58 protein-coding genes (1 of these 58 running past the window's edge) are annotated in these 57,671 nt (G+C 42.3%); 29 read left to right on the forward strand and 29 right to left on the reverse strand.

What is annotated here, in order from left to right; translation table 11 throughout:
• Positions 1–139 precede the first annotated feature (139 nt).
• On the reverse strand, positions 140–982 hold the full coding sequence (locus ICL16_RS35410; protein WP_190836267.1) for a hypothetical protein: 843 nt from the start codon (positions 980–982) through the stop codon (positions 140–142).
• Between the two features lie 270 nt (positions 983–1,252).
• Between ICL16_RS35410 and ICL16_RS47485 the strand changes: the two genes are divergently transcribed.
• From ICL16_RS47485 to ICL16_RS35425, 3 genes are all read left to right on the forward strand, one after another.
• Positions 1,253–4,714: a type I restriction endonuclease subunit R gene (locus tag ICL16_RS47485; RefSeq protein WP_337907190.1), complete on the forward strand. Its 3,462-nt coding sequence runs from the start codon at positions 1,253–1,255 to the stop codon at positions 4,712–4,714.
• The gene (locus ICL16_RS35420) at positions 4,707–5,405 is read left to right on the forward strand and encodes a M48 family metallopeptidase (protein ID WP_190836268.1); all 699 of its coding nucleotides are present in this window, start codon (positions 4,707–4,709) and stop codon (positions 5,403–5,405) included. The genes ICL16_RS47485 and ICL16_RS35420 overlap by 8 nt, the downstream gene beginning before the upstream one ends.
• 507 nt (positions 5,406–5,912) lie before the next feature.
• Complete coding sequence (locus ICL16_RS35425) at positions 5,913–6,212, forward strand: hypothetical protein (protein ID WP_190836269.1); 300 nt, start codon at positions 5,913–5,915, stop codon at positions 6,210–6,212.
• Positions 6,213–6,217: 5 nt separating this feature from the next.
• Here the strand turns inward: ICL16_RS35425 and ICL16_RS35430 are convergent, their stop codons facing one another.
• The 3 genes from ICL16_RS35430 to tyrS all read right to left on the reverse strand — a co-directional run bounded on the left by ICL16_RS35430 (position 6,218) and on the right by tyrS (position 8,838).
• Entirely contained in the window at positions 6,218–6,805 is a 588-nt protein-coding gene (locus ICL16_RS35430; RefSeq protein WP_190836270.1) for a hypothetical protein, read from the reverse strand.
• Complete coding sequence (gene pyrF, locus ICL16_RS35435; RefSeq protein WP_190836271.1) at positions 6,802–7,521, reverse strand: orotidine-5'-phosphate decarboxylase; 720 nt, start codon at positions 7,519–7,521, stop codon at positions 6,802–6,804. Before pyrF ends, ICL16_RS35430 begins: the two co-directional genes overlap by 4 nt.
• A gap of 66 nt (positions 7,522–7,587) precedes the next feature.
• Positions 7,588–8,838, reverse strand: coding sequence for a tyrosine--tRNA ligase (gene tyrS, locus ICL16_RS35440; protein ID WP_190836272.1), 1,251 nt, complete (start codon positions 8,836–8,838; stop codon positions 7,588–7,590).
• A gap of 113 nt (positions 8,839–8,951) precedes the next feature.
• Between tyrS and ICL16_RS35445 the strand changes: the two genes are divergently transcribed.
• Positions 8,952–10,874, forward strand: a complete 1,923-nt coding sequence (locus ICL16_RS35445) for a PBP1A family penicillin-binding protein (protein ID WP_190836273.1) — start codon at positions 8,952–8,954, stop codon at positions 10,872–10,874.
• A gap of 39 nt (positions 10,875–10,913) precedes the next feature.
• On the opposite strand, the gene ICL16_RS35450 is transcribed toward ICL16_RS35445, so the two are convergent.
• Positions 10,914–11,237: a DUF1825 family protein gene (locus ICL16_RS35450; RefSeq protein ID WP_190836274.1), complete on the reverse strand. Its 324-nt coding sequence runs from the start codon at positions 11,235–11,237 to the stop codon at positions 10,914–10,916.
• 185 nt (positions 11,238–11,422) lie between these two features.
• On the opposite strand from ICL16_RS35450, the gene ICL16_RS35455 reads away from it, so the two are divergent.
• Both ICL16_RS35455 and ICL16_RS35460 read left to right on the forward strand, forming a co-directional pair.
• Positions 11,423–11,794, forward strand: a complete 372-nt coding sequence (locus tag ICL16_RS35455) for an NINE protein (RefSeq protein ID WP_190836333.1) — start codon at positions 11,423–11,425, stop codon at positions 11,792–11,794.
• 10 nt (positions 11,795–11,804) lie between these two features.
• Positions 11,805–12,320, forward strand: a complete 516-nt coding sequence (locus ICL16_RS35460; RefSeq protein ID WP_190836275.1) for a ComEA family DNA-binding protein — start codon at positions 11,805–11,807, stop codon at positions 12,318–12,320.
• Positions 12,321–12,354: 34 nt separating this feature from the next.
• On the opposite strand, the gene lepB is transcribed toward ICL16_RS35460, so the two are convergent.
• Complete coding sequence (gene lepB, locus ICL16_RS35465) at positions 12,355–12,972, reverse strand: signal peptidase I (RefSeq protein ID WP_190836276.1); 618 nt, start codon at positions 12,970–12,972, stop codon at positions 12,355–12,357.
• 199 nt (positions 12,973–13,171) lie between these two features.
• Between lepB and ICL16_RS35470 the strand changes: the two genes are divergently transcribed.
• Together ICL16_RS35470 and ICL16_RS35475 are read left to right on the forward strand one after the other, a co-directional pair.
• On the forward strand, positions 13,172–15,073 hold the full coding sequence (locus ICL16_RS35470) for a S9 family peptidase (protein ID WP_190836277.1): 1,902 nt from the start codon (positions 13,172–13,174) through the stop codon (positions 15,071–15,073).
• Positions 15,074–15,358: 285 nt separating this feature from the next.
• On the forward strand, positions 15,359–15,622 hold the full coding sequence (locus tag ICL16_RS35475) for a DUF1816 domain-containing protein (RefSeq protein WP_190836278.1): 264 nt from the start codon (positions 15,359–15,361) through the stop codon (positions 15,620–15,622).
• Positions 15,623–15,626: 4 nt separating this feature from the next.
• On the opposite strand, the gene ICL16_RS35480 is transcribed toward ICL16_RS35475, so the two are convergent.
• The 6 genes from ICL16_RS35480 to ICL16_RS35505 form a co-directional block, all read right to left on the reverse strand.
• Positions 15,627–16,379, reverse strand: a complete 753-nt coding sequence (locus ICL16_RS35480) for a sterol desaturase family protein (RefSeq protein WP_190836279.1) — start codon at positions 16,377–16,379, stop codon at positions 15,627–15,629.
• A 481-nt stretch (positions 16,380–16,860) separates the two neighbouring features.
• On the reverse strand, positions 16,861–17,340 hold the full coding sequence (locus tag ICL16_RS35485) for a nucleotide exchange factor GrpE (RefSeq protein WP_190836280.1): 480 nt from the start codon (positions 17,338–17,340) through the stop codon (positions 16,861–16,863).
• Positions 17,333–17,947 carry a molecular chaperone DnaJ gene (locus ICL16_RS35490; protein WP_190836281.1) on the reverse strand — a complete coding sequence of 205 codons (615 nt, stop codon included), beginning with the start codon at positions 17,945–17,947 and terminating at the stop codon, positions 17,333–17,335. The genes ICL16_RS35485 and ICL16_RS35490 overlap by 8 nt, the downstream gene beginning before the upstream one ends.
• Before the next feature lie 13 nt (positions 17,948–17,960).
• Entirely contained in the window at positions 17,961–20,441 is a 2,481-nt protein-coding gene (locus ICL16_RS35495) for a tetratricopeptide repeat protein (protein ID WP_337907191.1), read from the reverse strand.
• Complete coding sequence (locus ICL16_RS35500; RefSeq protein WP_190836282.1) at positions 20,428–20,961, reverse strand: LysM peptidoglycan-binding domain-containing protein; 534 nt, start codon at positions 20,959–20,961, stop codon at positions 20,428–20,430. Before ICL16_RS35500 ends, ICL16_RS35495 begins: the two co-directional genes overlap by 14 nt.
• Positions 20,958–23,147, reverse strand: coding sequence for an Hsp70 family protein (locus ICL16_RS35505; RefSeq protein ID WP_190836283.1), 2,190 nt, complete (start codon positions 23,145–23,147; stop codon positions 20,958–20,960). Before ICL16_RS35505 ends, ICL16_RS35500 begins: the two co-directional genes overlap by 4 nt.
• A gap of 280 nt (positions 23,148–23,427) precedes the next feature.
• Here ICL16_RS35505 and ICL16_RS35510 point away from each other — a divergent pair, with 280 nt between their 5' ends.
• Both ICL16_RS35510 and ICL16_RS35515 read left to right on the forward strand, forming a co-directional pair.
• Positions 23,428–23,829 carry a fasciclin domain-containing protein gene (locus ICL16_RS35510; RefSeq protein WP_190836284.1) on the forward strand — a complete coding sequence of 134 codons (402 nt, stop codon included), beginning with the start codon at positions 23,428–23,430 and terminating at the stop codon, positions 23,827–23,829.
• Between the two features lie 205 nt (positions 23,830–24,034).
• Positions 24,035–24,259, forward strand: a complete 225-nt coding sequence (locus tag ICL16_RS35515; RefSeq protein WP_190836285.1) for a DUF433 domain-containing protein — start codon at positions 24,035–24,037, stop codon at positions 24,257–24,259.
• Positions 24,260–24,442: 183 nt separating this feature from the next.
• Here ICL16_RS35515 and ICL16_RS47035 read toward each other — a convergent pair whose 3' ends face one another.
• On the reverse strand, positions 24,443–24,952 hold the full coding sequence (locus tag ICL16_RS47035; RefSeq protein ID WP_190836286.1) for a calcium-binding protein: 510 nt from the start codon (positions 24,950–24,952) through the stop codon (positions 24,443–24,445).
• 304 nt (positions 24,953–25,256) lie between these two features.
• Between ICL16_RS47035 and ICL16_RS35525 the strand changes: the two genes are divergently transcribed.
• The gene (locus tag ICL16_RS35525; protein ID WP_190836287.1) at positions 25,257–27,515 is read left to right on the forward strand and encodes a two-partner secretion domain-containing protein; all 2,259 of its coding nucleotides are present in this window, start codon (positions 25,257–25,259) and stop codon (positions 27,513–27,515) included.
• 155 nt (positions 27,516–27,670) lie between these two features.
• The gene (locus ICL16_RS35530) at positions 27,671–28,234 is read left to right on the forward strand and encodes a hypothetical protein (protein ID WP_190836288.1); all 564 of its coding nucleotides are present in this window, start codon (positions 27,671–27,673) and stop codon (positions 28,232–28,234) included.
• A 175-nt stretch (positions 28,235–28,409) separates the two neighbouring features.
• Here ICL16_RS35530 and ICL16_RS35535 read toward each other — a convergent pair whose 3' ends face one another.
• Together ICL16_RS35535 and rimI are read right to left on the reverse strand one after the other, a co-directional pair.
• On the reverse strand, positions 28,410–30,881 hold the full coding sequence (locus ICL16_RS35535) for an ATP-dependent Clp protease ATP-binding subunit (RefSeq protein ID WP_190836289.1): 2,472 nt from the start codon (positions 30,879–30,881) through the stop codon (positions 28,410–28,412).
• A 512-nt stretch (positions 30,882–31,393) separates the two neighbouring features.
• Positions 31,394–31,891 (reverse strand): ribosomal protein S18-alanine N-acetyltransferase, encoded by a 498-nt coding sequence (rimI, locus tag ICL16_RS35540; protein ID WP_202895888.1) that lies wholly within the window; start codon positions 31,889–31,891, stop codon positions 31,394–31,396.
• A gap of 140 nt (positions 31,892–32,031) precedes the next feature.
• Here rimI and lysA point away from each other — a divergent pair, with 140 nt between their 5' ends.
• From lysA to ICL16_RS35555, 3 genes are all read left to right on the forward strand, one after another.
• A complete protein-coding gene (lysA, locus tag ICL16_RS35545) occupies positions 32,032–33,435 on the forward strand; it encodes a diaminopimelate decarboxylase (RefSeq protein ID WP_190836291.1) in 1,404 nt (467 codons plus the stop codon).
• A gap of 85 nt (positions 33,436–33,520) precedes the next feature.
• Positions 33,521–34,444 (forward strand): diadenylate cyclase CdaA, encoded by a 924-nt coding sequence (gene cdaA / locus ICL16_RS35550; protein WP_190836335.1) that lies wholly within the window; start codon positions 33,521–33,523, stop codon positions 34,442–34,444.
• Positions 34,441–35,190, forward strand: a complete 750-nt coding sequence (locus tag ICL16_RS35555; protein WP_190836292.1) for an isoprenyl transferase — start codon at positions 34,441–34,443, stop codon at positions 35,188–35,190. Before cdaA ends, ICL16_RS35555 begins: the two co-directional genes overlap by 4 nt.
• A 68-nt stretch (positions 35,191–35,258) precedes the next feature.
• Here ICL16_RS35555 and ICL16_RS35560 read toward each other — a convergent pair whose 3' ends face one another.
• From ICL16_RS35560 to dnaK, 4 genes are all read right to left on the reverse strand, one after another.
• Complete coding sequence (locus ICL16_RS35560) at positions 35,259–35,531, reverse strand: DUF3143 domain-containing protein (protein ID WP_190836293.1); 273 nt, start codon at positions 35,529–35,531, stop codon at positions 35,259–35,261.
• 31 nt (positions 35,532–35,562) lie between these two features.
• Positions 35,563–36,078, reverse strand: a complete 516-nt coding sequence (locus ICL16_RS35565; protein ID WP_190836336.1) for a J domain-containing protein — start codon at positions 36,076–36,078, stop codon at positions 35,563–35,565.
• An 86-nt stretch (positions 36,079–36,164) separates the two neighbouring features.
• Positions 36,165–37,160 (reverse strand): DnaJ C-terminal domain-containing protein, encoded by a 996-nt coding sequence (locus ICL16_RS35570; protein WP_190836294.1) that lies wholly within the window; start codon positions 37,158–37,160, stop codon positions 36,165–36,167.
• Positions 37,161–37,238: 78 nt separating this feature from the next.
• Complete coding sequence (gene dnaK, locus ICL16_RS35575; protein ID WP_190836295.1) at positions 37,239–39,311, reverse strand: molecular chaperone DnaK; 2,073 nt, start codon at positions 39,309–39,311, stop codon at positions 37,239–37,241.
• A 118-nt stretch (positions 39,312–39,429) separates the two neighbouring features.
• On the opposite strand from dnaK, the gene ICL16_RS35580 reads away from it, so the two are divergent.
• On the forward strand, positions 39,430–40,275 hold the full coding sequence (locus ICL16_RS35580; protein ID WP_190836296.1) for a M28 family peptidase: 846 nt from the start codon (positions 39,430–39,432) through the stop codon (positions 40,273–40,275).
• Positions 40,276–40,398: 123 nt separating this feature from the next.
• Here the strand turns inward: ICL16_RS35580 and ICL16_RS35585 are convergent, their stop codons facing one another.
• Together ICL16_RS35585 and ICL16_RS35590 are read right to left on the reverse strand one after the other, a co-directional pair.
• Positions 40,399–41,310, reverse strand: coding sequence for a bestrophin family protein (locus ICL16_RS35585; protein ID WP_190836297.1), 912 nt, complete (start codon positions 41,308–41,310; stop codon positions 40,399–40,401).
• Positions 41,311–41,413: 103 nt separating this feature from the next.
• The gene (locus ICL16_RS35590; protein WP_190836298.1) at positions 41,414–41,998 is read right to left on the reverse strand and encodes a TetR/AcrR family transcriptional regulator; all 585 of its coding nucleotides are present in this window, start codon (positions 41,996–41,998) and stop codon (positions 41,414–41,416) included.
• Between the two features lie 54 nt (positions 41,999–42,052).
• Between ICL16_RS35590 and ICL16_RS35595 the strand changes: the two genes are divergently transcribed.
• The 3 genes from ICL16_RS35595 to ICL16_RS35605 all read left to right on the forward strand — a co-directional run bounded on the left by ICL16_RS35595 (position 42,053) and on the right by ICL16_RS35605 (position 43,330).
• The gene (locus ICL16_RS35595) at positions 42,053–42,547 is read left to right on the forward strand and encodes a hypothetical protein (RefSeq protein WP_190836299.1); all 495 of its coding nucleotides are present in this window, start codon (positions 42,053–42,055) and stop codon (positions 42,545–42,547) included.
• A 100-nt stretch (positions 42,548–42,647) separates the two neighbouring features.
• Positions 42,648–42,965 carry a hypothetical protein gene (locus ICL16_RS35600; protein WP_190836300.1) on the forward strand — a complete coding sequence of 106 codons (318 nt, stop codon included), beginning with the start codon at positions 42,648–42,650 and terminating at the stop codon, positions 42,963–42,965.
• The gene (locus ICL16_RS35605; protein WP_190836301.1) at positions 42,962–43,330 is read left to right on the forward strand and encodes an aspartyl protease; all 369 of its coding nucleotides are present in this window, start codon (positions 42,962–42,964) and stop codon (positions 43,328–43,330) included. The genes ICL16_RS35600 and ICL16_RS35605 overlap by 4 nt, the downstream gene beginning before the upstream one ends.
• Before the next feature lie 75 nt (positions 43,331–43,405).
• Here ICL16_RS35605 and ICL16_RS35610 read toward each other — a convergent pair whose 3' ends face one another.
• The 3 genes from ICL16_RS35610 to ICL16_RS35620 all read right to left on the reverse strand — a co-directional run bounded on the left by ICL16_RS35610 (position 43,406) and on the right by ICL16_RS35620 (position 44,957).
• Positions 43,406–44,158 carry a glycoside hydrolase family 19 protein gene (locus tag ICL16_RS35610; RefSeq protein WP_190836302.1) on the reverse strand — a complete coding sequence of 251 codons (753 nt, stop codon included), beginning with the start codon at positions 44,156–44,158 and terminating at the stop codon, positions 43,406–43,408.
• Positions 44,159–44,338: 180 nt separating this feature from the next.
• Positions 44,339–44,638: a HigA family addiction module antitoxin gene (locus ICL16_RS35615; protein ID WP_190836303.1), complete on the reverse strand. Its 300-nt coding sequence runs from the start codon at positions 44,636–44,638 to the stop codon at positions 44,339–44,341.
• A gap of 10 nt (positions 44,639–44,648) precedes the next feature.
• Positions 44,649–44,957, reverse strand: coding sequence for a type II toxin-antitoxin system RelE/ParE family toxin (locus ICL16_RS35620; protein WP_337907192.1), 309 nt, complete (start codon positions 44,955–44,957; stop codon positions 44,649–44,651).
• Positions 44,958–45,179: 222 nt separating this feature from the next.
• Between ICL16_RS35620 and ICL16_RS35625 the strand changes: the two genes are divergently transcribed.
• The gene (locus ICL16_RS35625; protein ID WP_190836304.1) at positions 45,180–45,395 is read left to right on the forward strand and encodes an HVA1 family protein; all 216 of its coding nucleotides are present in this window, start codon (positions 45,180–45,182) and stop codon (positions 45,393–45,395) included.
• A 6-nt stretch (positions 45,396–45,401) separates the two neighbouring features.
• The gene (locus tag ICL16_RS35630) at positions 45,402–45,731 is read left to right on the forward strand and encodes a DUF3140 domain-containing protein (protein ID WP_190836305.1); all 330 of its coding nucleotides are present in this window, start codon (positions 45,402–45,404) and stop codon (positions 45,729–45,731) included.
• Positions 45,732–45,846: 115 nt separating this feature from the next.
• Here ICL16_RS35630 and ICL16_RS35635 read toward each other — a convergent pair whose 3' ends face one another.
• The gene (locus ICL16_RS35635; protein ID WP_190836306.1) at positions 45,847–46,908 is read right to left on the reverse strand and encodes an NAD(P)/FAD-dependent oxidoreductase; all 1,062 of its coding nucleotides are present in this window, start codon (positions 46,906–46,908) and stop codon (positions 45,847–45,849) included.
• Positions 46,909–47,018: 110 nt separating this feature from the next.
• On the opposite strand from ICL16_RS35635, the gene ICL16_RS35640 reads away from it, so the two are divergent.
• From ICL16_RS35640 to ICL16_RS35665, 6 genes are all read left to right on the forward strand, one after another.
• The gene (locus ICL16_RS35640; protein ID WP_190836307.1) at positions 47,019–47,861 is read left to right on the forward strand and encodes a YaaW family protein; all 843 of its coding nucleotides are present in this window, start codon (positions 47,019–47,021) and stop codon (positions 47,859–47,861) included.
• Complete coding sequence (locus tag ICL16_RS35645) at positions 47,843–49,171, forward strand: O-antigen ligase family protein (protein ID WP_190836308.1); 1,329 nt, start codon at positions 47,843–47,845, stop codon at positions 49,169–49,171. The genes ICL16_RS35640 and ICL16_RS35645 overlap by 19 nt, the downstream gene beginning before the upstream one ends.
• A 269-nt stretch (positions 49,172–49,440) precedes the next feature.
• Complete coding sequence (locus ICL16_RS35650; protein ID WP_190836309.1) at positions 49,441–49,962, forward strand: Ycf51 family protein; 522 nt, start codon at positions 49,441–49,443, stop codon at positions 49,960–49,962.
• A gap of 281 nt (positions 49,963–50,243) precedes the next feature.
• A complete protein-coding gene (locus tag ICL16_RS35655) occupies positions 50,244–51,437 on the forward strand; it encodes an iron-containing alcohol dehydrogenase family protein (RefSeq protein ID WP_190836310.1) in 1,194 nt (397 codons plus the stop codon).
• 57 nt (positions 51,438–51,494) lie between these two features.
• The gene (locus tag ICL16_RS35660) at positions 51,495–52,676 is read left to right on the forward strand and encodes an aspartate aminotransferase (RefSeq protein WP_190836311.1); all 1,182 of its coding nucleotides are present in this window, start codon (positions 51,495–51,497) and stop codon (positions 52,674–52,676) included.
• A gap of 13 nt (positions 52,677–52,689) precedes the next feature.
• Positions 52,690–53,709, forward strand: a complete 1,020-nt coding sequence (locus ICL16_RS35665) for a 1-acyl-sn-glycerol-3-phosphate acyltransferase (RefSeq protein ID WP_190836312.1) — start codon at positions 52,690–52,692, stop codon at positions 53,707–53,709.
• Between the two features lie 64 nt (positions 53,710–53,773).
• On the opposite strand, the gene ICL16_RS35670 is transcribed toward ICL16_RS35665, so the two are convergent.
• The gene (locus ICL16_RS35670; RefSeq protein ID WP_190836313.1) at positions 53,774–54,262 is read right to left on the reverse strand and encodes a hypothetical protein; all 489 of its coding nucleotides are present in this window, start codon (positions 54,260–54,262) and stop codon (positions 53,774–53,776) included.
• 79 nt (positions 54,263–54,341) lie between these two features.
• Positions 54,342–54,668, reverse strand: a complete 327-nt coding sequence (locus tag ICL16_RS35675; RefSeq protein ID WP_190836314.1) for a hypothetical protein — start codon at positions 54,666–54,668, stop codon at positions 54,342–54,344.
• Between the two features lie 133 nt (positions 54,669–54,801).
• Between ICL16_RS35675 and ICL16_RS35680 the strand changes: the two genes are divergently transcribed.
• Positions 54,802–55,143, forward strand: coding sequence for a hypothetical protein (locus ICL16_RS35680; protein ID WP_190836315.1), 342 nt, complete (start codon positions 54,802–54,804; stop codon positions 55,141–55,143).
• A 48-nt stretch (positions 55,144–55,191) separates the two neighbouring features.
• Here the strand turns inward: ICL16_RS35680 and rppA are convergent, their stop codons facing one another.
• Positions 55,192–55,875 (reverse strand): two-component system response regulator RppA, encoded by a 684-nt coding sequence (gene rppA / locus ICL16_RS35685; RefSeq protein WP_190836316.1) that lies wholly within the window; start codon positions 55,873–55,875, stop codon positions 55,192–55,194.
• Positions 55,876–55,891: 16 nt separating this feature from the next.
• Here rppA and hisG point away from each other — a divergent pair, with 16 nt between their 5' ends.
• Entirely contained in the window at positions 55,892–56,536 is a 645-nt protein-coding gene (gene hisG, locus ICL16_RS35690) for an ATP phosphoribosyltransferase (protein ID WP_190836317.1), read from the forward strand.
• Position 56,537: 1 nt separating this feature from the next.
• Here hisG and dnaG read toward each other — a convergent pair whose 3' ends face one another.
• A protein-coding gene (gene dnaG / locus ICL16_RS35695; protein ID WP_190836318.1) for a DNA primase crosses the window boundary here: on the reverse strand, positions 56,538–57,671 show its 3' portion. Its footprint extends 780 nt past the window's final position; the window shows 1,134 of its 1,914 coding nt (coding positions 781–1,914); its start codon lies off the right edge, out of view; it ends in the stop codon at positions 56,538–56,540.

Below are 57,671 nucleotides of genomic sequence, written 5' to 3' on the forward strand. Positions count from 1 at the left end.
TAATTGCTCTCGGTCGTAAGGGATTATTGCCTCCTCCTATTCCCGTTGCTGCTTGAGGGGGGGAGTGAAAAGTTACGTTTGATCGCCTACTAATAACATAAATCTTGGCTTGCCCTTGGAGTAATCACAATCAGTCGTGTCATTGCTTTTGCTGCCGTAAGCGATGCACAAACTGGGCGCGTTTTTGTTCCCACCACTCATCTGTCACCTCAATCGGCTCACCACTTTCCAAACCCTCCAATAACATAGTCTCAAACTGTGCTTCTACAAGCGGAGCAGCATCTACACTTACATCCCGATATTTAAACTCATCCAGCAGCTTATAAAAAGAATTTAAAGCTTCTTTTTCATTAACAGAAAATAAGAGAATTATTTTAGCCCATGAGTTATCAGTTTGCAAATTAAATCTTTTTTGCAACCAAGGCTGAAATTTACTATGAAATTCCTTTTCTGCTGCTGTTGCTTCTATTCCTAATTCTCTCCTCGCACATTCATAACCGCGTAAAAACCAGTACAAAGCAGTTAGTGATGCACTGCCAATGTACATCCCCGGTCTAGGTTTAATCTTTTCTAAAACTTCATATAATCTAACTCCCAAGTTCTGAGGTATTTCCTGCGTTTTATTTATCTCAATTGTTTGCTTTACTTTCTCAGCTTCTAACTTCTTTTCTAACTCTTTATCTCGTTGTAAAAACTCATCTAATAATTTAAAGAAAGATTGAAAACCTTCCCGCTCATTTATGGTGTATGGCATTATGATGTTTGCCCATGAATTAGATGTACGCAGGTTATGTTTTTTCTCAATCCAAGAATGAAAATTTTCATGGAAATCTAATTCTAAATCTGTCGTGTCAATGTCTAATTCACTCTGAGCAAATTCATAACCAACTAAAAACATTCGCAAAATACTGAGTGAAGGCTGTTCTATGTATATTTCCGGTTCATCTTTAATTTTTTGTAATATTTGATATAATCCACTCATAGTGTTATTCGTAATTTTACCGTAGGGTGCGTTAGGCGCAGATAATATGTAATTATAATTACAATTAATCATGTTCTGCGCCGTAACGCACCGCTAAATTATGGTGCTTTACACTGCTAAGAGCGTACTGTTAATTAGAGGCGGAGCCTCCTGAATGCATTCCCACGCTCTGCGTGGGAACGAGAAGACGAGAGCGTGGGAACGAGAAGACGCAGCTAAATTATCTGCCAAACAGCTTAATATAGATGCGGATGGAGCAGGAGGTGCATCGTGATACACATAATTAATGAGTATACCCAGGTTGAACTACCCCTAATTAACCAACTCAAACTTATGGGTTGGCAACATATCGAGGGTGACATCAATGTTCCTTACCTGAGTGAACGGCAAAGCTTTAGGGAAGTGCTGCTAACTGAGAGACTGCACAACGCCATCCGCAAAATTAATCTTGATGATAATGGGCAAAATTGGCTTGATGATGGGCGAATCAACACTGCTATTGGTGCGCTACAACGGTTGGGAACTGCCAAACTGATGGAAGCCAATCAGGTAGCCACCGATTTACTACTTAAAGGAACTGTGGTAGAAGGCTTAGACGCTCGGAGGGCGGGTTCAAGAAGCGATCGCCAACGTGACGGTAGAATTCAGACGGTGCGATACATTGATTTTGACCATCCAGAACGCAATGACTTTTTAATCATCAACCAGTTTCGCGTAGATGTTCCTGGTGGTCGAACTTACATTGTTCCCGATATTGTTTTATTTGTAAATGGCATCCCACTAGTAGTAATTGAGTGCAAAAACCCTACCGCAACCGAACCAATGGCTGAAGGAATTACCCAATTGCGGCGCTACTCTAACCAACGGGAAGAAATTGAAGACTCGGAAGGCGCAGAAAAACTTTTTCATTACAACCAATTCTTGATTTCTACCTTTTTTTACAAAGCAAAAGTTGGCACAATTGGCGCATCCTACGAACATTATCTGGAATGGAAAGACACTAATCCTATCCCAATGGCGCAAGTGGCAGCCCAATTAGGAGTAACAAAATTAACTAGCCAGCAAATCTTAGTTGCGGGAATGCTGCGTCCGGAACACTTGCTTGACATTGTTCGTAATTTTACCCTGTTCCATCAATCGGGTGGCAAGACAATCAAAATCGTCGCTCGTTACCAGCAGTTTCGTGCTGTACAACAGGCAATTCGGCGCTTGCAGCAAGGTCAAACTCGTCAACAACATGGCGAAAGCGACCAACGTGGAGGTATTATATGGCACACACAAGGCTCAGGCAAAAGCTTGACGATGGTGTTCTTGGTGCGGAAGCTGAGGAATTTACCAGTACTACGACGTTTTAAAGTAGTTGTGGTAACAGATAGAGTGGATTTGGAAAGACAGCTTAGCAGTACTGCAAGTCTTACCAACGAAACTGTACTGAGAGCAACTAACACTGAAGAACTGAAGGGTTTGCTGCGACAATCGGGTGCAGATTTCATTTTTGCCACAATTCAGAAGTATCAGCAGCGTGATGAGGAGAGCCAAGATCCCCCTCAACCGCCTTTGCATTCCCAGGCTCCTGCCTGGGAACGAGGGGGGGAGCAAATCCCCCAGCCGCCTTTGCATTACCAGGCAGGATCTGGGGAACAAGGTGGGAAGCAAAAGAAATATACCACTGCTAAGCAAAGTCCTATTCGTAAAGCAGCAGACAAGTCTTCTAGTTATAACGTTAATCCCAATGTACGCCGTCTAATAACGGAAACCGAGCAATTTCCTATTCTCAACGAGTCAGAAGATATTTTGGTGCTGGTGGATGAAGCCCATCGCACTCAAGGCAGTCAGTTACATGCCAATTTGATGCGATCGCTACCCAACTGTGCGAAAATTGGCTTCACAGGAACTCCCATTTTGGTGGGAGAACGCAAGCGTACCTACGAAATTTTTGGTGAGTTTATTGACCGCTACACCATTCAACAATCAGAGGCAGATGGGGCAACTGTACCAATTATCTACGAAGGACGCACTGCTGAGGCAGAGGTAGCAGATGGACGTTCTCTAGATCAACTCTTTGAGGATATGTTTCGCAACCGCACTCCCGAAGAGTTAGCAGCCATCCGTGCTAAATACGCCACACAAGGCAATGTTCTCGAAGCGCCAAAGCTAATCGCCGCCAAAGCCGAAGATATGCTGCGCCATTATATTGATACTGTTTTACCCAATGGATTCAAAGCCCAAATTGTTGCCAGCAGTCGCCTCGCCGCCGTGCGCTATCAACAAGCCTTGGTAGCTGCACAGCAAAAACTGGTAACGCAATTAGAAAACTTTGAGCTTTATAAAGTAGCTCAAAATCTTGAAACACGAGAGTGGGAAACAAATCCAAAATCGGCAGGCTTTTTAAGTCGTGCTTATTCTCGACTAGAGCAAATCAAACGATTAGAATTTGCCACAGTAATTTCTGGTAGCCACAATGATGATCCAACTTGGAAGCAGTGGAGTGACAAAGCCAAGGTAGAGGAATACATCAACCGCTTTAAAAAACCACTGGTGCATCCCGACCCAGCAAAACTTGATAATCTGGCTTTTCTCATCGTCAAGAGTATGCTGCTAACAGGCTTTGATGCTCCTATTGAGCAAGTTCTTTATTTGGATCGGATGATGCAAGGGCATGAGCTACTGCAAGCTTGCGCCCGTGTCAATCGTACCTACTCCAATAAATCCTGTGGTTTTGTTGTAGATTACTACGGTGTTGCCCGACATCTTAAAGAAGCTTTGAATGTTTATAGTGCTGAAGATATTCAAGGAGCTTTAGTCAGCCTTAAGGATGAATTACCAAAGTTGAACACGCGCCATCAACGAGTGCTGGCAGTTTTCCAAGGAAGAGGTATTCTGGATATCGCCGATGTGGATGCTTGTATCGATTTACTACAAGATATGAAAATTCGTGCAGAGTTTGTAGTGAAGTTAAAGCAATTCCTAGAAAGCCTTGATATTGTTATGCCCCGCCCAGATGCATTACCTTACATTCGCGATGCGAAAATTCTTGGTTATATAAACAAAGCAGCTGCTAACCTGTACCGCGACTCTCAACTCAATCTTTTCGGCATGGGAAATAAGGTGCGGCAGCTGATTGACCATTATATTGTAGCCAAGGGCATAGATCCCCAAGTCCCACCCATTTCCATTATGGATGCTGAGTTTGAAAGTGCTGTTAATGCTCGTACCTCAAACCGGGCAAAAGCTTCTGAAATGGAACACGCTGCCCGATACCATATCAGCAAACACTTCCCAGAAGACCCAGTTTATTACAAAAAATTAAGCCAAAGGTTAGAAGAAATTTTAGAAAATTTTCAGGATAACTGGGCAGAATTGGTGGAAACCTTACGTCATTTTACTCAAGATTTACGGCAAGGACGCCCATCAGATGTAACTGGACTTGACGCCAAGACTCAAGCACCTTTTTTAGGCATTTTAGTAGAAGAAATCAGCGTAGACGGTGAACTGCCTAAAACAGAACTTGACAAACTGGCAGCAATTACTGTGTCTATGGTGGAACAAATCCGTCGGGAAATTCGGATAGTGGACTTCTGGCGTAATACCCATGCTCAAAACGTATTGCGGGGGTGGATTGTCCGTTTCTTAGATGACCATGATGTGATACCTTTTCAAAGGCAGCAGGCGGTGAGCGATCGTATCCTCGAACTAGCTAAAACCCTACATGCACGGTTGACAAATGAGTGAGTCTGTGGTCATAGATGACTTATACTTTGTTTTGCAGCGCAGCGATCAACGTAAAACAGTAGGCATCACTGTTGATCGTGATGGCGAACTTATCTTAAAAGCCCCTGTTGACTGTCCTCTAGAAGTGATTGAGCAAATTGCCGAGGAAAAACGCTTTTGGATTTACACAAAACTAGCACAAAAAGAATTACTCTTCCAAAATCGGTCAGAAAAAGAATTTGTGAATGGTGAAGGATTTTATTATCTAGGTCGAAGCTATAGACTGTTACTAATCCCACCATCATCCTCAACTCCTCTACGCCTTCATCAAGGTCGATTCATGCTGAAGTCTGATGAACTAAGCTATGCAAAAAAGTATTTCACTCATTGGTACACCGAACACGCCCAACTTTGGCTAAAGCGTCAAGTCAATCTCTTAGCACCAAGGATTGGCGTTATCCCTAGAATAATACAAGTCCGCGACCTTGGCTTTCGTTGGGGGTCATGTGGTAGTAACGGAAATATTTACTTTCACTGGCTAACTATACTACTACCACCACGAATTATCGAATACATTGTTGTTCATGAGTTAGTGCATTTACACGAACCCGATCACAACACCAGTTTTTGGAAGTCTATAGAGCGTGCGATGCCAGATTTTGCAGCACGTAAGCAGTGGTTAGCTGAAAATGGTAGTCGTTTTAGATTATAAGCTTTGAGTGCTTTACCAAAAAAAGTTTGGCGAAATTCAGGAATCCTGTCACTTCAATTGGTAGCTAATAGGAGTATCTCGTTTTGGCATATAGCCCTCAGCATAGAATGCTGGGGCTAAAAAAACCAAGCCTGCGGAGGCAGGCTAAAAATTTTTATGTCGTTTAAAACAACAAAAATGTATACATAATAAGCATTTTACGTTATTTACATTTTCTACATCGTTGCAGATTGTTGATGACTTTCTGAGCGCGTTATGATGTTTGACGACATTGCTTCGCTCATTACCATCGGGCTTTTTCATTTAAGTCTCTTCCTTGTATACGTTGTTGAATAAATAGCTATGTCATTTCTACAGCGTTCTAAAATGCCCTTAATTTTCAACGATGTTGTTGTTGTTTATATTAAGAATTTAATAAGACATAAATTCTTATAGCCTGCGGAGGCAGGCTTGGCTCGTGTAGAAATACCCTTATAGGGTATTTTGTAATTACCAAGGAGAAGGCTGATGTTGGGCTTTTTCGTATTCTTTCTAGTTGTAGTTGTGGTGCTAGTTGTTGCTAGCGCTCAAAAGCGTTCCTCTAAAAGTCGTAGAAGCAATCGTAACCATTCTACTAATAGCGATAACAATTTTTACAGCGGTGCAGTAGGCGGAGATTACAGTAGCAGTAGCTCTGATAGTGGTGGAGTTAGTGGCTCAGATAACAGTAGTAACTGTGACGGTGGCTCTAGCAGTGGCGGCTTTGATGGCGGTGGCTCTAGTGGAGGCGGTTGTGATGGTGGCAGCTCTAGTAGTGGCGGATATTAGAATCGCTATTGTCGTCGCCTCTGCAAGCTTCCTGCTTGACAATCGCGTAACCAGAACTGAATCCCTTGGGCAATGTCACCATTACTACTATCGCGTGGCGGTGTAGGCGGTTTGTTCGCAGGGAAATAACCAGTTTGGGAATACATCATCACCATTTGCCAACCATTGTTTGTTTTTGTTAAAAATAGCCAGTGGAATTGCTGTAATTGAACTGGTTTGCCTTTTATATACTGGCGCTCTAAGGTAGTAAAAAATACTTGCTCTATTTGATCTGAAGTAGTGGGTATATTTGAGCTATACCCACTAGGATTAAGGGGCAACGGTGCAAATTCGGGTCTTCCCGCTACTAACATATAGCTATAAATATCAGCACCAGCACCTGCTCTTCTCAATCGGCGACCACGTTGGGTGGCACGATTAGCATAGCTAGGTAAATCTCGCAAAAGCTGGGTAGTTAATGTTTCTATATTTTGTTGTGAGCAGGAGGCTGAGCCTCCTTGTACTTGTCCCCAAACTGAGACTGGGAACGAGAGTAAAAAGCTACAACAAATCAGCCACAAGCCATACTTTATTTTGCTGAGTGCTGACTTCATGTACTTGTAGCTATCTCCTCACAAATCTTCTCCCAAGCTCTGTCTGGATTTGCTGCGGCAGTGATGGGACGTCCAATCACGAGGTAATCGGCTCCGGCTTTGAGTGCTTGGGCAGGTGTCAGCGATCGCGCTTGATCCCCGGACTCAGCCCAAATTGGACGTACTCCTGGACAAACCAGCAAAAAGTCATCCCCACAAGTTTGCCGTAACTGTGCCACCTCTTGAGGAGAACAAACAGCGCCATCCAAACCCACCTCTTGAGCCATTAACGCCATCGACAAGACATACTCTGGCAATTCTAGGGGAATCTTTAAATCAAACGCCAATTGCCGGGAAGAAATACTGGTTAACAATGAAATTGCAATCAACTTTGGTGGTTTCACACCAGCAAGTGAAGCTCCTTCTTGTACAGCTTCTGTTGCTGCTTTCATAGCATCTTTACCACATGTCGCATGAATTGTCAATAAATCAACGCCATAACTAGCAGCAGCACGACAAGCACCCCTAACTGTATTGGGGATGTCGTGAAACTTCAAATCTAAGAAAATGCGCTTCGACTTAGATTTAAGTACCTCCAAAATTTTTGGTCCACAACTAACAAACAACTCCAAACCAACTTTCCAAAAACTAACTTGCTCTAACCTCTCCACTAGGGCGAGAGCTTCCTCTAAAGTAGACACATCTAAAGGTACTATGATTTTTTGCTCGGTGTTCATTGTTAATTGTTAACGCTCTTTTTAGGCTCGTAGTGAGCGCTTAAGCGCTTACTACAAACAATTCCATTAAGGTACGAGTCGAACAAACTTGTTCTTACCCACTTGCAAAACTCGCCCAAATAATTCACTACCTGCGGCAAAAGTTGTTTCCACATCAGTTTGGCGATCGCCATCTAAACGCACCCCAAGTTCTTGAATTTTCCGTCTTGCTTCTGAATTACTTTTGCACAAACCGCTGGCACTAAGAATGTAGGACAACTTAGCGGGAAATTGTACCCCAGACAGAGAAAATTCAGGAACTTCACCGCCTTCAATTTCATCAAGAACTTTTTCGCCATGATACTGCTTGACGACTGTTTGTGCTAGTAGTTTTTGGCGATCGCGTGGACTATCTGGGAGTTGTGCCTCATGTAAATTTGTGAGTAATTCAAAATACTGTGACAACAACTTGTCCGGAACCTGCTGTAATTTTTGGTACATTTTAAACGGATGCTCTAACAAACCCACATAATTACCCAAGGACTTAGACATTTTTTGCTCACCATCAATGCCAATTAAAATAGGGAGTAGCAATCCATACTGAGCTTTTTGCCCAAAATGACGTTGCAAATCTCTGCCCACAGCTATGTTAAACTTCTGGTCTGTCCCACCTAATTCTACATCCGCATGAACAGCAACCGAATCATAGCCTTGCATCAAAGGATACAAAAATTCATGAAGAAAAATCGGACTTTCTTTTTTATAACGTTCAGCAAAACCTTCCTTCGCCAACATTTGACTCACAGTCATAGTAGAAAGCAACTCCATAATTTTGCTCAAATCAAGCACAGAGAGCCATTGGGAGTTATAACGTACCTCTAACCTTCCTGGTGTGTCAAAATCCAATATAGGTCGCACTTGGTCAAGATAGGTTTGGGCGTTTTGTGCCACATCAGCTTCAGTTAGTTGACGACGCACTTCCGATTTACCTGTTGGATCGCCAATGCGAGCTGTAAAATCACCGATAATTAGTACTGCCGTATGACCAGCATCTTGAAAAGCTCGCAATTTCCGCATAGGTATGCTATGACCGAGATGAATTTCTGCACCTGTAGGGTCAATTCCATATTTAACCCGTAAAGGGCGATGAGAATTCGCCAACAGATTTTCGAGACTTTCCTGATCAGTTTCAGAATCAGGGCTAAGATTTTCAACTACTGTTTGTTGTGGGAAAATTTCAGCCGTACCACGATACAGCCAAGAAAAATTTTGCGTCATACTAAGAGATTGACTATTAACTATACTTTGCACTATAGAAGTAGGTGTTGTGATAGTCATTGGCAAATTGTCTGCTTTGTTCTGTGCCAAACTAATATAATTGCAAAAATAACTGCCATGCTTTACGCGCCCAGATACACTTATACTTTTTCAAAGTGAGGAAGTGAATCGCCGTGTCGTCCAGAACTTTTGAAGATAAGCAGCCCCAACCTCAGGCTTCATCAGGCTTTGAATTCCTCAAAGGAGTAGGTCAGGTAGCAGGTGGTACTCTGTTATCCCTCACTATGCTGACTAGTTCCATTGTAGCGGGAGGACTAGTTGGCTTAGCCGTTAGTTTCCGTAATTTGCCAGATGTAAGACAGCTACGTAACTACTTTCCGTCAGAAACGACTTACATCTACGACATTAAAGGTAAACTTTTAACAAGTATTCACGGAGAAGCTAACCGGGAAGTAATAGCCCTAGACAAAATTTCTCCACATTTGAAGCGAGCAGTATTAGCAAGCGAAGATAGCGATTTTTTCTCTCACCACGGCATTAACCCCAAAGGCGTTGGACGTGCTGTGTTAACCAACTGGACAGCAGGAGGAGTAAGAGAAGGTGGTTCAACCATCACCATGCAGTTGGTAAAAAATCTCTTTTTGTCTCGGCGACGGGAATTTACCCGTAAGATCGCAGAAGCTGTACTGGCAATTCGTTTAGAACAAATATTGCCCAAAGACCAAATTTTGGAAATGTACCTCAACCAAGTTTATTGGGGACATAACAATTATGGTGTACAAACCGCAGCACGCAGTTACTTTAATAAGTCAGCCGAATATTTAACCTTAGCTGAGTCGGCGATGATGGCGGGTTTAATCCAAGCACCAGAAGAATACAGCCCATTTATTCACATGGATAAGGCAAAATTCCAACAAAAGGAAGTGTTGGGACGGATGTTGTCTTTGGGCTGGATTACACAGAAAGAGTACGATGATGCCCTCAAGGAAAAAATCAAACTGGGCAAAATTCGCTCTTTCCAAGGCAGTGCTTTACCTTACGTCACAAATGCGGTAGCCCAGGAAATAGCGAAAAAGTTTGGACGTGAAGCACTGCTTAAAGGTGGGATGCGCGTACAAACTACCGTAGATACCAAATTCCAAGCAATGGCAGAACAAACTGTCAAAACTTGGCATGGAAGATTACTAGGACAAGGATTGTACAAAAATCAAATCGCTCTAGTAGCAATTGATCCTCGTACTCATTATATCAAAGCGCTAGTTGGGGGCGTAGATGCCAAAACTAGTGAATTCAACCGCGCTACCCAAGCCCTGCGTCAGCCAGGTTCAGCTTTCAAGCCGTTTGTTTACTACGCAGCCTTTGCTAGTGGTAGATATGGACCGTACTCCACAGTTTATGATACTCCAGTACGGTATAGAGATGGTGACGCTTGGTACTTTCCGAAGAACTATGATGGTAGCTTTGGCGGCGCAATGTCAATTCGCTATGCTCTAGCCCAGTCTCGGAACATTCCCGTCATTAAGCTTGGTAAAACTGTGGGCATGAATAAAGTTGTGGAAATTTGCCGCACTTTGGGGATCATGAGTCCGATGGAACCTGTAACTTCCTTGCCTTTGGGTGCGATCGGCATGACTCCATTGGAAATGGCTAGTGCTTATGCAACATTTGCTAATTACGGTTGGCAGTCTCCGGCAACGGTAATTGTTCGTGTCACCGATAGCAGTGGCAATGTATTGCTTGACAATACACCTAAACCCCAACAAGTTCTAGATCCTTGGGCTTCAGCAGCAGTTATTGATGTGATGCGAGCGGTAATTACTGAGGGTACAGGTAAAAATGCCGCAATTGGTCGTCCCGCTGCAGGTAAGACAGGTACAACTTCATCAGAAAAGGATATTTGGTTTGTTGGTACTGTACCACAATTGACAACTGCAGTCTGGGTTGGTAGGGACGACAATAAAACCTTAAGTCGAGGTGCGACTGGTGGTGTGATGGTAGCCCCAATCTGGCGCAGTTTTATGAACCAAGCCTTAAAGAATGTACCTGTGGAAGACTTTAAGTCTCCAAACAAGTTCCGCCGTCCGAAGTCAAATTAGTGTTATCAGTTCCTGTAGAGACGCGCCATGGCGCGTCTTTCAAGGTTGTTTTTCTAATTCGCTTTTCATCCTTTCTAGGGTAAGATTCATCTGGTCAAACATCTGTTGAGGAGTAACACCAAACTGACTAAGTTGAGTTTTTAGTTGCTGTACTGTCATTTGTGCCATAAAATCTTCTGATAGCTCAAAGCGCTTCATGAAGACGCGATAGCGCTCCATCATGGCGGACATTTGCTCAATAAACAGCTTTTTGCCCTCGCGGTCAAATTTACCATAACTACTACCAAGCTTGATCAGTGCTTGATAGTCCTCAAATAACTGCTTTGCTTCGTGCTGAACTATTTCAGAATCAAAGAATCCCATATCGCTTATATTTAACTGAGCGGTAAAGCTCAGCAGATCTCATTTAATATCACACTTTTATCATTAGCCTTATTCTAGTTTAGGTAACTCTTGAGGCAAACTAGCTTCTCTTAGAGTACGGTTGATTACCAAATTTCCACACTTGACGGGAAACAAATTATAATAATAGTAAATTTTTTATGAATATGTTTAATCAACGAAAAAGCCGAAGCGTTGCGGCAATTTTAGCTTTTTCTGGTACGCTGACAATTTCCGGTTTACACAAATTTTATCTCGGCCAGCCACTGTGGGGTCTAGTTTACGTACTGCTTTCTTGGACTCCCATTCCCAAAGTAGCTAGCGCTATTGAAGGAGTTTGGTATTTAGCTCAAGACGAACAAGCTTTTGATCGCAATTTTAACATGGGCAAAACAGCTACCAGAACCGTACAACCAGCCGCACAGGTGAGTACTATTGCGGAAGCTTTACGCGAGTTAGATGCTTTACGTCAGGATGGACTAATTACTGAGTATGAATTTGAACAAAAGCGACGCCATTTACTAGACCAAATTTCTTGAGTAAGCACAAATGTTAAATTCTAGGTGGCACAAATTGCGCTCTAAGCTTCTCAATGACCCCTATTACCGACTACAATCTAGGGAAGAAATTGTCATGGCGGCGCAATTAGGTATTCAAATTGATGCTAACAACGCGACTGTAGATGATTGGTTGCGTTTACCTGGTTTATCAATTCACCAAGCACGGCTTTTGGTAGAACTTGCTCATACAGGGGTAAGGTTTTACTGCATAGAAGATGTGGCAGCTGCTTTGGGTATGCCAGTACAAAGGTTAGAGCCAGTAACTCCGATTCTCAATTTTAGTTATTACGATGAAGCAGTTTTAAATTCTAGCCATGTTGTCAACCCTAACACGGCAACAGTTGAAAGTTTAGTAAAAGTGCCGTTTATTGATTTGTCCCTGGCACAAGCAGTGGTGGAAAATCGTTTGTCAGCAGGAACATACCGTAATTTGGTTGATTTTCAGCGTCGTCTCAATTTATCAGGTGATGCGATCGCCCAATTAATGTATTATCTACGATTCTAACGTAGAGACGTTCCGGCGGAACGTCTCTACAATTTTAAATCAAACCGATGCGTTCAAGGGGCCAAAAACGAAATACCGCCCTACCAATAATGTTTTTTCTCGGTAAAAAACCCCAGTAACGAGAATCGTTACTATCATTACGATTATCTCCCAAAACAAAAAATTCATCGTTGGGAACTACCCTTGAGCGCATGGGTAATTCTGGTGGTTCCGCAATATAGTCTTCTTGCAGGGGTTGACCGTTGAGGTAAACTTTACCATTAGCAATGCTCACTACATCTTTGGGTTTGCCAATCACGCGCTTAATAAAGGCTTGGTCTTTGTGATATCCTCGGCGTTGTAGTTCGGTTGGTGGCTGAAACACAACGATATCGCCTAATTGTGGGGGGTGAATAAGGTAGGAGATTTTTTCCACTACTAAGCGATCGCCTGTATGTAATGTTGGTAACATTGAATCTGATGGAATGAAGCGGGGTTCAGCCACAAAAGTCCGAATAAACAGCGCTAGGCATAAGGCGATCACAATTAAAATGAGATTTTCTCGTACACTACGCTGCCATTGCTGCGACGACACAGAAGCTTTTTTGACATTAGTTGGCTGCGGAAGCGACGACACAGAAGCTTCTTTTGCATCACGTTGCGGAGGATTCATATAAGTTTTCAAGCAATTTAGATGAGACAAAGTCCTTTTATTGTGACTTTAAAAGTACACCAACCGCCCCTTCGGGTTCGTCAAAAGTCAAAAGTCAAAAGTCAAAAGTATTATATATGGCTTTTTCCTAGTAAAAATACGCATTTTTCCGCTTTGCGAGAACTAGTAGTAACGTAAAAATAGTTTACTACTAACAATCATGCAACCAACATCCTCATTACCACCGCTAATTGAGCGTGAAATTCTTTTTGGCAATCCAGAAAGAATTAGTCCAAAACTGTCGCCAGATGGTAAGTACTTGGCTTATATTGCTCCCGATGAGCAAAATGTTCTACAAGTGTGGCTCCGAACTGTGGGACAACAAGATGATCGTATACTAACTGCCGATAAAAAGCGTGGTATCCATATTTTCTTCTGGACTTACAACGTTGATCAACTAGTTTACATGCAAGACTCGGATGGGGATGAGAACTTTCACCTGTATTTGGTTACTATTCACCATTCCCAAACTGAGCCGGGAAAAGAGATTGTGCGTGATTTAACGCCGTTTCAAGGTGTAAAAGCCAATCCTGTAGAACTTGATCCCAAATTTCCCGATCAACTACTAGTGGAGATGAATCTCAAAGATCCCCAAAAGAGCGACGTTTACCGAGTTAACCTCAGAAATGGTGCAGTTGAATTTGATACCGACAACCCAGGTAATATTGTCAGTTGGCAAGCTGATGCAACATTTATTATCCGGGCTGCAACAGCTACTACACCTGATGGCGGTTCTGATCTTTTATACAAGGAAAACGATCAAGCGTGGGAAGTTTTGCGCCACTGGGGACCAAATGAGGAAGGCGCTTCAATTATCTTTAGTGCTGATGGCAAAAAACTCTATATTGAGGGCAATCATGATGCCAACGCCATGCGTCTATTAGCTTTGGACTTAGCTACCCGTCAGGAAACAGTTATAGCTGAGGATGAGCAATATGATGTTGGGATTGTGATGGTTCAGCCAATTACACGAGTAATCCAAGCGGTTTCCTTTAACAAGGATAGACAAGAATGGCGAATACTAGATCAAAGTATCGCGGCTGATTTTGAGGCGATCGCTCTTGTACGTCCTGGGGAGTTCATGATTGTTAGTCGTGATTTAGAAGATCTTAACTGGCTAATTGCTTACACAACCGACAATGGACCAGTTTACTACTACGCTTACAATCGCGAATCCAAAACCAGCACTTTCTTATTCAGCAATCAACCTAAACTCGAAGGATTACAACTTGCCTCAATGCAACCTATATGCTATAATGCGCGGGATGGTTTAGAAATACACGGATATTTAACAAAACCAGTAGGAATTCCCGCTCAAAACTTGCCAACAGTGCTGCTAGTTCATGGTGGTCCTTGGGTCAGAGACACTTGGGGTTATGATTCGGTAGTTCAATGGTTGGCTAACAGAGGTTACGCCGTTTTGCAAGTCAATTATCGCGGTTCTACTGGCTACGGTAAAGCATTCCTTAACGCCGGAAATCGTGAATGGGCTGGAAAAATGCACGATGACTTGATTGATGGAGTTAACTGGTTGGTGGCACAAGGCATTGCTGACCCGAAAAAGATTGCGATTATGGGTGGTTCTTATGGTGGTTATGCTACTTTAGTAGGATTGACATTTACTCCAGAAGTGTTTGCTGCTGGTGTAGATATTGTTGGTCCTAGTAGCCTAATTACACTAATAGAAACTATCCCACCTTATTGGGAACCACTCAGAGCAATGTTATACCATCGAGTGGGGAACTTGGAAACAGAAGAAGAGTTTTTGAAATCGCGATCGCCACTATTTTTCATTGACAGGATTCAAAAACCATTGCTAATTGGTCAAGGTGCTAACGATCCCAGGGTAAAACAAGCAGAAAGCGACCAAATTGTTAATGCAATGCGTCAACGCAACTTACCAGTAGAATACGTCCTTTACCCCGATGAAGGACACGGTTTTGCTCGACCTGAAAATCGTCTCCACTTCTTTGCTATCACTGAGGAGTTTTTAGCTAAATACTTAGGTGGTAGATTTGAACCGATGGGAGATATTCCCGGTCATTCAGGTGTGATTAGGTGAGTCATAGATTCCATAGATCCCCGACTTCGTAAAAGTTGTCGGGGATCTTGAGAATTAAAAAAACTATCAACTGAACAAAACTAAAGGAGATCTACCCTATTGATTGGGTAGATCTCCTACTTTTATTTCCCGATAAGTTTTTATAGGCTGAGAGCAGAATTTAACATTATTGCTAACAGATTTTAGGCATCTTTAATTTCAAATCGTCCGGCTTAAGAAATCAGAAAAAAACCTGAATAAGTTGGCGGAAATTCTTCAATAGCGGTAGTAATCAGGGAAAATCTTATGCAGTTAGCAGAAATCATTCAAGATTCGTTGGACTTAGCTTGGTGGGTAGAAATTGTCACAGAAAAGCCTCGGTGTAGCTATTATTTTGGTCCTTTTGAACATGCTAAGTTAGCCGATATTGCTCAAGCTGGCTACATAGAGGATTTAGCACAAGAGGGAGCCGAAGGAATTGCTGTTCACATTAAGTGGTACAAGCCAAATTACTTAACTGCTTGTGAAGATGAATTGGTAGAGAGCATACAATTAACTGAACTGTGTTGAAATATTAGAACTCGCTTGCTTGAGACTTATGCTCATAATTCGCATCTTCTGTACCAAGCAGCTTGTCCCAAAATGTGAAGTACAATCCGTAATGAACCATATAATTACGATGATGTATTAAATGATGCATAGAACCGATGAACCACCTTCCTAGCCAGTGGGGGGTAGATGACGAGGGAAATACCTCAAATCCAAGATGAGTCACCACTGCCCATACTGTCATGGTTATAAGTAAAACAACCAAGGTGATGAAATGGAGCGGAACGATGAAGATTACACCTACAAAGAAAAGTGCTTGTAAGATTGTCTCCGGCAAGTCGAACGCGAAGGAACTCCAAGGTGTTGGCTTTCCTGAACTGTGGTGTCCATGATGCATCCACGTAAAAATCATCGGGTGGTGAAACATCCGATGGATAAAGTAAAAGTACGTATCCTGAAGAAAGAGCACCGCAACAAAGCTAACTCCTAAATACCAAAATCCATACTTATGTAGGTCAGTGTAGATAAGTGTTACTTCTAAACCGTACTCTATTATGAGTGCTGCACAAAGAGCAAAAACCACTGCCGAGAGAACTGATAGTTCGATATCCTTTTGAACGGAAGAACTATTCGGCGGCTTTAGAGAAAAACTTTGGTAGGCGGGCATTTTCAGAACTGAATAGAAAAGCAAGTATGCTCCCCCAGCAATAAGAAAGTAACGGACAAGAATAATACTGAAGAAGAGAAACCAAGAGAACCAGAATGAGTGGTTAGTCAATTTAGATTTTCCTCCTTGTATCAGTTATCAGTTCTGAGAATATCTTATCCAAAATCAGTGATTTATTATCTCCATCACAAATTTGTAAGTTTGACAATGAGGTAGCAGCCGCAAAACGTTGGATTAATCGACATATTGACAGTTACAAAAATACGGTAGAGCAGTTTCGTACTCTACCGTAATCTTATTTTTGATTTGAGATTGTAACGCCAGATAAACTTGGATTATATCCAAATAATTATCTGCGTCTTGAACGCTTTGAGGTTACGCCTTAAGGCTCTAATTCTCAGGATTAGCGCCAATCTGTGCAATTTGATTGGCAAGTGTTGGAGTAGCGTAGTTCTACTTTGCCAATCACCACACCGTAGCGATCCTTCATGTCAGCAGAGCCACCTGTGACTGTATAGGCATCCCCACTACAGCCTTGTTGTTGAGGCGAATTATCTAATTTAAAACTAAGATATAGTGAAAAGGAAGTAGCTTAATCTGATTGAGAAGTAATTACCTCAGTTGGTCGCAGGACTTTATCACCTAAACGAAAACCTTGACGGACAATTTTAGTAATTGTTTGATCTGCCACGTCAGTTCGGACTTCTCGATCAACAACACGGCATAAATTGAAATCTGGTTGAGTGTCCTCTATTTCTATTGGAATTACTTGGCGCTTTTCTAGTACACTAAGGAATTTGCGATGTACTGCAGCTATAGACTTGGGTAAGCGCTGAATAAATTCTGGACTAGGATTGGGATTGTTTTCTAGGTAAGTCATTAAGCCGTATAGTGCATCCCCAACTTCTAATATTTCTAAAAATAAATCTTCTAAAGATGCCTCTGACTGGGTTTGCTCTTCTCGCAGAGACTGTTGAAGTAAAACATTTTGTTTTTGAAATGAACTAATTTGTTGTACGAGTAAATCGCGCAACTCAGAGCTGATAATGTAGGTTTGGGATACGTTAGACATGGGAAATCTCTTTAGATAATAACAGTAGAGTTTTATTTGCCCAAGCTTGCACTTGAGGATTAGTATGGGTAGTCATTTGCCGACACAGAGCGATCGCTCTTTGTATTTGTCCATCCATCTGATAAGCTTTAACCAACGACGCTTGAGCTTGAATGTAATCTTTGGTGTTGCGGTTAGTGCTACCTTGACAGTAATCTTCCAGGTATTTAATGGCTTTTGGGTAACGTCCCTCTTTACAAGCTGTAATGCCAGAGGCGAATAATTCCGATAAGGACATGGGTAAAGGTTCTCGCTCTAGACGTTCTTCTTGTCTAGCTTGAGCGATCGCTTGCTCTAAGTTATCAAATTCTGACAATAACATTAGTGTTGGCACTGGCTGATCTAAAGCCGATAAATCACTATATTTAAATCGCTTGATCATGGGCAAGATTGGACGCAGATAATCAGCTATGATGCGATCTTGGGGCTTCATCAAGCTTTTTTGAGCCTTAGCAATCACGTCAACGGGATATTGCTTGCGCTTCATTGCTACTGCTACAGCTTTTGTAATTTCAGCTTTTGATGCTGCTTGGGATATGCCTAGAATATCATAGGGATTATGAATCATTTAATACCTCTTATTATCGTAATCTCAAACTATGGTAAACTTCTTGAAATGCATATTCATCTGGGCAAATTTCGTAAGCCCAACGTCCTAGTTGCTGAATTTGGTTACTTGTTAGATCACCATTTTTTCCAGCATCAATTAATATGTATATGAAAAATTCAGCTACTTTAAATTTAACTTGGTCGTGATGTGAATGTTTGGCTTTTCTTACAGCTGCTGCAAACTCATTTCTTCTCAAGAGCTTCTCAATTTGTTCAATTTCTTGGATAAATTCGATTCTGGCAATTAAATCAAGCATAATCGGATTATGTTCATCAATTCTTTTAAGATCTTGAAGTTCCCCCAATGCTTTGTCTGGAGCAATTTGTTCATTAACTAATTTTTCCCGTAGTTGTTCCGTCTTATACTCAGCTAGATAACTTCTAGCGGGTTGGCTCCCCAAAAGATCGAACCAAAATTGGGCAAATTCAACATGTTCTCTCATTTCTGAGATAGCTCGACGTTGTAATCCGCACAGTCTATCTATTTCTTCTTGCCAATCACCATTCGCTTTAATTTCTGACTGAGCTTGTTTAAGATAAATAATTGCCTCTCGCCATTTTTGCTGCTGTAGCTGATAGCAACCTTCATAGTAAGCGACGAATTTTTGCGCAAATATTTCCGCCTCACTAGGTTGGGTAGAGGGTTTAATTTTTCTTGCTCGTAAAGTATCTCCTTCTAAACAAGCAGCTACGGCTAGCCCCCAAGGAGTGTAGAGCGATTGCAGTATTTTCTGATTAGCTTTAATCCCATCTACTAATATATTTTGCCACTGCAAAAGGTAACGATTGTAACAGCCTGGTGTCAGCAATACATCCTTTACTTTCATACCCCAAATTGGTGGATTACCCATTAATCGCAGCGCTACTAATTCTAAACGGTAGCGATCGCGTAACTGCAAATACTCATTAATATCTCTGTCTTTAAAATTATCAATTGCTTCTTCCAGAATTTGTTTTAATTCTAAAGATACTAATTCCAAATCAACAGGTTGGTTTTCTAGCCAAGGCACATCTTTTAGAGTTGGATCGTGAGTTAAATTTGCCAATGCTGTTGATAAAACAATAATCAAATCATGTAGAACGCCGCACGTTCCTACAGCGTGATAATAATTCGCTACTACCCAGTTGTGCACGGTGGTAATATTAGGATCGGCAAGCCAATTTTTTTCAACTTGCTCAGCAATAATTCTCCAGTTTGCACTTTGCCAAACTGTAGCTTCTAAACGAGGTTGGATATGTTCATTTAGATTACCCTCGACTAATTGATCGGAACCAAATTTTTGTATAAATTCTGCACTCGCTACTTTAGCTGCTTCTAAATTTCCATTTTTTATGGGCTGTTCGATATTTTGGAGGAGGTTAAGACGTTCTCTTTGGGAGAGAGTCTTGAGAATTTGCCTTTGAGATTCAATTTCTGGATGAGATAAAGATTGCCACTCGCACTCGGCTTGCTGTAAATTTCCTTGTTGGGCGTAGGTAAAACCCCGCAGATAAGCTGCTTGCTCTCCACCAATACCCTCTAATTGGGATATTGCTGTTGTCCAGTCTTGGATTTTAAGCGCTATAAACCCCAACCGGATCTGGCATTCTATGGGATCTGGTAATAAAGATTTAGCAGTTTCATAGAGGAATATTGCCTCTTTGAAATTACCCGCTCGCTCAGCGTTAAGCCCTGCTCGGAATTGTTCTTTGCCTTTAACAGTGCGTTTTAATTGCTCTAATAATTCTCTTCCATCTGAACGAGGGAAATTAGTTAAGGCAGATTCTAAAAGCGCGATTGCTCCATGTAATTTTCCTTCACTAGAGGCAAGAGTCGCTCTTTGTAGAATAACTTCGTAAGCTTCTTCCTCTTTGACCTTCAAGGCTAAAAATTCTAAAGTAGTTTGGATTGTAGTAGTTTGGTAAAGTTCTTGAGCTTCAAGATAGGTTTTTACTGCTTGCTTAAACAACAGCTTGTTTGTTTGTTCCTGTGCAATCGCAACCATTGCCTGATATTTTTGCCGTTTCAGGATTTCTTGTTCACACTCTCTAACTGATTGGATGAAAGCCTGATCATACATCAGGATGTTACTTTTTTGGAATAGAGCAAGCGCCTCTGTTAGAACTTGTGTTTCCTGAGGATTAGCTGTATCAGTTTCTAGTAGGGATTTCGCACGATTAGCTAGGGTGTCAGCTTCAGTAATTACAGTATGCCACTCGCATAACTTTACATTCACTTGCTCTAATAAATCGCCTAAAGCAACCTGCTGAACCAAGAACTTACTGAAAGAAACATCACAAGACCAACAAGTGTGTATTTCTTCAGCAATCTTAGCCGCCTGCCGGAAGCGTTTAATTTGGGCTTGTTGCATAGCTGTGTGGAACTCACGTTTGGCGCTAGCAGCTTTGTCAAAGACTTCTTTGGTTTTCCAAGCGCTATCTATTGCCTTACCAAATACATCAAAAACTCCCACAAGATGCCTCCTTACGGTTAGGAACTATTAGCGGTTCCCCAACTTCTAAAAAGTTTTCTCGACTTTTGAGTTTAGGATTAGCTTTGACTAGAGAAGTCCACAAGCGGTTATCCCCATAGAAGTGTTCAGCAATTTTTGATAGTGAGTCCCCAGGCTTGACAATGTAATGAGTTGATTGTGAGGTTTGTTGAGGTTTTACAGATTCAAAAGTCGGGTTGGGTGTTGGTGTTGGACTGGGTCTACTAACTGCAATTGGACTGGGAGAATTGACAGTGGAGCGGGGTACATGCGGTTGGAGGAATAGAAAGCAACCGATAGCTCCCAACCCTATACCTATAACTAGGATGAGCAAGGCGGCTGCTAATTGCCATGTAGCAATTTTAACTTGTTGGCGCGGTTTTTCCGCATGTGGCAGTTGTTGCAGCATCCGAAGCAGGGAAATGTCAGTATCGCAATTAGGGCAATTGCTACCTTCTATCTCTGTGTATCCACATACGGGACAGTTGATCTGAGTTGTCATCGTGTCAGCCCTGTGACAATACTATTGCTAGGTAATTCTTGATTGAGCCAGCGTGTGACGTCAGGTTCTAATTCACTCCAGAGGCGATCGGCTTCGTGTGCATTACCCCTTTCCATCGCGCCGATCATCCGTTCGAGTTTGTTAGACATTGCTCTTGCTTGGGTAGGTGCGACGGTATTAGCTTGATGGATTGCTACTAGACAGGCTTGAATCAACTTGACTTCATCAGGTAAATTATTCAGTTCCCGTTGAGCATCTTCACTCTTAGACTCCATTCGGGAGAGATTATTGGTGTTAATGGCATCTTGCAACTCTTGAGAAAGCCGTTGCAATCTTTGTTGCTGTGGTTGGGGAATCAAAAAAGCGCAAAGTTGAAGGACGCGATCGCATTCATTGACAAGACTCTCGGCTTCCAGACGTTCCTTGGACATAGATACTTGAAACTTTTGCAAGTTTGCATGAGCGCGATCGCGTAAATCTATACGTTCTTCCCCTGTCCTAGTATCGATAATTTGATTAGTTAACTGCACAACAGGAACCGCCAAGCGTAGCGCTTCTTCAACTCCTAAGGATGTCAAATTCTGGTCATTCAGATTAGCGATCGCTTCTTCTAATTCCCGATAAATTTTCTCATCTGAGCGCCCCCGCGAAAAAGTACAACTCACTCTCACTGAGGGATTATTTTTCAAAATTGCCGTTATCGCCAGATCGCTGTTTTTCTCATCCAGTTCCAAATTGACTAAAATTTCTGTCCCACGAGGATAGGATTGGTCTAACCCTAGCCACATATCTCCAATACTGTCATCCTCTTTTCTTACTTCATCAGGGCTAAAAAACTGAAAGTGAATTAGCCGTTGTCCATCCGCCGAAGTTTTGAAGGTATGGGATGTCGTCACTGGCAAAATATCACCTCGGCTGATGACTTTATACCTACCGTCTACTAGCTGAATGAAATAATCACGGGAGACTGTTGTTACTTTGTCCGTCTGTCCAGCAGCCACTATCGCCGCACCCTCCGCCACCGCGTACATTGGGCGGGGATGCACTACCACCTTGTTTGTGCCAAATGCTTCCTGGACGAGGCGCTGCACCAATGGAATTTGAGAAGAACCGCCCACCAACAACACCACATCCACTGCATCTAAGTCAGAGTCAGAGTCTTTTACCGCTTGATGGCAAATTTGGATAGAACGCTCTACCAAATCCTGAATCATTTCCTCAAACTCGTTGCGAGTAATTTTCACCTCAATTGGAATGGCGATGCCTAACTCATCTAGTAAGTTGGTTGTTGTATCGATTTGCGCTACCGTCGCACTACTCAAGGTGATTTTTGCGCGTTCTACTGACATTTTCAACTCAGCATTAAATCGCACTCGTTGATAGTGAGGCATTTTGGCAATCAAGTCGTCAATATCAGTTAATTTTTCTTGCTTTGCGACTTGCTCTTTGACAAACTTGATCATGCGCGAGTCGATGTCATCCCCACCTAGCCACAAGTCTCCAGCTTTTCCCTGTTCGATAAATGAAGTTCCAGCAGCTTGAATCACCGAAGCGTCAAAAGTGCCACCACCAAAGTCAAAGACTAAAATTGTTTTAAAATCGTCTCCAGTCGGAGAAAACCCGTAGGAAATAGCTGCGGCTGTGGGTTCCGGTAGCAATTCTAAGGGAGTTAGTCCGGCTTTGAGTGCGGCTGTACGTGTGGCATGACGTTGTTTGTCATTGAAATAGGCGGGGATTGTGATCACCGCTTGGTTAATCTGTTCTGCTTTACCAATTTTCTGATAATAGGCTTGGGCATTTTGTACAACTTTTTTGAGAATTTCCGCAGAAATATCCTCTGGCTGGTATTCTTTGCCGCCCAGCCAAACTGCAATGCTGTTGTCGGTTCCTTGTGTTGGTTGGGTAATTTTGTAACCCAATTGTGATTGCTTTTGTACTGCCTGCTCAGCGAAACCCCGTCCCATCAAACGTTTGATGGAAATAATTACGTTTTCAGGATCGGCTCGTAATTGGTTGTAAGCTTTTTCTCCTACCGTGAGCTTAGCTTGTTCGCTGGCAACTAGCGATCGCGTTAGTTTCCTGTCTGGAGGCGTGTTGTCTTCTGCTGTTACCACTTCCACATTTGCCAACTTAAAAGCTGCAACGGAGTTTGTTGTCCCCAGATCAATGCCTATTGCCTTACCCATTGCTTTCCTGGTATTTGTATAAATTTTATGTAATATACTAATACTTACTGAGCAGGTATATCCTAGCTAATATAAGCTTTTCTCACATTTGCCCAGTTTATAGTTATTACAATTTATGCATACAAAACTAACAAAAGCCCTCAGAGAAATCTCGGAAAATTACTTATAACTTGTACCGCTATCCTCAGCATGAATCCTAATTAATGTAGATTTTTGTAGATTTTTTTTAAGCACTGTAGTGTATAGTATTTAACGGATACCAAAAAACTAGGTGAAAAACATGGCTGACATTGTTGATACTGCTGTTAATGCTGGTTCTTTCAACACTCTAGCTGCTGCACTCCAGGCTGCTAATCTAGTAGATACATTGAAAGGCGCTGGTCCATTCACTGTTTTTGCACCTACAGATGACGCATTTGCTAAGCTTCCCGCAGGCACGGTAGACGCATTGCTTCAGGACATTCCACAGCTGACAAAAATCTTGACATATCACGTTGTCCCCGGTAAAGTGACGGCGGCTGACGTAGTTAAGCTGAACTCAGCTAAAACAGTTGAAGGAACGTCCGTGAAAATTGATGCTTCCAATGGTGTTAAGGTAAATGATGCAACAGTTACACAACCTGATGTTACCGCTGATAACGGTGTTATCCATGTCATTGACACAGTATTAATTCCTGCATAGGCAATCATCTTAAGGATCACCAGAAAATAAATGATTCACAATAGAGGGTTGGGCAAGATGCTCAACCCTCTATTTGTTAGGTAGGACGCTTTTAACAAGAACACCTGCAATTCCTCAAGCTTCAGCGTTCGAGCAGCACTTTTGTTAGACTGTAGATCAGTAAGTTTAATCTAGAATTGAAGACTGTAGATTTTATAGTAGATTCATGGACAGGATCACGGTCAACTCTCAAATCCACTTTGGTAAGCCTTGCATAACAGGAACCCGCATCACTGTGCAAAGCATTCTTGAATTGCTTAATCAGGGGCTGTCCTTTGAAGAAATTATCCAAGACTACTATCCTGACCTTCAAGTTGATGATATTAAAGCCTGCCTACGGTACGCGATCGCATTAATAGCGGCTGAAAATATTTATCTGGCATCAGCTTGATCATGAAACTTTTTCTTGACCAAGATATATACACAGCGAGAATTAGCAGGAGTATTCGTGGTTATGGGGCATCTGTCGGGGCTATTTCTATGGGGCGCTTGAGGTGCTATGAGATGAGCAGGATGCCCACTCCACAAGAATCATCCTGAGTTTGTGCAACACCCACTCGAAATTAACACATTCTTAAACAAGTTCAATGCCGAGACTAGTAGAGAAATCAGCAGGTTTGTTCTCAAGGGTGACGAATTGGGTTCCCTGAAAGAACAACGCACCAGTGTTGCTATTATAGTTGAACTGGCTGGTGGAAGTAGCGCCAAACCCTACTTTGTCAACCACTATTCTATCGCCCTGCGAGTAGCTGTAGTCTTGGATGATGTCAATGCCTTCAGACGGGGAGTAAAAGACAAATTTATCTGCTCCAGCACCACCCCATAGAACGTCATTACCATTGCCACCTGCTAGGTAGTCATTACCCGCCTCGCCATAGAGGATATCGTTACCATTACCACCAAAGAGGATATCATTTCCGTTTCGACTATAAAGGATGTCATTTCCGTCTAAACCATAAATTTTGTCATTAAAACTACTACCAAGAATTTCGTCATGACCAGGTCCTCCTATGTACTCCCGATAGATGGAAACAGGTGGATCCCCCACCCCCGGACCAATACGTAGGATCAATGCTTCTAACATATCTTTTTACCTCATTCGTTAAATGTATGGCAGAACTGTGATAACTCCTAAAGATTCACTTGCTTTACTAAACTTGAATAAATCTCAATCGCTATTAGTTGTAAGTTGTTTCAGTTCATTGCCAACCTCTACTTATCTATCAAGTTGTTTTGGCTGGTTTTACACTAAATCCGGATTATTGTTACAAAAATTTACATTTAACCGCCAAACTAGGGGTAGATTTAAAGTAGCTGTCACGCTCACAACTGATGTGGCGTAACTGTTGTTAAGCAACTACCGTTTTTTTAAGGATGCATCTTCTTAAATGAGTACTAACAGTACGAGTTGGGGTTGGTATTTTGGATTAGAGATTACGATCGCTACGGTAATCTCTTGCTTTGCAAATTGTGCATATGCCCAAATTACCCCCGATGGCACTTTACCGAATAATTCTCGTGTCACTGTGCAGGGAAACACCAACCTGATTGAAGGTGGAACCACTGTAGGAAGCAACCTTTTCCATAGTTTTTCCCAGTTTTCTATACCAACTGGTAATCAAGCTTTTTTCAAAAATGCCTTAGATATTCAAAACATTATTACTCGGGTAACGGGTAATTCTATCTCTAATATTGATGGTTTAATTCGCGCAAACGGCACAGCTAACATTTTTTTGATTAATCCCAATGGGATTATTTTTGGGCAAAATGCTTCGCTAAATATCGGTGGCTCATTTCTTGCTAGTACAGCGAGTAGTTTAAATTTTGCCGATAGCACACTCTTCAGTGCCACTGCTACTCAAACTACACCTCTACTCACTATCAGTGTTCCCATTGGCTTGCAATTCGGGGCAAATCCGGGAAGGATTCTTGTGCAAGGTAATGGTCAGGGTCTACGGAGTACGTCTGACATTATTGATACAAGTGTTGGTTTGCGCGTACAGCCCAATCAAACCTTAGCTTTAGTAGGCTCTGATGTGGTGCTGGAAGGTGGAACGCTGAAAACAGCAGGTGGACGAATTGAATTAGGCAGTGTTGATGATTCCAGCCAAGTCCGTCTCACCCCAATAGATAAAGGTTGGGCTATGGACTATGCAGGTGTCCCAGCTTTCAGGGACATCCAATTGTCTCGACAGGCAACAGTGGATGCAAGTGGTGAGGGTGGTGGTGATATACAAGTCCAAGGCAGGCGGGTAACGCTGACTGATGTTTCTCAAATTGAAGCCAGTACCTTGAGAGGGGAACCGGGAGGAACGTTGTCTGTTAGGGCTTCCGAATCGGTGGAATTGACAAGTATTCCATTTGATGGTTTCTTCACCACCGCATTGCTTGCTCAAGTATATCCAGGAGCTACGGGTAAGGGCGGTAATCTCATCGTAGAAACACCACAGTTAAGTGTTCGGGATGGGGCACAAATACAAGCTACAACTTTTGGCTTAGGAGCGGCGGGCAACTTAATAGTGAATGCCTCCGAGTCGATAGAATTGATTGGAGAAACAGCCGATGGCATATTTCCCAGCGCTTTATCCACAGTCGTCACACAAGGAGCTACGGGTGCAGGCGGCAATTTAACCATAGAAACTCGGCGGTTAAGTGTTCGGGATGGGGCACAAGTGCAAACTGCAACATCTGGCTCAGGGGCTGCGGGCAACTTAATCGTGAATGCCTCCGAGTTGGTGGAAATAAGCGGTTTTTCATTTATTACTCAGAACCCTAGCACCTTGACAGCTAGTACTGAAAGTACTGGCGATGCCGGTAATATAACGATTGAAACTGAACAGTTGACTATCCAAAATGGGGCTATAGTATCTGTGAGCGGTAACGGACCAGGTAACGCAGGTAACATGTCAGTTCAGGCTCGCTCTATCCTGTTGAATAATGAAGCCCTGCTCCAAGCCAACGCTCAAGCAGGCGAGGGCAATATTAACCTAAGCGCTCGTGATTTGATCTTACGCAACAACAGCAACATCACCACTGACGCCGAAGGAGAAAATGTCATCGGCGGCAATATTAACATCAACACCAATTTCCTCGTTGCTTTGGAAAATAGTGATATTCGCGCCAATTCTACTAACCGTGGAGGTCAGGTCACAATCAATACCAGAGGCATCTTTGGTACAGAGTCTCGGACAGAGCTTACCTCAGAAAGTGACATCACTGCCACTGGGGGGAGTCCTGAGTTAAGTGGTATTGTAGAAATCAACACACCCGAGGTTGACACCAGCCTGGGATTCGTGGAACTACCCGCAAATGTAGCTGATGTCTCAGGGTTAGTGAACACTGGCTGTGCCACCTTTGCAGGTTCAGAGGGCAGTAGCTTCGTTGTCACCGGACGTGGCGGTTTACCTCCCAGTCCGGATCAACCCCTCAGTAATGATGTGGTGTGGTCAGATACTCGATTGCCAGCTACCACAACGCAGCCGCATGGCTTAGAGACTGCTGCTAAACCACCTTCTAAATCTAAAGCTGTGGTAATTGTGCCTGCTACTGGTTGGGTGTTTAACGGCAAAGGGGAAGTAACGCTGATTTCTTCTACATCCAATGCCACTGGGAAGGGGTCTACTCCTGCTACCTGCTCTCAACAATAAAACCGCTTACAGATTATTGTTCTCAGAGTTAGCATTATTAATAGGAATGTCGTCCTTTTCCATTTTCACGACATCCTCCCTTCCACCTCATCTCGTCAATTTGAAAAGCAAGCTATTCTGAATAACCACATTTAAGTGTAACTAAGAAAGTAACAGTGCGAGATAGTGAAATTCTCAAGACAATAGAGCCAAATGTGCTAGAAGCACACTTAAGAACATTTGGCTGGCATGAGCAGGGGCGAATTCATGATAACGCCGGAGCGATTTGGAGACGTAAAAATGATCCAGTGGATGATGAATTTGAGATTTTGCTACCCCTCCAGAAAACTCTAGGAGATTACGCTGCTCGGATTAGTGATGCGCTTAAAACATTAGAAGTAGTAGAAAATCGTTCTCAATTGGAGATATTAAGCGATTTACTCACATCAGTGGCAAATCAGGAAATTCAGGGAATGGTGATAAAAGTTCCATCCAATTTAACTGGCTACTTCACCCTAATAGGCGTTGTCTTGGGAAAACTCCGTGAGATCCTTGTTCAACTGAATGAATCGAAATATCATTTAGCATTTAAATCTTACCAGGAACATTTACCAATCGTCTGTACTGGTGATCTAATCAAAGAAAATGGAGAATTTGTGCTAAAAAATCCCCGCAACTTTAAACCGCTCTCTGCCTCTGTGTCCTCTGCGTCCTCAGCGGTTCTTAAATCAAGACCTTAATTTTTACAAAAATTTACATCTTTGATTGGAGGCGGAGCCTCCAGAATAGCATTCCCAGGCGGAGCCTGGGAACGAGGGGGCGAGGAGGGAAAAAAAAGTCCGCGCAGGCGGACTTCGTTTGTGTAGCCTCACCCGAATAGGGTGCGGGCATTCAAATTTTTCGTTAACACATTTCTTACGACTCAACTCCAGGGGTCAACAATTCCCGACGCTGCTCAGCTCTAACAACGACATTGCCGTTTTCATCCACATCAACTATAGCTGTATCGCCTTCCTTAACGCGACCAGACAGAATTTCTTCTGCTAAGCTATCTTCTAACAAGCGCATAATTGCTCGACGTAATGGTCTTGCACCGTAGCTGGGGCTGTAACCTTCTTGGATGAGACGGTTCTTGAAGCCATCGCTCACTTCCATCGTGATACCTTTTTCGGTAAGGCGACCAAAGACTTCCTTGAGCATGATGTCGGCGATTTGTGTCACCTCTTCCTTGCTCAATTGACGGAAGACGATAATCTCATCAAGTCGGTTGAGGAACTCTGGACGGAAGTATTGCTTGAGTTCTTCGTTAACCAGTGATTTAATCCGGTTATACTGAGTCTCACTAGCATTTTCAGCGAATTCAAAGCCGATACCGCCGCCGCCTTTTTCAATCACCTTAGAACCAATGTTGGAGGTCAAAATTAGCAAGGTGTTCTTGAAGTCAACGGTACGTCCTTTAGCATCAGTTAACCGACCGTCTTCTAAAATTTGCAGCAACATGTTAAATACATCAGGGTGTGCTTTTTCGATTTCGTCGAAAAGTACCACTGTGTATGGGCGTCGCCGCACGGCTTCGGTCAATTGACCGCCTTCGTTGTAACCTACATAACCAGGAGGCGAACCAATCAGTTTGCTGACGGTGTGGCGCTCCATGTATTCCGACATATCCAAACGGATCATCGCTTCTTCGGAACCGAAGAAGTAAGAAGCCAAAGATTTTGCCAACTCGGTCTTACCTACACCTGTAGGACCAGAGAAAACGAAGCTGGCGATTGGTCGATTAGGATTCTTCAAACCGACACGAGCGCGGCGAATTGCGCGTGAAACTGCCTTCACAGCGTCTTCTTGACCAATTAGGCGCTGATGGAGGGTGTCTTCCATGTGCAGCAACTTCTCGGATTCAGATTCGGTGAGTTTGTTCACCGGAACTCCTGTCCAGGAAGCGACAATGTGGGCAATGTCTTCTTCGGTAACTACAGGTTCTTCACCGTCGCTGCGACCAGAATTTGTTTTGCTTTGAGCAATGGCGCGAATTTCGGCTTTGATTTCCATTTCCCGATCGCGCAATTCCCCAGCTCTGTCGAAGTCTTGAGAACGGACTGCATCATCTTTTTCTTTTAAGATTTGACGCAGTTCTTTGTCTAACTCTTTAGCAGCGGGGGGCAACTGGGAGTTAATCAAGCGTACCCGACTTCCGGCTTCGTCAATCAAGTCGATTGCTTTATCTGGGAGATAGCGATCGCTAATGTAGCGATCTGACAATTTCGCTGCTGCCACCAAAGCTTCATCTGATATTTTCAGCTTGTGGTGTTGCTCGTAGCGATCGCGCAAACCGTAGAGAATCTCAATTGTTTCATCTACTGACGGTTCACCCACCATTACTGGTTGGAAACGACGTTCTAGGGCTGCATCCCGCTCGATGTGCTTGCGGTATTCATCTAGAGTCGTAGCACCAATACACTGTAGTTCGCCTCTTGCCAAAGCTGGCTTGAGGATATTTGCTGCATCGATTGCGCCTTCGGCTGCACCCGCCCCAATCAAGGTGTGTACTTCGTCAATCACGAGAATGACATTTCCCGCCTGACGAATTTCATCCATGATTTTCTTCAGGCGTTCTTCAAATTCACCTCGATACTTGGTTCCTGCAACGAGCAAACCTATATCCAGAGTCACTACGCGCTTATCTTCCAGGATGTCCGGGACATCTTTGGTAGAAATGCGTGTCGCCAATCCTTCGGCGATCGCTGTTTTACCAACACCTGGTTCCCCAATTAAAACTGGGTTATTTTTTGTCCTGCGACCCAATATTTGGATCACACGTTCAATTTCTTTAGCGCGTCCTACCACTGGATCGAGCTTGCCGTCCGCTGCCATTTGGGTCAAGTTTGAGCCAAACTCGTCCAAAGTTGGGGTTTTGTTGCCGCGTGGTTGACCACCAGCACTAACCTCAGCTGTTTCTCCTAGCATCCGGATAACTTGAGTTCTAACCTTAGATAGGTCTACTCCCAAGTTTTCTAGCACTCTGGCTGCCACACCTTCCCCTTCTCGGATTAGGCCCAACAGCAGATGCTCCGTGCCAATGTAGTTATGCCCTAACTGGCGTGCTTCTTCCAAGGATAGTTCTAGGACCCGTTTTGCTCGTGGTGTAAATGGAATTTCCACCGCCACAAAACCCGAACCTCGACCTATGATTTTTTCTACCTCAATCCGAGCGTCTTTGAGATTGACACCCATAGATTTCAGCACCTTAGCCGCCACTCCAGTACCTTCTCCAATCAGACCCAGGAGGATCTGTTCGGTACCTACGAAGTTGTGACCCAGTCGGCGTGCTTCTTCCTGGGCTAACATGATTACCTTAATGGCTTTTTCTGTGAAGCGTTCAAACATATGACACTGATCCCATCACCTGCGTCGTGCCGGTACGCTGATTTTAGCACAGGCAAATCGTGCCGATGCTTGTATAAAGATATAGACATCGACGACTTTTCACCCTCAATGATGGGGTAATTACCGATCCTTGATGACTTTTTCTGGGTAATCCACTATCAACATTAAGTTTTTTTACATTTTTTTGTCTAGATGCCAGGAATTTAATGCCTGATTTCTAAAGTTTTTTGTCATTCCCAAGGAATGATTTTTATCATGAATCCCTATTCCTGTCAAGATGTACTTGGACAGTTATCATTTTATTTTGTGTCATATAAATATCTAAATTAAAAGTTTATTTATATTAAAAATACTAATATATTGTTGACGGTTGACCCAGATCTTGCGTCATAATTTTCCCCAGCCCAAGAAATAATACCAATTATCCTTGTAGGGGCAATACATCTTTACCCCCCAACCCCCCGAAAATCGGGGGGCATGAAGGGATCACAATCTGCTCCCTGTCCAACATTTCACCAAACTCTGGGTTGCCAAGAGAAATAACTCAGGCGCTGGCTCACCATCTGATCCCATTTATCCAACATTTCACCAAACTCCGGGTACTGTAAATTACCCAACCAAAGAATCAGCGCATCTTCACCATTATCTTTGTAGTAACGTCGCCGTACACCAGCCGTCTTAAAACCAAATTTTTGGTACAAGTGTATTGCTGCTTGATTAGAAGCACGCACTTCGAGAGTAGCTCGCTCCAAACCTCGATGGGCAGCTGTTTTCAGCAGTGAATAAAGTAAAGCTTGTCCTAAACCTTGATGCTGATATTGAGGATGAACTGCCAAAATCGTAATGTGTGCTTCCTCAAGAATTGACCAAAAGCAACCCATAGACAATAGCCCTAAGGAAGAAACAGGCGAAAACAAGCCAAGCAAATCACTGTTGGGGCTTTCTAACTCTCTTTTATAAGCCGATAGCGTCCACAAACCCCCAAAACAGCAAAGATCAAGCTCCACCATCGCATTAAGATGCTCAGTTGTCAGTGATTTAAGTTCTAATGGAATTGTGTTCACATTTATTGGTAATAGTACAAACCGTAGGTAAACTGGGAATCGGAAGACTTACGCTCGTTATTTGCACAAGGACAACTCTTATAGATATGGTATCTACTCACCCTAGTGGGGTTCAAGATTCTGCTCATAAGTATCTGCCACTTTTTAACAGTAAAAATTTTGACTTATCACCTAATCAGCAACTTTTACCGTTAACTGCCAAAGTAAACAGTCAAGACTGCCTAGAAATAGGGGGTTGTGATGTCAAAACTTTAGTAGAGCAGTTTGGCTCACCATTGTATATTTTAGATGAAGAAACTGTACGTACAGCTTGCCGTCAATATCGCGACAGCTTGAAACGCTACTACAAAGGTGAATCTCAAGTTCTGTATGCTTCAAAAGCATGGAGTTGCTTAGCAGTTTGTGCGCTCGTAGCTTCAGAAGGTTTGGGAATAGATGTCGCATCAGGAGGCGAACTCTACACCGCCTTAACGGCAGGAGTGAATCCTGAGCTAATTTATCTCCACGGAAATAATAAATCTCGTGAAGAACTGCGTTACGCCATTGAGTCTGGCATTACCATTATGGCGGACAATTGGCATGACTTGCAGCAAATTGTGGAATTAGCTCAAGGGCAACAACCAGTACGGATTATGTTGCGTTTGACACCAGGAATAGATTGTCATACCCATGAGTATATTCGCACAGGACACTTAGATAGTAAATTTGGTTTTGACCCAGGAGATTTGGATGAGGTGTTTGCTTTTGTGAGTAAGCAAACGGCTCTCAATTGCATAGGAGTACACGCCCATATCGGTTCCCAAATTTTTGAACTTCAACCACATCGCGATTTGGCGGCGCTGATGGTGCAGTGGTTAACCGATTCAGCTAAATACGGTTTAAAGATCACCAACTTAAACGTGGGTGGGGGTTTAGGTATTACTTATACAGAATCAGATGACCCACCAAGTATAGAAGAGTGGGTAAAACCAATCTGTCAAGTAATTGAAGAAACTTGTACAAAAGAAAATTTGCCTCTCCCAAAATTACTATGTGAACCAGGGCGATCGCTCATTGGCACGGCTTGTGTAACAGCTTATACAATAGGCTCCCAAAAGGAAATTCCCGGCATTCGTACTTATATAGCAGTAGATGGCGGAATGTCCGACAATCCACGCCCAATTACCTACCAATCAGTATACCGGGCGGCGATCGCCAATCAGATGTCACAACCACTTACTCAAACAGTCACAATTGCTGGTAAACATTGTGAATCGGGAGATATTCTAATAAAGAATGCCCAGCTGTCAAAATCTAAACCAGGAGATATCCTCGTAGTAATGGCAACTGGTGCTTACAATTACAGTATGGCATCTAACTATAACCGCTTGACCAGATCGGCAGCAGTTATAGTGGCAAATGGCGAAGCAAATTTGATTTTGCGACGCGAAACTTATCAGGACTTGGTTCGACAAGATTGTTTACCAGAAAGGCTAATTCAGAAATCATGAATGCTGAATTATGAAAGATGAATTCATAATTCATCATTCATAATTCATAGTTCATAGTTTCACGGAGTTGGTTGATCCAGATGTCATGGGAGATTTGTGGAAGCAGTGGCTGACAAACTTAGGGTGGACGCAGTCTTTGCTGCTTGGGACTCTGGATATTTTGTTAGTACTGGCGCTGACGTACATGATACTTGTTATTATTAGTGAGCGCCGGACACTGTGGATGGTGCGAGGATTTATTATTTTGATGCTAGCCTCCGCAGTCAGTAGCCGATTGCAGCTACAACTGCTGAATTTTGTACTGGAAAAGTTGGTAATTGGCTGTGCTGTAGCGATGGCGGTGGCACTCCAATCAGAGTTTCGTCGATTTTTAGAGCAATTAGGGCGCGGCGAATTCAAACAGTTATTTCGCTCATCAAATTTGACAATTCCTAAATCAGATAGTGTAATAGATGAAATTGTTGATGCGGTTAAAGAATTATCAAAAAACCGGATCGGAGCTTTACTAATTTTAGAAACTACCAGTCCCATAGACGAGCGTGATTTTTCCGTACCAGGAGTCAAGCTAAATGCTGAGGTTTCTAAAGAACTGATACAAACAATTTTTCAACCAAAGACTTTGTTGCATGATGGAGCAACATTAATTCGTGGTTCACGGATAGTAGCATCAGGTATAATTTTACCGCTTTCAGGACGCACAGCCTCACGCCAGTTAGGAACACGTCACCGAGCAGCAATGGGAATTACTGAGCGGGTTGAAAATTGCATTTGTGTTGTTGTATCAGAAGAAACAGGTTCTATTTCCCTAGCGGAACGAGGAAACCTAAATAGACCACTAACAATCACGAAGCTGAAAGAGTCCTTAGAGACTCAATTTTCGACCAATGTAGATCGGGAAGCTGTTGCTCCTGGTTTGTTAAGTTTGGTTCGTCAGATTCGTGGTAAAGCACTCTTCTTAGTTTCACGTTTACTTAGATTACCATCGACTGCTTCGCGAGATAAAAAATGACAGTACAACACACTGAACAGCAATATTTACCTTCTGACTTAAAAAAAGAACTACTACCCAATCACGTTGCGGTGATTTGTGATGGCAATGGTCGATGGGCACAGCGTCAAGGTTTACCCCGTTTTATGGGACATAAAGCGGGTGTAGATGCGCTCAGAGATTTACTCCGTTGTTGTGATGATTGGGGAATTGGTGCGCTCACAGCTTATGTTTTTTCCACAGAAAACTGGAAAAGACCCCACGAAGAAGTAGATTTTTTAATGACTTTGTTTCAAAGGGTGTTACGCCAAGAACTACAAGAAATGATGAAGGAGAATGTACAAATAAAATTTGTCGGTAACTTAGCTGCTTTACCGAGCGCACTGCAAGAAGAAATTTCCCGTTCAATGACAGACACAAAAGAAAATCAAGGTATTCGCTTTACAGTAGCAACCAATTATGGGGGAAGACAAGAAATTGTCCAAGCTTGTCGGGCGATCGCCGATCAAGTTAAACTTGGTTTACTCGAACCAGATCAAATTGACGAAGCAACATTTGAGCGCCACCTCTACACAGCCGGAATTTGCGATCCTGATTTATTAATCCGTACTAGTGGAGAAATGCGTATTTCCAATTTCCTACTTTGGCAAATGGCTTATGCAGAAATTTATATAACTCAAACCTTGTGGCCTGATTTTAACCGCAATGAGTTTCACCGCGCCTTACGAGCTTACCAACAGCGCGAACGTAGGTTTGGTAACGTGTAATGAATTAGGAATAAAAACCTACTGTGGAGACGCTCCGGCGGAGCGTCTCTACGACGGGCATGACTTTCTTATGGTCCAGAAAAAACCGCTTGTTCTACATCTTGCCTACTTAAAGAATATTTGAAAGAGCGTTGAATATCTTGCCCTTGATTTCCGGCTTGAAGATAGCGTACTACGATTTGCTCAACTTCTAACCATAATTCTGCTTGCCAAGTTGGTTTTTGTACATGCCAGCAATGCAGTAATTTTTCATCTTGTTGACAGCCAAGATTTTTCAGCCACTGTTCAATTTGAGGCAGAGGATGATTATATAGGGGAGTTTCTGGTGAAGGAAGAGGCATTGTGATCTTAGATTTTGGATTTTGGATTTTACTAGAGATGCTCCGGCGGAGCGTCTCTAATTGTAGTAATTTGTGGTTGTATGATGGTAGTAGGTTGCACAAGTGTGGAGTGAAAAGCAGCTTCACCCCGAGTTAAGCCGATGGCGATCGCTAACAGCAAGCAACCCAAAAATGTCAATCCCAGAACAAACAAAGCGAAAATTTCTCCTGAAGAAAGAGGGCGATCTGTAGGATCGAGGTAAGCCGATTTAGAAGTATCGTAGGAATGGGACACAGGACGATTTAAATCGGGCGGTGCTTGAATTACCCCGAAGCGCGAATAACCTATTTTCATGTCATAAGTTAACCGCCGTTCTGGATTACTCAGGGTAGCGTAAGCTTCGTTGATTTGCTGAAATTTGACAATAGCTATAGTAGCGGGAAAATTTGTTGTATCAGGATGATACAATTTGCTTAATTCCCGATAAGCGCGACGGATTTCAATTGCCGATGCACTAGGGTGCAATCCTAGTAGGGAGTAGTAGGTAGGTTCACTCCTGTGTGGCATTACCCCATTTTGACTCACGGCTGTCTTAATCACGGTAGCGATTTTCTAATATTTTATAAACCTCACAGCAGTTTATCAACGATATACTATCCTTTTGTGAGTAAATCAGCGCGGGGTTTAAAGGTTTCAATTTCTCGTAACTTTTCGTAAAGTTCACGTTCTTGTGGACTGATTTCTTTGGGTGTGACGATTTGAATTTCTACTAGTTGGTCACCACGATTACCATTTTCGCTCTTATAACCTTTATTAGCAAGGCGGAAACGTTGACCAGATCTAACTCCTGAAGGAATCGTCATTTTTACTAATCCATCTAGAGTTGGTGCTTCTACCTGTCCACCTAAAACTGCTTCACTAGGAGTAACTGGCACATGTACGAATATATTTATGCCGTCTAGTTTAAATAAAGAGTGCGGTTCAACGGTAATTTTTAAGTATAAATCGCCACCGTTTGAACCTTGATTGCGCAAACGGATGGTTTGACCTGTGACCATACCTTCAGGCATATTTACTTCTAGCGATCGCCCATCTTCTAAGCGAATCCTTTCTAAACCTCCTTTATAAGCTTTTTCTAGTGGTATAGTTAATCTTGCTTCTATATCCCGACGTGTAGGACGGGGATTGACAGTATACTCAACTTTTGTTCGGGGTGTACGAAAAGGATCGCCGGACGACTCAGTAGAAGAAGTTTCATTTCTACCGTCTTTGCGACTGCTGACGCCGATAACTTGATTGAGAAAACTTTCAAAATCAGCAAATTGGCTGGGATCAACTTCTCCCGAATTAGTGCGCCCATTAGTACGACTCCAGCTTTTAGAGCGTGGAGTCTGTTTGTCGCTAAAACCTTTTTGTTTCCAAGAGCGACTAAACTGATCATATTGCGCTCGTTTACTTGTATCGGAAAGAACTTCATAAGCCTCACCGATATCTTTAAATTTTTCCTCTGCTGCTTTATTTCCCGGATTAAGATCTGGGTGATATTGCCTTGCTAATCGCCGATAATTCTTTTTAATGTCTTCATTACTGGCATCTTTAGCTACTCCTAAAATTTCGTAGTAATCGCGAAAATTCTGCAAATTTGGCATAGTTAGTTTTTTAAGTTGAGATTTTAGAGTTTGCTAATCGCTAATAGTAAAAAGGCAATTAACAATTAGCATTTATTCTTACAGCCAATTATCATCTTCATCATCCCAATTGTCTCGGTAGCTAGGACGGGATCTTCGTGAAGATCTGCCGCTATCGTACGAGGAACGACTATCTCTACCATAATCTCTGTTATCATAATCCCGGTCATAGTAATCGCGATCGCGCATATCTCTTGGAGAATCGCGATCGCGCATATCCCTTGGAGAATCGCGATCTTTGTCTCCCGTAAACAAATCTCTAATCGTACCTAACAAATCATCGTCATCATCTTCAGCATAATAAGCTCGCATTTCCCGATTTAAGTCATACAAAGCATCTTGCAAGTCGGCAACTGTCAAGTCAATTCCCCGATCATCGTTTTGCTGTAAACTAGAGCGCAGTTCTCGACAAATATTATCAATTCGCTGACGACGGTTACGGGCAAACTGCATCCCAAAATCCAAAGCCACTTCTCTCAGTTGCCGTTCTGCTTGTATAATCAAAGCCTCTGCTCTTGTGCGCTTTTCTACTCGTTCTTTACGCTCTCGATCCACATCAGCATACTTTTGAGCATCTTGAATTGCCCGATTTATTTCCCCTTCACTGAGGGTAGAAGCACCTTGAATAGTAATGCTTTGTTCTCTACCAGTAGTTCTATCCAAGGCTGTTACTTGTAAAATGCCATTAGCATCAATATCAAATGATACCTGTATTTGCGGAACACCTCGTGGTGCTGGGGGAATGCCATACAACTTAAATCTTCCCAATGACTTGTTATCTGAAGCCATTTCTCTTTCGCCCTGAACTACGTGAATTTCCACAGTATTTTGGTTATTTTCTGACGTAGAAAAAATGTCAGAGCGGCGCACTGGTATAGTAGTATTACGGGGAATGAGTTTTTTCATCACGCCACTAATAGTTTCTAATCCCATAGATAGAGGCGTAACATCCAACAGTAGAACATCCTTAAGTTCTCCTGCTAGAATTCCGGCTTGAATTGCCGCACCCACTGCGACAACTTCATCTGGGTTCACATTTTGATTTGGTGCTTTACCAATCATCGCCCGGACTAATTGCTGTACCATTGGCATTCGAGTAGAACCGCCAACTAAAACAACTTCATCAATTTCAGCTGGTGTGAGTTCGGCGTCTCTGAGCGCCCGTTTCACTGGTTGACGTACCCGCCCCAACAAGTCGTCGCACATCCCTTCAAACTCAGAACGGGTTAAACGAGTTTCTAGGTGTACAGGGCCATCTTCGTTAGCGGCAATAAAAGGTAAATTAATATCGGTAACGCTCACAGATGAAAGCTCTATTTTGGCTTTTTCTGCTGCTTCAAGCAAGCGTTGTAGAGATTGGCGTTCTCGTCTTAAATCTACCCCATGCTCTTGCAAAAATTGCTCTGCCAACCAATCTACAATTTTTTTGTCAAAATCATTACCACCTAACTGCGTATCTCCACTGGTGGATCTGACTTCAAACACCCCATCACCAACATCAAGTATCGATACGTCAAAAGTGCCACCACCCAAATCAAATACCAGTATGGTTTCACTATTACTACGATCCAATCCATATGCCAGTGATGCTGCGGTAGGTTCATTGAGAATCCTTAATACCTCTAAACCCGCAATTCTACCTGCATCTCTAGTGGCTTGCCTTTGGGAATCATTAAAATAAGCGGGAACTGTAATGACTGCCCCTGTCACAGGTTCACCTAAATACCGACTAGCGTCTTCTGCTAATTTCTTGAGCACCATTGCCGAAATTTCTTCAGGAGCAAAGTCTTTATTTTGCAGGGGACAAGCAACCTTGATGTTACCTACCTCATCTTTGCGGATAGTATAGGGTATTCGTTTTGATTCTGGGTTAAGTTCGTTATACCTACGCCCAATAAAGCGTTTAACAGCAAAAAACGTGTTTTGTGGATTAAGGAGAATTTGTCGTCGCGCTATTTGCCCAACAACCCTTTCGCCTTCTTTAGTAAAACCGACTACGGAGGGAGTGGTTCGCATTCCTTCTGCATTGGCAATCACTACCGGCTTGCCCCCCTCCATGACGGCAACTACTGAGTTGGTTGTACCCAAGTCAATGCCGACTACTTTGCCCATGCGTTAATGTTCTCCTATTGTGTCTTATAAGTTTATTATTATAAGGCAGAGGACAGATGGCAGATGGCTTTTAACTTCTGCCCTATAGCAGCAATTTCTCGTAATTATTAAAAGAAAGTTGAATTTAAAAGGGCGATTACAAACTCACCTCACTCAAATAGCTCGCGATCGCGATCCGTATATCGCTACAGCGGGGCATTTCTTTGTCCAAGAATATATTCGGGAACAATTTGCACAATGGGGAAGTGTGGAAATCCACACCTTTATCGTGAGAGGAAAAACCTGTAAAAACCTCATTCTCAACTTACCTGCTCAAAATGAGTCAAAAAAAGAACATCTACCAATTCTGATTGGCGCTCATTACGATGCCGTACCGGGAACACCAGGTGCAGATGATAATGCCACAGGTGTAGCAGTATTACTGGAATTAGCGAGAATGTTTGCTGCCCAACCAACAAGGTATCCTTTGCGACTAGTTGCATTTGATCTGGAAGAATACGGTTTACTAGGTAGCACCGATTATGTAGCCACATTGCGTCAAGAACAGCAACAGCTACGCTTAATGATGTCCTTAGAAATGCTTGGCTATTGCGATCGCACCCCTGGTTCACAAAGTTACCCACATCCTTTACAATATTTCTACCCAAATTGTGGTGATTACATTGCTTTAATTGGTAATTGGCGAACAATTCGTGACTTAATCAATATTAGCCGCAGTATTCGCAAAGTTGGTGTACCCAGTCAATGGCTACCAGTACCAAATAGAGGTTTAATCGTTCCCCAAACAAGACAAAGCGATCATGCACCTTTTTGGGATGCAGACTATCCAGCTATTATGGTGACAGATACAGCATTTATGCGCAATCCTCATTACCACAAACCCAGCGACACCATTGCCACATTAGATTTAGATTTTCTCACAGGTGTCTGTCAAGGTTTGGAAAACGGTATTCGGCGGTTGTAGAGACGTTGCATGTATAGTGACGATCGCTATTTCCATCTAGCAGATCGACTGCTTAAACTCGATTATGGTCAATTGATGCAAAAATAAGTCTATATCCCCGACAACTCTTACGAAGTTGAGGAGCTAATTTGTAATATTATCTTTATGGAACTTAACGCTAGGAGTCAGGCTAGTTAAATCATCGATATTGCGTTTCATTGTATTGCAAATAGTATCTAAGGGCAAGTCGTTGGCATCATAACCAAAAGGATTTTCTATTTCCAAAGCAATTGCTTCAATGCCAAATAAAGTAAAACTAATCAAAGCCACTATGAAACCTGTCAAAAAACCAAGTTCGTGTACAAGTTGAAAAGGTAGTAGCAGGCAATAAAGTAATAACAATTGCTTGAGATGAATGGAGTATGCTAGTGGCATTGGTGTTTTCAATATGCGTTCACACGCGCCTAAACTATCTACCAACTTATTCAATAATTCTTGCATTGCTGTTAATTGGTAGGTATTTATGCAATTGCGATCGTACTGGTGCTGTAAATAATCTCCAATCCAGAAAGCCACCTCTAAAGGAGGATTATTCATAGTTTTGAGCTTTATATATTTAGATGGCTGGATTAATTCTTCTACCTCACTATTTACAGCTTCTCCCCGTAAATGCAATTTAGTAGCTACGGCAAAAGCTACTAATAAATATAAGGCAGAAATTTTCTTATTTCTATCTTCAGGAGTGATTTCCTCTACAGATACCCAAATTTGTCGAGCTAAATTTCGGGTGTTATTGACCATATTACCCCAGATTTTTCTTCCTTCCCAAAACCGCTCGTAAGCTGTGTTTGTGCGAAAAACTAGTAACAAACCTAAAACAATACTAGGAATAATAACTTCAAAAAAAGGCTTGGATACAGGTAGTTTAAAATGATAAAGTAAGGAAATAAAAACTCCAAACAAACCACACCAAATTAGTCGTGGATAAATACTAGTAATAACTGAACCTCTAATCTGTAAAGCTACTTGAAGCCAATGCATTTTTTTATTTGTCATGCAGGTACTGAGAAAGAATGTTGAGTGAACAGGTATCACTTAAAAAATAATAGCGCTAATTTTGGATTGATGGAGAGATATATTCATACTACGAGAGATCGTATCAGGTTGCATTTTTTAAGACAAGCTTTAAGGCGCGAGAAACATATATCTCCCAGGGTTCAGTTGTGGGTTGAAATATTAATGCGTAAAACATTATTCCACTCATAATGTCGAATACTAAATTGGAATCAACCTCTAAGTTAACTTCATTTCTGGCTTTTGCTCTTTCCAAAACGATCGCAAAAGCAAGTCGTCTTGGTTGTAAATATTTTGTCCAGTAGATTTGCGCAAATTGAGGGCTACTAGTTGCGCTGCTAATTATCATAGCAACTGTTTGTCTTCCTAAGGGACTGAGTGTAATTTCTGCCGCACTTTGAATTAGTGCTTCAATATCGCCCCATAAATTGCCCGTATCAGGAATGATTACGTCTTGTCTCAAACTTTCAATTGCATCCGCAACGAGTTCTTCTTTGGATTTGTAGCGTCGGTAGATTGTGGGTTTACCAACTCCCGCACGCTTCGCGATCGCTTCTATACTCATGCGATCGTAACCCACGGACGACAGCAGTTCCAAGGTTGCTTCCAGAATAGCTTGATGAGATTGTGTACTGCGAGGACGTCCTGATTTTTTAGCGGTATCACTCATAGCTGTTATAATATATTACGTTACAGGTTCGTAAATAAAAAATAGTGGTGAATTATGAGCAAGCGTCCTCGTCCTCGCTACACCGACAAAAACAGCACCCAGACGCTGCGTGAAGGCTTGGAGGAATATTACGCTGTCAACTCTGACTTTACCCATCCAAGCATGTTGCCAGCAGATTTTGCCAAAATTTTGTTTGCTCATGATGCCAGTCATGTGATTTACGGTTGTGATACCGATATGTATGATGAACTGAAGATTCTGCCGCTGACATTTTGGACGAGTGATTTCAAGTTTCGAGATTACATGCGTGAAAACAAGAATCCAGCCGTAGACGTAATGTATGATGACTTGATCAAACGTCACGGTGTAATTTGGTTGTACAGATCCATCTTATTTGAATCAGTGCGATTATTACCTGAGTTGATTTCAATGTGGCTAAAAACTCGCAAACATCAACGGTTTGTCCCATTTCTTAACTTTGAACCAATGTTAGAGCGATCACTCTTGGAGATTCGTCAAGAGTTTGACATTTTGCCTTTCATTAAATGAGCGAAATTGGTTTGTGCAGAGCGTTCTGTTGCTTCTCTAAAATCAGTGTAATTGTAGTTTATACTATTAAGAGTATATCCATTCAGATTATCTTGAAAAAATGACTGAAATAAAAACAGTTCGCCGCCGTCGTCAAGGCAGAATATTTCCAGAGTTTACTATACCGCCAGAGGAGTTAGCTCGACGGGAAGCTGAAAAAAATGCTCGTGGCAAAAAAGCTCGTAGTTATTTTGAGCAAATTTGTCCTCAGTTAATAGAAGAACACTATAATTGGTTTATTACTATTGAGCCAAACAGTGGTGATTATTTTATTGACCAAGATCTAGAAACTGCTGAACAAAAAGCACGTCAAAACTATTCTAGTGGCTGGCTAGTAACTTTCCGTCTCAATGAGACAGGAGCCTGCGACAGAATATGATTTCAGGTAGATTTGGTGAGATTGGAGAGCTAATTTTTGAAATTGATTTAATTACCTCTGATGAAGAGAAATTTCCTATAGATGTTTTATTAGATACAGGGTTTACTACAGGCTTCTTAGTACTTGATAGCCAAGACGCTGAAAGTTTAGGATGGACGATAATTGAAAGTAATCGCACAATGCAGATGGCACGAGGTGAGGAATTATTTGACATTTATGAAGGAAAAGTTATACTAAATCAACAAGAGTATATAATTCCTGTTGTAGCAGCTTTAGGAATTCGGGAACCTCTACTAGGTTTACAATGGTTGAAGATGTTGCCACTGGCGGTAAATTTTACAGCAGGAATTTTGACTTTAAGCTAAAGATATGATGGAAAGATATAAGGCTATTTATGAATTAAGTTTTGGAATTATATAGTATTGTACGATGCATTCATATCAAACGATAATTGATTGAGCAGAGTTCACCAAGCTGATGAATTTATCCCAGCCGTTGTAGCCGCCATTAACTCTCCGTCTAACTTCACGCCAATTTTCATTTTGAGCAAGTTGGTTGATGCCTCTATCAACAAAGTAAGCCGCTAGAACTTTTGCAGCGATAGTTCGATCAAGTGCCAAATCAGGATTGTTAACTAAATCTACTCCAAATCTTTTACCGTAAATCTCGTAGTTATTTCGTCCTGTGAGCTGAATAAAGCCTCGACCATGATATTTTGCACCATCACCAGGATAGATATTACCTAAATCAGACCTACCTTCATAATTTTTTGTGAAGTAGCTTTCACCGCCATACTCATGAATAGGTTTGAATTCTCCGGTTTCAACCCCGATAGTGGCGATCGCCGCAATTAAAGTCCATCGATTGAGAATGTTAAAATCTTTTAAAGCTTGAATAATATCTGGAAGATAAGTTTTGACATTTTCTAAGTTACCGCCAATAATGTTTGAAACTTGGCTGGGAGTCACACTAACCGTAAAGTCTTTTGAGGCTTGAAGCCTAATTACTTGATTGTCGTTGCTACCACATGGTAAGTATACTATTTGTCCTACAGCTAACCGTCGTGCTTCCGCTTCAGTAAATGATTGTCCATTTTCCTTTGTAATTTCTCGCCAACGATTAGCATTACCCAATTCTCGTAGTGCGATCGCACTTAGCGTATCACCTGCTTTTATGGTGTAGGAAGTTACCATCTGCCTCTTCTACCTGAATAGAGACTTGCACGATAAATTAGATTATATTCTATCAATCGGCAGCATGACTTGAGCGTTTGCACAAACATCAAACAAGATCAGTCGGCGTGAAGTTAATTTATCAATCAATATTCTATCAACCGAATCATAGGCGACAAGGCAAGAAGTAGTGGTGGAGTCTCAGCCTACTTGTAAATCAATAGGCGATATTTCTTTCCAAACTTCTGATTCGTGTGCAGCACACCAAAGATCGTACTTCTGTTGAAGGTTAAGCCAAAGTTCGGGAGTGGTTTGAAAAGCAGTAGCCAAACGAAGTGCCATGTTAGGTGTAATGCTTGCTTGCTCATTGACTATCTCGGATAAAGTTTTACGAGATACACAAAGAATGTCAGCAAGATTAGTAATCGTCATATTTAAAGGTTCAAGATACTGACGCTTGATTAAACCTCCTGGATGCCTGGGTTTTCTTTTCGCAATCATGTTTTCGCTCCTAGTGATAATCTTCGTAATTTACGTCATAAGCGTCTGAGTCTTCAAATGTAAACGTTACACGCCAATTCTTGGAAACAGTAACCGACCATTCCCCTTTTCTGTCTCCTTGTAATTGATGAAGTCCAGAGCCGGGATATCGCATATCCTGAATTTCAACAGCAGCGTCAAGTCGATCAAGAATGTCTAAAAGCTTATTCGCTTGCGCTGGCTGAATTCCGCTTCTGTCATCATCTTCAAACAGCTTTTTTAGTCCTTTATGCTTAAATGTTTTGATCACCCCAACATTGTAACCTATAGGGTTACACACGTCAAATTTAATTATAGGTCAAAGTCATCAGTTGATAAATTATGAAAATATCGAATACCTTGAAGGGTTTGGCGCTTAAGGGTCATGGTATCACCATATATTTGACCATACTCTATCAACCTTCCCATTAGTTTAGACAAGTTTTCTGTCAATAGACTGATTAATTTATTTTGCACCGTCACCATAATTAGCAAGTATAAATTATTAAACAGGAAAAAACCCGTGAGTGAAGAATTTAAGAAAGGCGACAAGGTTAAGTGGAATACGGCGCAAGGTGAAACTACTGGAGAGGTTGAAAAAAAACTTACCTCACCTACAGATATTAAAGGACATCACGTAGCGGCGAGTAAAGATAATCCAGAGTACTTGGTGAAAAGTGACAAAAGTGGAAAAGAAGCAGCTCATAAACCTGATGCTTTGGAAAAAGTTGAGGAGTAGTTTACTATGAGTAAAGATGTCAAATCAGTGATAGATGAGTTTCAGTCATCTGTGAATATGACCGATTCGGAACTTGAATCTTGGCTAGAAACAGAAGAGTCAAAATCTGTTGGGCAAAAGGATGGAGACGATGAATCTATCGGACATAAATCGGGCAAGCACATCGTCGAAATTTTGCATAAGAAAAAAGATGACTATAGTGATGATGATTTCTCACATATGAAAAAAGTCATTAGTTACATTCATCGTCATTCTGCACAGCAACCTGATGGTGATGTTGAGCATACACGCTGGCGATACTCTTTAATGAATTGGGGACACGATCCATTAAAGTAGAACTGGCAACCTTTTTGTGGGATGTAGCTCTAAGCGCCCGTCCTAGTTGAAGGGCGGGCAGGATGCCCACCCCACAAGATCTGTATTTGATGTCAGTAAGAATTGCTATACTATGTTATACAAAAAAATCTAAAAAACCTTCTTTAGGTAGAGGTAAATGGCGCAGGTTATGATTAATTTGCTCAGCGGCTGCAATTCCAGAAACCCAGGCTCCTTCGATGAGATTGCCACCGCACCAATCGCCACAACAAACTAGAGGTGGGGAAGTAGGCGCAGATAAATAACTTTCCTGTAAGGGACGAGTGGGAAAAGCGTAGCGCCAGCGATGAACTTGCATCCATTCGGGAGTATCTAACCAAGGAAGTTGTAAAGACTTAGCAGCATGTTGTAACATTTGTCGTCCGGCTGGTTGTAAATCTTGGGTTTGATCGTGATGTTGGGCAAAAGCAGCGCTACTTTGCAAGACAAACACTGGTTGTTGGGGGTTTGGACGTTTGCTGCTATCTAAACCAATCCATGCCAAAATGGTATCATCAACAAAATTCAGCGATTTCCAATCTGGAATTGGTTGGGATGTGGAAGGATATCCAGCAATTACACTAATGCAGCCAGAAAATTCCACCGAGCGTAGGTTATCAATAAATCCTGTCCCAAACACATTTTCCCCCAAAGGTTCTAGTAGCATTAAAGCTTGGGGTGCTGGAATGGCAACTACTACCGATGTAGCGGTTATTTCTTCGTTACTTGATTCTAAGCTGAGACGCCAGCTAGTTTCTGGTATTGAGGTAATGCCTATGACACGTTGATTCAATAAAATCTCTAAACCCTGAGCAAGAAATTTGGCGATCGCGCTCATTCCTTGAGGTGCAACATAACAAGGAGTTTCGGGCAATGCAATGTAGTTACCCTCTGGTTTAAATTCATAAACCGTATTTATCCAGTGTAGAATTATATCACGTTCATGTAATAATTCAACAAAATTTCTAAAAAGTTCACCTTTTGGCTTGATGTAACATGCGCCATGATCTGCGCAAGTGCCATTCAAACGACGTGTAGCCACACGTCCCCCCAAACCACGGGACTTTTCTACAACCAAGACCGAATATCCAGCTTGAGATAACTGCTGGGCGCAAACTAAACCCGCAATGCCGGCACCAATTACTGCAACATCAACCATGAGTTATCAGTCATTATAAAAGGGTAAAGGACAAAATCACTACTAATGACTCTTAAAAGCTAATAGTAGAATAAGGTACAGACAAGCTGCATGGAACGGAGGAAGGGAAATTGGATGAATTGAGGGCTGCACTGGAACTAGCAACCGATGAAGAATTACAAGATCTCACAGCAATTCTATTTAGTCGTAAGTTTAATCCCTTAGACTATGTTCACACACCAGAACCGATAGAAGTGCAAAGCCAAAATCGCACAGCTTGGCTTGACTCATTAGAAGAGCGTTTTCGCTTTTTAGCGGCAGATGGGATCACAGTATTGCGGGGACGTACAAGGGAAGTAACATACCGACAAGCACTGATTCAAGTTTGTAAGTATTTGAAAATATCTTATGCTCACGATTTGACAACAGTTGATTTGGAAGCAGAGGTATTCTTGCATCTACTAGGGCAAGTATGGAGGAAATTACCAGAAAAAGACAAGCAAAAATTGAGTAGACAAGTGCAGCGTCAGCTTGCCAAGTCAGACTTAAAAGAACCTTTACCACTTTCTTTGCAGCGCGATCCCTTGGGGTTACTTGTTAAAGGTGGTAGTGCGCTGGCTGTTACCTCGATCATTCAGCCATTTTTGCTCAAACAAATTGCTCGTCAATTTGCCATGCAATTTGCAGCCTATCAAGTTGCCCAACAAGCAGCGATTGAAGGTGGCGTCGCAGCAGCAGCACAGTTTCAAAACTATGTAGCGCTACAAATGGCAAGGCGAGGCATGGCTGTAAGTGCGGCTCGTTACGGAGCAACTCGCAGTGTCTTTGCCATGTTAGGACCGGTGATGTGGGCATGGTTTTTCGCAGATTTAGGCTGGAGAGCGATCGCCACTAACTATGGTCGGATTATACCGACAATCTTTGCTTTAGCTCAAATTCGCCTCACCCGCACTGAATGTTGGGAACCTGCTTGAAGACTGCTTTTCGCCACCCCAACCCTAGTTTGCAATCCGTTTGGAACTACGCCCAACTGGGACTGCTGATTTTCCCATTAAGTCCATTGTTGGGTGTCGTTGGTTTAGGATTAGCAATTTTAGGAACTTGGATCTCACAACGCCGCACAATTATCCGTCGCCCTCTCAACAGAGGGTTTGCTCTAGTCAGCGTATTGCTGATCGTTACCGCCGCCTTTGCCTATGACAAACCAGTAGCTTTCTTAGGCTTATTTAATTTCTTACCATTCTTTTTGTTTTTTGCTACTTTTAGCATTCTCATTCAAACAGTAGCACAACTGCGCCAACTGTCATGGATTTTAGTGATGACTTCAATACCAGTAGTCATCATCGGCTTGGGACAGTTGTTTTGGGGATGGGCTACTCCACAGCAATGGGAAGGTGTATTTGGTTGGGCGATTGCACCATCCGGAAATCCACCAGGACGCATGGCTTCCATCTTTATGTACGCCAACACCTTAGCAGGTTACTTGGTGATAGTTTTCATCCTGGGGTTAGGGCTATGGTTGGAAGCCTTTCGAGAAGCAACTAGAAGTAGGGGGGCAGGGGAGCACTCTCCCCCACTCCCTCTCATCTTCTTAACTGTGGTAATGATGGGCAATTTTGTGGCATTAATTCTGACTAACTCACGTAATGCGTGGGCGATCGCGATTTTTGCCAGTCTTGCTTATGCAATTTACCAACGCTGGCACATTCAAGTGGCTTTTGTTGCGGGTGTAGCCACCACAGTACTTTTAGCTGCTTTTGCGCCTTTACCAATTGCTCAATTGTTTCGCCCAGTTGTTCCTGCTTTCTTTTGGGCGCGGTTAAACGACCAACTTTATCCCGATCGACCAGTTGCATTATTGCGCAAAACTCAGTGGGAATTTGCTTGGTCTTTGGCTGTGCAACGTCCTTGGACTGGTTGGGGTTTACGTAATTTTACGCAACTTTACGAAGCTAAAATGCACATTTGGTTGGGACATCCCCATAGCTTGTTTTTGATGCTGTGTGCTGAAGCTGGGCTTCCTTTTACGCTTTTGTTTTGTGGCTTACTCGGCTGGATATTTTTGGCAGGAGTTCAACTGTTGCGTTCAAAAAATGTCGAAACAGAAGATAAACTAATATTTTTCAGTTATCTGATGGTTTTTGTCGCTTGGGTACTATTCAATACAGTAGACATTACTTTGTACGATTTTCGCTTGAATGCACTCTCGTGGTTGCTGTTATCTGGGATTTCTGGAGTAGCATATTCGAGATCCCCGACAACTTTTACGAAGTCGGGGATCTGAATAGTTCATTTTCAGTACATATACTGGGGTTATTATCACTTCAAGTTAATAAACTTACTAATAAGTTCACGTTTGTGAATGTGAGTGTGGCTAATTCCACATGAGTTACTGTCGCTGATTGTTGGGAAGATGTTGGGACAGCCCATTAGGGTTTTCCTGCACTACGGGTATCTATCAACATAGATGCCCTTCTCTATTTTGATCGAGTATATTTTCCGCCACAGCGCTTCTAAAATAGGTGTATTAGAAAAAACACCTAGACTCGTTTTATGCTCACAACAGCTGAATTCCTCCAGTATACTGAATGGTCAGGTATTGCGACCCTAGTATTTGCTGCCATCACAGTCTTAAGTTTTATCTTCAAATGGGGCTTCCGTTTTCGGCTAGTGGGTACAACTGGCTTTATGCTGGTGTTAACGGGAGGTTTATTTGCTCTTTCGTTAGCACCCTTGTCTCGGACTGTAATTCCCGGCGCTGTGCGCTACAGTCGAGTTTACGACAATGGGGCAACACAAGCAGTGATTGTGATCCCACCCCAAACTTCTCCATCACAGGTAGAAGCAACTCTACGTCAAGCAGCCAGCGATTTGTATTCTTTTGGTCGTTTAGGTACGCCAGAACAAAACCAATTAACTATTCGAGTGCGTACTGTTGTCCATCCAGAACCAGGGGTTTCTATACCACTTTACTTAGGACAAGTCAAGCGTTCTCTCACTAATCGGGAAGATTCGCAAATGGTGATAGAAGTTGATCAGGATAAATTTGCCCTACTTCCACAACCCACTACTTAAATATTTGGTGGGCGCCTCCGAACAATGATGTAGAGACGTTCCGGCGGAACGATGTAGAGACGTTCCGGCGGAACGTCTCTACAAGGCGAAGGTGCATTTATTTGCAAGGTAGAAATATTTTTGTGTATTAAACTACAATAATATGTTATTTTTTGTTAAAATATAAGTTAACAATACAACCCAATAGAAATAGTTAAAAGTTGACTAATTACTTATTAAGTCCGTGTAGTAAAAAGTATTCCAGTTTATATATTAAGTGCTACCGTTAATTAGTTAGTTACATGCCTAATCAATTTACACCAAAGTTAGAAACAAAAACCCCTCCGTTACTTACTCTGACTGTAGCCCCAGCACAAGTAATTCGTGGCTCCCAGAGCTTAGCGCAGGCATATGAAGCGATTTCCAGGTTAGGGCGTCGTCCTTTGATTGTAACTGGTCGCATCAAAACTACCCAATCTTACCTACAACCATTAGAACAGCAATTAGATTGTGCCTCAGCAAGCTATGCTCCAGATTGTAGTGAAGCAAGTCTCAAATCTTTACGCAAGGCGGCAAAAGAACATAAAGCTGATGTAATTCTCGGCTATGGTGGTGGTAAAGCACTGGATACAGCTAAGTTACTCGCTCACCAATTGCAGTTACCAGTAGTGACGATTCCGACTTCAGCGGCTACTTGTGCAGCATGGACTGCTTTGTCAAATGTATACTCCGATCAAGGAGCTTTTCTCTACGATGTGCCGCTTGAACGCTGCCCTGATTTACTTATACTTGATTACGAGTTGATTCAAACTGCTCCACAACGTACACTAGTAGCGGGAATAGGAGATGCGATCGCCAAGTGGTACGAAGCTTCTGTAAGTAGCGGACATTTGGAACAAACTTTAATTGTCGCCGCAGTGCAACAAGCGCGAGTTTTGCGGGATATTCTGTTCCAAAAATCTGTCGCCGCCCTGGAAGCACCAGGCAGCGAGGTTTGGCAAGAAGTTGTAGACGCTACTGTTTTACTTGCTGGTGTGATTGGGGGATTAGGTGGAGCGCAGTGTCGTACAGTTGCTGCCCATGCCGTACATAATGGTTTAACCCATATTGCTGGTCATGGTAGCATTCATGGGGAAAAAGTTGCCTACGGTATTTTAGTGCAACTGCGTTTAGAAGAAATGATACTAGGTAATCAGCTAGCCGCATCTGCACGGCAACAGTTGTTGAAGTTTTATGCAGAAATTGGATTGCCGCAAAAGTTGGCAGATTTGGGCTTGGGAAATGTTACTTTAGACTCATTACAAACTGCTGCGGAAATTGCCTTGGCTCCTAATTCTGATATCCACAGGTTACCTTTTCCAGTGGTAACTGAACAGTTGATGGCGGCAATGGTTTCTACTACTGCGCCAGTGGAAGGGCGTGTTCAAATGGGTGAGAAATTATTGAACCGCATAGCCCCAGGTTTAAACCAAGGGGAAGCAGAGAATGCCGAGTAAGAATAGCATGTTTGTTGAATTGAGTCAAGTGGGTGTTTTGAGTGAGAGTGAATGACGATGACTTTGAATTGGATTGCTCCGGCCGAACGTGTACAGAAGTTACCACCTTATGTATTTGCTCGTCTAGATGAACTTAAGGCTAAGGCTCGTGAGCAAGGGTTGGATTTGATTGATTTGGGGATGGGAAATCCTGATGGTGCAACACCGCAACCAGTTGTAGAAGCGGCAATTGCAGCTTTACAAAATCCAGCTAATCACGGGTATCCTCCTTTTGAAGGTACGGCTAGTTTCCGCAGTGCGATTACTAATTGGTATAATCGTCGTTACGATGTGAAACTAGATCCAGATAGTGAGGCGTTGCCTCTACTTGGTTCTAAAGAAGGATTGGCTCATCTGGCGATCGCTTATATTAATCCTGGTGATTTAGTTTTAGTACCGTCTCCTGCCTATCCGGCTCATTTTCGCGGTCCGGTAATTGCTGGTGGTAAGGTTCATAGTTTAATATTAAAACCGGAGAATGACTGGTTGATTGATTTGGCGGCAATTCCCGATGCAGTCGCCCAACAAGCCAAGATTCTCTATTTTAATTATCCCAGTAATCCTACTGCCGCTACCGCACCGCGTGAATTTTTTGAAGATATCGTCGCTTTCGCTCGTAAATACGAAATTCTCCTAGTTCATGATTTGTGTTATGCTGAGTTAGCTTTTGATGGTTATCAACCGACTAGTTTGTTAGAAATTCCCGGCGCAAAAGATATTGGCGTTGAGTTTCACACTATGTCGAAAACCTATAATATGGCAGGTTGGCGTGTGGGTTTTGTGGTAGGCAACCGTCATATAATTCAAGGTTTGCGCACTTTGAAGACTAATTTGGATTATGGTATTTTTGCCGCTTTGCAAACAGCAGCCCAAACAGCTTTGCAACTACCAGATAGCTATTTGCAGGAAGTACAAGAACGTTATCGTACCCGCCGCGATTTTCTCATTCAAGGTTTAGCACAGTTAGGTTGGGATGTGAGTAAAACTAAGGCGACGATGTATCTTTGGGTTCCTTGTCCTGATGGTACAAGTTCTACGGACTTTGCCCTCAACGTACTACAGCAAACTGGAGTAGTTGTCACTCCTGGTAATGCTTTTGGTAGTGGAGGCGAGGGTTATGTGCGTATTAGCTTGATTGCTGAGTGCGATCGCTTGGGCGAAGCTTTGCACAGATTTAAACAAGCGGGAATTCATTATTAAATGTCTAAATATTGTGATTAATCAAAACTCGGAAAACCGTTATTACCCTCAAAGCGAAGGTTACACATTTAGCTGGTTTGATCGGTTTTGTTTGTGGTATCCTCCTGGTTGGCTGATTTTGTTCAACCGTCACTGGCAACACTACCACGATGATCCAGACGGTTGGAATTGGCTGGAATATTGCTTGTTCTTAATTCCCGGCGGATTTTATTTAGCTCTACTAATCCGCTGGCTACGTTTAGGTTTGCGCTCGCCACAAACACAAACTGATGAATTCAACCCTAATTATCAACAATGCTGGAGAGATGAAGTACTAACTCCCATCTTTAATTATCATTTTCCCATAGAGTTGCAACAAATTGAGAACTTGCCGCCAAATGAACCGATGATTGTGGCAATGAATCATGCAGGAATGTGTTTTCCTTGGGACTTTGTGTCATTGGGTTATTTATTAAGCACACAAGGATGGGTTGTGCAACCTCTAACTGGTGTAGCATTGTTTGATCATCCTTGGGTAAAATGGTGGTTACCACCTGGATGGTCAAAGGTTTTGGGTGGCGTAAGAGCAGAGTTAGATGATTTTGAAACAGCAATTAAAGAGCGTAAAATTATATTATATGCGCCAGAGGGTTTACGCGGACCAAGAAAAGGTTGGCGCAAACGCTATCAGTTAGAAAAGTTCAATTCTAGTTTTATTCAGTTGAGCCAACGCCATCAAGTACCGATTTTACCGATTATTTGTATCGGTAGCGAAAACTTACATCCTTGGACTGTTAATCTTGATAAATTACAGAGATTATTACAACTACCATTTTTGCCCTTATCTCCTTTAATGCCGATTTTTCTTCTGTTTCCTTCAATGGGTGTTTGGGCGATGAAAACTCGCTTACGTTATTTCATTCAATCTCTGTATCAAGTGGAAGAAGAGAAAACAGGAAGAACATTGAGTTACCAAAAAGCACAACAATTACGAGAAAAATTGCAATGTGAAATTAATCGACGCCGTAACGTTTCCCAGTCTGCCATACACTGAAGTGTATGGATCATAGCTTAAGTCCGTTTTAACGGACTACAATACTTATCCTAGAGCAAATTTGTTAAGGTTCAACTTCGATAGAAATATTGCCTGAATTACTATCTATGATTACGTCTATACCAGATTGAGGCACTTGAAAGAGTGATAGGTTCGTATTAACTGTTCCTTTTAAATAAGTGTCTCCTGGTTCTTCTCCTCCTAAATCTATTAATCCAAAGATTTCTTGCGTAACCGTGTTGAAATTGAAATTAAAATAGTTAGCTTTTGAATTACCATCTAGAACATTGTTATATGTGGCAATCCGATTATTTAAAGGAGCGAAAAAAGAAATATTTAGCGATTGTAAAACGTTAGTTGCTCCAAATCCATTTTCCGAAAAAGTTGCAGGAACTGTGTTCTCATCATAACTAAATGAACCAGTAGCTGAATAGTTATTATCACCTTTCCACGTATAGTTAAATGTAATAGCTGACGCTGGAATTATTCCCATTAGTGTAGTAAATATAAATATTACAGCAGTAAAAGTGATTTTTACAATAATTTTTTTCACGATTTCTATTTAAGTAAATAAACCACGGGGTAGGGGCAAAGGCTAGCCGTGCCCCTACGAAAATCTTCGGGGTAATTAACTACTTGATAATCAACGGTACAACCAGTTGAAACCCAGAGCGTCTAGGTGAATAATATCCTCTTCTGTCGTATCGACGAGGATAGTATTCAGGGTAGCTATATCTGGGGTAGTAACCTCGATCATAACGCGAACGGTCTTCTCGATAATAACGCGGACGATCTCTTCGCTCATAATAGCGCGGGCGATCGCCACGCTCATCATAACGAGAGCGCTCGTGGCGGTAGAATCGACGATTATATCGATCATCAGCATTAGCGACTTCAGGGATTGCAGTTACCCCTAACGATAATGCACTTGCCAAAACAGCTAGAACAAAGCGTTTCATATCATAGCCTCCCAAAAGTAGGCTGTTGTTATATTTTTATTTTAATGTTTAGTTATACTTTAATAGAAGAATATACTACCGTAATATATTTTATTTTTAATACGATATGCGATCGCCCGTGGGAAATTCAATCATGAATTCGATGAAAGTGATGGATTGGCAAAGTAAGCAGTTATCCGAACTACCCAGTGCAGGAGAAGGAAATTGGGAAACCTGGCTCAAAGAAAACAGTTATGAATTGATTGATCGAGAAGAGTTGGGATACACGGAGATTGAACTATACGAAAACTCTAAGGATGGAGTTTTTGCAATATACCACCCCAATTATGTAGGTTTGGAAACTGAAAGCCTTTACATCAACATCTCAACAGAAGAAGATGCACGTCAACTGATAGACGTGGCACAGCAGTTAGTTGCAGGTATGGGCAGCATGATGATGTATGATATGGTCGATGAAGAGGATGAGGATGAATAAGCAACCCTTGTATGAACGATGAGGGAACGTCTCTACAAGGGTTTGCTGTTAACTATTACTCGTTCCAAAACGATAACCTTTACCGTAAACAGTATGAATTAGTTGCGATTCACCAGATGTCTCAATCTTACGACGTAGCAGGCGAATTAAAGCTGCAACCACATTGCTACTAGGTGGTTCCCCATCTTGCCACAGATGTTGTAAAATCTGTGTGTGAGTCAGCAGTTGTCCAGTATTTTCCATAAAATACTGTAGCAGTTGACCTTCTTTTTCAGAAAGTTCAATCATCCGTCCTTGTCGGTAAGCGATTTGGTTGTCACAATCCAATTCTAAATCAGCTACAGCTAACCTTTGAGTTGTCCCATAATGAGAACTCGAACGACGTAATAAAGCACGAACTCGTGCTAGTAACTCCCGCAGTTCAAAAGGTTTCACCAAGTAGTCGTCTGCACCAGCATCTAAACCTTGTACGCGATCGTCTAAAGTATCTTTGGCGGTAAGAAATAATACTGGTGTGGTTTTGCCTTGGCGTCGCAATTCCTGACATATTTCCAATCCCGTTTTTCCGGGCAACATCCAATCTAAAATTAGTAAGTCGTAATTACCTGTTTGTACAAGATTGCTGCCACTTGTTCCATCATAAGCAGCTTCCACAGTGTACCCCTCACGAGTTAACATGCGACTTAGAGGGTCAGTTAGTTCAACTTCATCGTCAACAACTAAAATCCGCATATCAATAAATCGCTATATGCTTACTGTTGCACTACCAAAAGGGGAACTTCTCAAAAATAGCATCCGCCTGCTACAAAATATCGGATTGGACTTTAGTGCTTTTTTGGACTCAGGTACACGCCAACTTCAGATTCCTGATACTAGCGGTAAAGCAAAAGGGCTACTAGTAAGGGCGCAGGATGTGCCAGTTTATGTAGAGTACGGTCAGGCACAACTGGGTATTGTGGGTTATGATGTGTTGCGAGAGAAAAAGCCGCAAGTTGCCCATTTGGTTGATTTGCAGTTTGGGCATTGTCGAATGTCGGTGGCGGTGAAACAATCTAGTTCCTATCGTTCACCTTTGGAGTTGCCTGCTCACGGTAGGGTGGCATCTAAGTATGTTAATTGCGCTCGTGAATATTTCCACAGTTTGGATTTACCAGTGGAGATTATACCATTATATGGTTCAGTGGAACTAGGTCCGATTACAGGAATGTCAGAGGCGATCGTTGATTTGGTTTCTACAGGGCGAACATTGCGCGAAAATGGTTTGGTGGAGATTGAAACTTTGTATGAAAGTACCGCACGATTAATTGCCCATCCCCTCAGTTACCGCTTGAATACAGGTAATTTACACCACTGGGTTGAGCAACTACGAGCATCAGTTTTATCTAGTGTATAAATCACAACAAATCTGTAATGGAAAATTGCTGCTGAGCTTCTAATTCTCGAAGGCGCTGTTTTTCCGCGTATAATGCATCGTAATAGGATTTGTATCGTTCTGGTTCTGCTTCTATATCAATTTGTTGCCAAAGTTCTAAGAAGTGACGACAGCGCTTTTCTCTCAGCACTCTTTCCATACAAGCAGTGGCAGCTTGAATCAACTTGTCGTGACGTGAGATGATTTCTTTCTGGGTTTTTTCATTTAAATGGAATAACTTAGACACTAATTCCATTTCTTCAGGAAATTCTAAGCATCTGTCTTGCACAGTTGAGATTAAATCATGCTCTAACAAGAGTGAAACTTCTAAAATTTTTTGCCACAAAAATCGGTGGTGAGAGAGACTAAATTGTAAGTCTCGTTCTTCTAAGGTGTTGACTATAAGTTGACGATGTTGTGAATAGTGCAGGTAAATTTGCAGTAATAAAGCTTCTGCTACTTCTAAAATACCGCTTTCCCCAACTGTAAGTTGCTGTGTTTGTTGTGATTGCTTGCCAACATTTCTCGGCATTGGCTTACTATAACTAGTAGTAGGAGCTATTTGGGTTAGTAGATTTTCTACTCGTAGCGGTTTAAGTCTGTCATTCCCAACGCTGAGGATTTCTGCACAACGATCTATATAATAGTCGCGAGTATCAATGTTGTTAATATTTTTAAGTAATTTTACTAAGGCTTGCGACACTTGCTGAAAGTCGGTTGCTTGCTTGAGATCGCGATCTTTGATGCTTTGTTGAATCTGCCAATCAAGCCAAAGTGGGGCGTTTGCTACTAGTTGTCGGTAGTCTTCTGGGCTACGTGTTTGTAAGTATTCGTCGGCGTCTTTACCATCGGGTATGTTGAGAATTTTGAGTTGAACTTCGCCTTTGTATGCTAGTTGGGCAATTTCTCCAATTGCACGTTCGGTTGCATTAGTCCCTGCTGCATCGGCATCAAAGTTGAGGATCAACTGTTTGGATTCGGTGTAGCGTAATATTTGTCGTACTTGTTCTAAACTGAGGGCTGTACCAAGGGAGGCGACGACGTTAGAAATTCCGACAGCGTGGAGAGCGATCGCATCAAAATACCCTTCTACAACTATAGCTGAATCTTGTTGAGA

The sequence above is a fragment of the Iningainema tapete BLCC-T55 genome, from assembly GCF_014698965.1.
GTDB lineage: Bacteria > Cyanobacteriota > Cyanobacteriia > Cyanobacteriales > Nostocaceae > Iningainema > Iningainema tapete.

Excerpts from the sequence above, each read along its gene's own strand:
- ICL16_RS35410 (WP_190836267.1), bottom strand. The coding sequence starts at position 982 with ATGAGTGGATTATATCAAATATTACAAAAAATTAAAGATGAACCGGAA.
- ICL16_RS35420 (WP_190836268.1), top strand. The coding sequence starts at position 4,707 with ATGAGTGAGTCTGTGGTCATAGATGACTTATACTTTGTTTTGCAGCGC.
- ICL16_RS35425 (WP_190836269.1), top strand. The coding sequence starts at position 5,913 with ATGTTGGGCTTTTTCGTATTCTTTCTAGTTGTAGTTGTGGTGCTAGTT.
- ICL16_RS35430 (WP_190836270.1), bottom strand. The coding sequence starts at position 6,805 with ATGAAGTCAGCACTCAGCAAAATAAAGTATGGCTTGTGGCTGATTTGT.
- pyrF (WP_190836271.1), bottom strand. The coding sequence starts at position 7,521 with ATGAACACCGAGCAAAAAATCATAGTACCTTTAGATGTGTCTACTTTA.
- tyrS (WP_190836272.1), bottom strand. The coding sequence starts at position 8,838 with ATGACTATCACAACACCTACTTCTATAGTGCAAAGTATAGTTAATAGT.
- ICL16_RS35450 (WP_190836274.1), bottom strand. The coding sequence starts at position 11,237 with ATGGGATTCTTTGATTCTGAAATAGTTCAGCACGAAGCAAAGCAGTTA.
- ICL16_RS35455 (WP_190836333.1), top strand. The coding sequence starts at position 11,423 with ATGTTTAATCAACGAAAAAGCCGAAGCGTTGCGGCAATTTTAGCTTTT.
- ICL16_RS35460 (WP_190836275.1), top strand. The coding sequence starts at position 11,805 with ATGTTAAATTCTAGGTGGCACAAATTGCGCTCTAAGCTTCTCAATGAC.
- lepB (WP_190836276.1), bottom strand. The coding sequence starts at position 12,972 with ATGAATCCTCCGCAACGTGATGCAAAAGAAGCTTCTGTGTCGTCGCTT.
- ICL16_RS35470 (WP_190836277.1), top strand. The coding sequence starts at position 13,172 with ATGCAACCAACATCCTCATTACCACCGCTAATTGAGCGTGAAATTCTT.
- ICL16_RS35475 (WP_190836278.1), top strand. The coding sequence starts at position 15,359 with ATGCAGTTAGCAGAAATCATTCAAGATTCGTTGGACTTAGCTTGGTGG.
- ICL16_RS35485 (WP_190836280.1), bottom strand. The coding sequence starts at position 17,340 with ATGTCTAACGTATCCCAAACCTACATTATCAGCTCTGAGTTGCGCGAT.
- ICL16_RS35490 (WP_190836281.1), bottom strand. The coding sequence starts at position 17,947 with ATGATTCATAATCCCTATGATATTCTAGGCATATCCCAAGCAGCATCA.
- ICL16_RS35500 (WP_190836282.1), bottom strand. The coding sequence starts at position 20,961 with ATGACAACTCAGATCAACTGTCCCGTATGTGGATACACAGAGATAGAA.
- ICL16_RS35505 (WP_190836283.1), bottom strand. The coding sequence starts at position 23,147 with ATGGGTAAGGCAATAGGCATTGATCTGGGGACAACAAACTCCGTTGCA.
- ICL16_RS35510 (WP_190836284.1), top strand. The coding sequence starts at position 23,428 with ATGGCTGACATTGTTGATACTGCTGTTAATGCTGGTTCTTTCAACACT.
- ICL16_RS35515 (WP_190836285.1), top strand. The coding sequence starts at position 24,035 with ATGGACAGGATCACGGTCAACTCTCAAATCCACTTTGGTAAGCCTTGC.
- ICL16_RS47035 (WP_190836286.1), bottom strand. The coding sequence starts at position 24,952 with ATGTTAGAAGCATTGATCCTACGTATTGGTCCGGGGGTGGGGGATCCA.
- ICL16_RS35525 (WP_190836287.1), top strand. The coding sequence starts at position 25,257 with ATGAGTACTAACAGTACGAGTTGGGGTTGGTATTTTGGATTAGAGATT.
- ICL16_RS35535 (WP_190836289.1), bottom strand. The coding sequence starts at position 30,881 with ATGTTTGAACGCTTCACAGAAAAAGCCATTAAGGTAATCATGTTAGCC.
- rimI (WP_202895888.1), bottom strand. The coding sequence starts at position 31,891 with ATGGTGGAGCTTGATCTTTGCTGTTTTGGGGGTTTGTGGACGCTATCG.
- lysA (WP_190836291.1), top strand. The coding sequence starts at position 32,032 with ATGGTATCTACTCACCCTAGTGGGGTTCAAGATTCTGCTCATAAGTAT.
- cdaA (WP_190836335.1), top strand. The coding sequence starts at position 33,521 with ATGGGAGATTTGTGGAAGCAGTGGCTGACAAACTTAGGGTGGACGCAG.
- ICL16_RS35555 (WP_190836292.1), top strand. The coding sequence starts at position 34,441 with ATGACAGTACAACACACTGAACAGCAATATTTACCTTCTGACTTAAAA.
- ICL16_RS35560 (WP_190836293.1), bottom strand. The coding sequence starts at position 35,531 with ATGCCTCTTCCTTCACCAGAAACTCCCCTATATAATCATCCTCTGCCT.
- ICL16_RS35565 (WP_190836336.1), bottom strand. The coding sequence starts at position 36,078 with ATGCCACACAGGAGTGAACCTACCTACTACTCCCTACTAGGATTGCAC.
- ICL16_RS35570 (WP_190836294.1), bottom strand. The coding sequence starts at position 37,160 with ATGCCAAATTTGCAGAATTTTCGCGATTACTACGAAATTTTAGGAGTA.
- dnaK (WP_190836295.1), bottom strand. The coding sequence starts at position 39,311 with ATGGGCAAAGTAGTCGGCATTGACTTGGGTACAACCAACTCAGTAGTT.
- ICL16_RS35585 (WP_190836297.1), bottom strand. The coding sequence starts at position 41,310 with ATGACAAATAAAAAAATGCATTGGCTTCAAGTAGCTTTACAGATTAGA.
- ICL16_RS35590 (WP_190836298.1), bottom strand. The coding sequence starts at position 41,998 with ATGAGTGATACCGCTAAAAAATCAGGACGTCCTCGCAGTACACAATCT.
- ICL16_RS35595 (WP_190836299.1), top strand. The coding sequence starts at position 42,053 with ATGAGCAAGCGTCCTCGTCCTCGCTACACCGACAAAAACAGCACCCAG.
- ICL16_RS35600 (WP_190836300.1), top strand. The coding sequence starts at position 42,648 with ATGACTGAAATAAAAACAGTTCGCCGCCGTCGTCAAGGCAGAATATTT.
- ICL16_RS35605 (WP_190836301.1), top strand. The coding sequence starts at position 42,962 with ATGATTTCAGGTAGATTTGGTGAGATTGGAGAGCTAATTTTTGAAATT.
- ICL16_RS35610 (WP_190836302.1), bottom strand. The coding sequence starts at position 44,158 with ATGGTAACTTCCTACACCATAAAAGCAGGTGATACGCTAAGTGCGATC.
- ICL16_RS35615 (WP_190836303.1), bottom strand. The coding sequence starts at position 44,638 with ATGATTGCGAAAAGAAAACCCAGGCATCCAGGAGGTTTAATCAAGCGT.
- ICL16_RS35630 (WP_190836305.1), top strand. The coding sequence starts at position 45,402 with ATGAGTAAAGATGTCAAATCAGTGATAGATGAGTTTCAGTCATCTGTG.
- ICL16_RS35635 (WP_190836306.1), bottom strand. The coding sequence starts at position 46,908 with ATGGTTGATGTTGCAGTAATTGGTGCCGGCATTGCGGGTTTAGTTTGC.
- ICL16_RS35645 (WP_190836308.1), top strand. The coding sequence starts at position 47,843 with ATGTTGGGAACCTGCTTGAAGACTGCTTTTCGCCACCCCAACCCTAGT.
- ICL16_RS35650 (WP_190836309.1), top strand. The coding sequence starts at position 49,441 with ATGCTCACAACAGCTGAATTCCTCCAGTATACTGAATGGTCAGGTATT.
- ICL16_RS35655 (WP_190836310.1), top strand. The coding sequence starts at position 50,244 with ATGCCTAATCAATTTACACCAAAGTTAGAAACAAAAACCCCTCCGTTA.
- ICL16_RS35660 (WP_190836311.1), top strand. The coding sequence starts at position 51,495 with ATGACTTTGAATTGGATTGCTCCGGCCGAACGTGTACAGAAGTTACCA.
- ICL16_RS35675 (WP_190836314.1), bottom strand. The coding sequence starts at position 54,668 with ATGAAACGCTTTGTTCTAGCTGTTTTGGCAAGTGCATTATCGTTAGGG.
- ICL16_RS35680 (WP_190836315.1), top strand. The coding sequence starts at position 54,802 with ATGAATTCGATGAAAGTGATGGATTGGCAAAGTAAGCAGTTATCCGAA.
- rppA (WP_190836316.1), bottom strand. The coding sequence starts at position 55,875 with ATGCGGATTTTAGTTGTTGACGATGAAGTTGAACTAACTGACCCTCTA.
- hisG (WP_190836317.1), top strand. The coding sequence starts at position 55,892 with ATGCTTACTGTTGCACTACCAAAAGGGGAACTTCTCAAAAATAGCATC.